The sequence below is a fragment of the Bacillus sp. ChL18 genome, from assembly GCF_026241425.1.
Lineage (GTDB): Bacteria > Bacillota > Bacilli > Bacillales > Bacillaceae > Bacillus > Bacillus velezensis.
On the sequence record NZ_JAPHWE010000001.1, the window covers coordinates 457,527 to 511,812 of the forward strand.

71 protein-coding genes, 1 tRNA gene and 1 riboswitch (2 of these 73 only partly in view) are annotated in these 54,286 nt (G+C 45.3%); of the genes, 52 read left to right on the plus strand and 20 right to left on the minus strand.

What is annotated here, in order from left to right; translation table 11 throughout:
• Positions 1-906, plus strand: the 3' portion of a protein-coding gene (locus OQ477_RS02490; RefSeq protein ID WP_015240227.1) for a DEAD/DEAH box helicase. 411 nt of this gene lie to the left of the window's left edge; 906 of the gene's 1,317 nt are visible here — the last part of the coding sequence; the start codon falls outside the window, past its left edge; it ends in the stop codon at positions 904-906.
• A gap of 11 nt (positions 907-917) precedes the next feature.
• The gene (locus tag OQ477_RS02495; protein WP_038459221.1) at positions 918-1,811 is read left to right on the plus strand and encodes a deoxyribonuclease IV; all 894 of its coding nucleotides are present in this window, start codon (positions 918-920) and stop codon (positions 1,809-1,811) included.
• A gap of 32 nt (positions 1,812-1,843) precedes the next feature.
• On the opposite strand, the gene OQ477_RS02500 is transcribed toward OQ477_RS02495, so the two are convergent.
• Positions 1,844-2,098 (minus strand): DUF2624 domain-containing protein, encoded by a 255-nt coding sequence (locus tag OQ477_RS02500; protein ID WP_046559879.1) that lies wholly within the window; start codon positions 2,096-2,098, stop codon positions 1,844-1,846.
• A gap of 118 nt (positions 2,099-2,216) precedes the next feature.
• Here OQ477_RS02500 and OQ477_RS02505 point away from each other — a divergent pair, with 118 nt between their 5' ends.
• Both OQ477_RS02505 and OQ477_RS02510 read left to right on the plus strand, forming a co-directional pair.
• Positions 2,217-3,098 carry a YitT family protein gene (locus OQ477_RS02505; protein WP_007408296.1) on the plus strand — a complete coding sequence of 294 codons (882 nt, stop codon included), beginning with the start codon at positions 2,217-2,219 and terminating at the stop codon, positions 3,096-3,098.
• A 123-nt stretch (positions 3,099-3,221) separates the two neighbouring features.
• Complete coding sequence (locus tag OQ477_RS02510; RefSeq protein ID WP_003153018.1) at positions 3,222-3,632, plus strand: Fur family transcriptional regulator; 411 nt, start codon at positions 3,222-3,224, stop codon at positions 3,630-3,632.
• A 30-nt stretch (positions 3,633-3,662) separates the two neighbouring features.
• Here OQ477_RS02510 and OQ477_RS02515 read toward each other — a convergent pair whose 3' ends face one another.
• Positions 3,663-4,244, minus strand: coding sequence for a nucleotidase (locus OQ477_RS02515; protein WP_007408297.1), 582 nt, complete (start codon positions 4,242-4,244; stop codon positions 3,663-3,665).
• Between the two features lie 133 nt (positions 4,245-4,377).
• Between OQ477_RS02515 and OQ477_RS02520 the strand changes: the two genes are divergently transcribed.
• Positions 4,378-4,755, plus strand: a complete 378-nt coding sequence (locus OQ477_RS02520) for a DUF308 domain-containing protein (RefSeq protein ID WP_265971271.1) — start codon at positions 4,378-4,380, stop codon at positions 4,753-4,755.
• Positions 4,756-4,787: 32 nt separating this feature from the next.
• Here OQ477_RS02520 and ispG read toward each other — a convergent pair whose 3' ends face one another.
• From ispG to OQ477_RS02535, 3 genes are all read right to left on the minus strand, one after another.
• On the minus strand, positions 4,788-5,906 hold the full coding sequence (gene ispG / locus OQ477_RS02525; protein WP_169510269.1) for a flavodoxin-dependent (E)-4-hydroxy-3-methylbut-2-enyl-diphosphate synthase: 1,119 nt from the start codon (positions 5,904-5,906) through the stop codon (positions 4,788-4,790).
• 132 nt (positions 5,907-6,038) lie between these two features.
• Complete coding sequence (locus OQ477_RS02530; protein WP_025285006.1) at positions 6,039-6,341, minus strand: LysM peptidoglycan-binding domain-containing protein; 303 nt, start codon at positions 6,339-6,341, stop codon at positions 6,039-6,041.
• A 91-nt stretch (positions 6,342-6,432) separates the two neighbouring features.
• Positions 6,433-7,197 carry a DUF1189 domain-containing protein gene (locus OQ477_RS02535; protein WP_265971272.1) on the minus strand — a complete coding sequence of 255 codons (765 nt, stop codon included), beginning with the start codon at positions 7,195-7,197 and terminating at the stop codon, positions 6,433-6,435.
• A 158-nt stretch (positions 7,198-7,355) separates the two neighbouring features.
• Between OQ477_RS02535 and OQ477_RS02540 the strand changes: the two genes are divergently transcribed.
• The 9 genes from OQ477_RS02540 (at position 7,356) to pstB (OQ477_RS02580) (ending at position 16,806) form a co-directional block, all read left to right on the plus strand.
• A complete protein-coding gene (locus tag OQ477_RS02540; protein WP_015240226.1) occupies positions 7,356-7,838 on the plus strand; it encodes a DUF456 domain-containing protein in 483 nt (160 codons plus the stop codon).
• Positions 7,839-8,003: 165 nt separating this feature from the next.
• Positions 8,004-8,609, plus strand: coding sequence for a superoxide dismutase SodA (gene sodA / locus OQ477_RS02545; RefSeq protein WP_003153025.1), 606 nt, complete (start codon positions 8,004-8,006; stop codon positions 8,607-8,609).
• 119 nt (positions 8,610-8,728) lie between these two features.
• Positions 8,729-10,018 carry an MFS transporter gene (locus OQ477_RS02550; protein ID WP_012118002.1) on the plus strand — a complete coding sequence of 430 codons (1,290 nt, stop codon included), beginning with the start codon at positions 8,729-8,731 and terminating at the stop codon, positions 10,016-10,018.
• 101 nt (positions 10,019-10,119) lie between these two features.
• Complete coding sequence (gene pbpA / locus OQ477_RS02555; protein ID WP_265971273.1) at positions 10,120-12,267, plus strand: penicillin-binding protein 2A; 2,148 nt, start codon at positions 10,120-10,122, stop codon at positions 12,265-12,267.
• A gap of 155 nt (positions 12,268-12,422) precedes the next feature.
• On the plus strand, positions 12,423-13,325 hold the full coding sequence (locus OQ477_RS02560; protein ID WP_265971274.1) for a phosphate ABC transporter substrate-binding protein: 903 nt from the start codon (positions 12,423-12,425) through the stop codon (positions 13,323-13,325).
• Positions 13,326-13,373: 48 nt separating this feature from the next.
• Positions 13,374-14,303, plus strand: a complete 930-nt coding sequence (gene pstC / locus OQ477_RS02565) for a phosphate ABC transporter permease subunit PstC (RefSeq protein WP_007612605.1) — start codon at positions 13,374-13,376, stop codon at positions 14,301-14,303.
• The gene (gene pstA, locus OQ477_RS02570) at positions 14,303-15,187 is read left to right on the plus strand and encodes a phosphate ABC transporter permease PstA (RefSeq protein ID WP_007612597.1); all 885 of its coding nucleotides are present in this window, start codon (positions 14,303-14,305) and stop codon (positions 15,185-15,187) included. The genes pstC and pstA overlap by 1 nt, the downstream gene beginning before the upstream one ends.
• 18 nt (positions 15,188-15,205) lie before the next feature.
• Positions 15,206-16,012 (plus strand): phosphate ABC transporter ATP-binding protein PstB, encoded by an 807-nt coding sequence (gene pstB / locus OQ477_RS02575; protein WP_265971275.1) that lies wholly within the window; start codon positions 15,206-15,208, stop codon positions 16,010-16,012.
• Positions 16,013-16,023: 11 nt separating this feature from the next.
• A complete protein-coding gene (pstB, locus tag OQ477_RS02580) occupies positions 16,024-16,806 on the plus strand; it encodes a phosphate ABC transporter ATP-binding protein PstB (RefSeq protein WP_038459206.1) in 783 nt (260 codons plus the stop codon).
• A 98-nt stretch (positions 16,807-16,904) separates the two neighbouring features.
• On the opposite strand, the gene OQ477_RS02585 is transcribed toward pstB (OQ477_RS02580), so the two are convergent.
• Positions 16,905-17,369 carry an endolytic transglycosylase MltG gene (locus tag OQ477_RS02585; RefSeq protein ID WP_007408308.1) on the minus strand — a complete coding sequence of 155 codons (465 nt, stop codon included), beginning with the start codon at positions 17,367-17,369 and terminating at the stop codon, positions 16,905-16,907.
• The gene (locus OQ477_RS02590; protein ID WP_003153047.1) at positions 17,366-17,719 is read right to left on the minus strand and encodes a hypothetical protein; all 354 of its coding nucleotides are present in this window, start codon (positions 17,717-17,719) and stop codon (positions 17,366-17,368) included. Before OQ477_RS02590 ends, OQ477_RS02585 begins: the two co-directional genes overlap by 4 nt.
• A 346-nt stretch (positions 17,720-18,065) precedes the next feature.
• Here OQ477_RS02590 and rpmG point away from each other — a divergent pair, with 346 nt between their 5' ends.
• The 3 genes from rpmG (at position 18,066) to OQ477_RS02605 (ending at position 19,092) form a co-directional block, all read left to right on the plus strand.
• Positions 18,066-18,215 (plus strand): 50S ribosomal protein L33, encoded by a 150-nt coding sequence (gene rpmG / locus OQ477_RS02595; protein ID WP_003153056.1) that lies wholly within the window; start codon positions 18,066-18,068, stop codon positions 18,213-18,215.
• Positions 18,216-18,293: 78 nt separating this feature from the next.
• On the plus strand, positions 18,294-18,848 hold the full coding sequence (locus OQ477_RS02600; RefSeq protein ID WP_265971276.1) for a 5-formyltetrahydrofolate cyclo-ligase: 555 nt from the start codon (positions 18,294-18,296) through the stop codon (positions 18,846-18,848).
• A gap of 70 nt (positions 18,849-18,918) precedes the next feature.
• Positions 18,919-19,092 carry a hypothetical protein gene (locus OQ477_RS02605; RefSeq protein ID WP_007408311.1) on the plus strand — a complete coding sequence of 58 codons (174 nt, stop codon included), beginning with the start codon at positions 18,919-18,921 and terminating at the stop codon, positions 19,090-19,092.
• Positions 19,093-19,167: 75 nt separating this feature from the next.
• Here OQ477_RS02605 and nhaC read toward each other — a convergent pair whose 3' ends face one another.
• Positions 19,168-20,532 (minus strand): Na+/H+ antiporter NhaC, encoded by a 1,365-nt coding sequence (gene nhaC / locus OQ477_RS02610; protein ID WP_265971277.1) that lies wholly within the window; start codon positions 20,530-20,532, stop codon positions 19,168-19,170.
• Positions 20,533-20,729: 197 nt separating this feature from the next.
• Here nhaC and OQ477_RS02615 point away from each other — a divergent pair, with 197 nt between their 5' ends.
• The 5 genes from OQ477_RS02615 to OQ477_RS02635 all read left to right on the plus strand — a co-directional run bounded on the left by OQ477_RS02615 (position 20,730) and on the right by OQ477_RS02635 (position 24,576).
• Positions 20,730-20,939 carry a YqgQ family protein gene (locus OQ477_RS02615; RefSeq protein WP_007612586.1) on the plus strand — a complete coding sequence of 70 codons (210 nt, stop codon included), beginning with the start codon at positions 20,730-20,732 and terminating at the stop codon, positions 20,937-20,939.
• A gap of 34 nt (positions 20,940-20,973) precedes the next feature.
• A complete protein-coding gene (gene glcK / locus OQ477_RS02620; RefSeq protein ID WP_265971278.1) occupies positions 20,974-21,936 on the plus strand; it encodes a glucose kinase GlcK in 963 nt (320 codons plus the stop codon).
• Positions 21,937-22,018: 82 nt separating this feature from the next.
• Entirely contained in the window at positions 22,019-23,146 is a 1,128-nt protein-coding gene (locus OQ477_RS02625; RefSeq protein WP_265971279.1) for a M14 family metallocarboxypeptidase, read from the plus strand.
• 72 nt (positions 23,147-23,218) lie between these two features.
• Positions 23,219-24,256, plus strand: a complete 1,038-nt coding sequence (locus tag OQ477_RS02630; protein WP_265971280.1) for a hypothetical protein — start codon at positions 23,219-23,221, stop codon at positions 24,254-24,256.
• Positions 24,257-24,261: 5 nt separating this feature from the next.
• On the plus strand, positions 24,262-24,576 hold the full coding sequence (locus tag OQ477_RS02635) for an MTH1187 family thiamine-binding protein (RefSeq protein ID WP_003153073.1): 315 nt from the start codon (positions 24,262-24,264) through the stop codon (positions 24,574-24,576).
• A 32-nt stretch (positions 24,577-24,608) separates the two neighbouring features.
• On the opposite strand, the gene OQ477_RS02640 is transcribed toward OQ477_RS02635, so the two are convergent.
• Positions 24,609-24,782, minus strand: a complete 174-nt coding sequence (locus OQ477_RS02640) for a DUF2759 domain-containing protein (protein WP_003153076.1) — start codon at positions 24,780-24,782, stop codon at positions 24,609-24,611.
• 154 nt (positions 24,783-24,936) lie between these two features.
• Here OQ477_RS02640 and OQ477_RS02645 point away from each other — a divergent pair, with 154 nt between their 5' ends.
• Complete coding sequence (locus OQ477_RS02645) at positions 24,937-25,575, plus strand: MBL fold metallo-hydrolase (protein WP_003153077.1); 639 nt, start codon at positions 24,937-24,939, stop codon at positions 25,573-25,575.
• 38 nt (positions 25,576-25,613) lie between these two features.
• Here the strand turns inward: OQ477_RS02645 and OQ477_RS02650 are convergent, their stop codons facing one another.
• Positions 25,614-25,859, minus strand: coding sequence for a DUF2626 domain-containing protein (locus tag OQ477_RS02650; protein WP_003153078.1), 246 nt, complete (start codon positions 25,857-25,859; stop codon positions 25,614-25,616).
• A gap of 236 nt (positions 25,860-26,095) precedes the next feature.
• Between OQ477_RS02650 and OQ477_RS02655 the strand changes: the two genes are divergently transcribed.
• Positions 26,096-26,476: a Spx/MgsR family RNA polymerase-binding regulatory protein gene (locus tag OQ477_RS02655; RefSeq protein WP_003153079.1), complete on the plus strand. Its 381-nt coding sequence runs from the start codon at positions 26,096-26,098 to the stop codon at positions 26,474-26,476.
• Positions 26,477-26,540: 64 nt separating this feature from the next.
• Here the strand turns inward: OQ477_RS02655 and OQ477_RS02660 are convergent.
• Positions 26,541-26,611 (minus strand) — tRNA-Gln (locus OQ477_RS02660).
• 71 nt (positions 26,612-26,682) lie between these two features.
• On the opposite strand from OQ477_RS02660, the gene OQ477_RS02665 reads away from it, so the two are divergent.
• On the plus strand, positions 26,683-27,513 hold the full coding sequence (locus tag OQ477_RS02665) for an STAS domain-containing protein (protein ID WP_265971281.1): 831 nt from the start codon (positions 26,683-26,685) through the stop codon (positions 27,511-27,513).
• 37 nt (positions 27,514-27,550) lie between these two features.
• On the opposite strand, the gene OQ477_RS02670 is transcribed toward OQ477_RS02665, so the two are convergent.
• Positions 27,551-28,852: a hemolysin family protein gene (locus OQ477_RS02670; RefSeq protein WP_265971282.1), complete on the minus strand. Its 1,302-nt coding sequence runs from the start codon at positions 28,850-28,852 to the stop codon at positions 27,551-27,553.
• Positions 28,853-28,997: 145 nt separating this feature from the next.
• Here OQ477_RS02670 and OQ477_RS02675 point away from each other — a divergent pair, with 145 nt between their 5' ends.
• The 9 genes from OQ477_RS02675 (at position 28,998) to OQ477_RS02715 (ending at position 34,298) form a co-directional block, all read left to right on the plus strand.
• Positions 28,998-29,948, plus strand: a complete 951-nt coding sequence (locus OQ477_RS02675; protein ID WP_265971283.1) for a magnesium transporter CorA family protein — start codon at positions 28,998-29,000, stop codon at positions 29,946-29,948.
• Between the two features lie 194 nt (positions 29,949-30,142).
• Complete coding sequence (gene comGA, locus OQ477_RS02680) at positions 30,143-31,213, plus strand: competence type IV pilus ATPase ComGA (RefSeq protein WP_007612574.1); 1,071 nt, start codon at positions 30,143-30,145, stop codon at positions 31,211-31,213.
• Entirely contained in the window at positions 31,200-32,237 is a 1,038-nt protein-coding gene (gene comGB, locus OQ477_RS02685) for a competence type IV pilus assembly protein ComGB (protein WP_265971284.1), read from the plus strand. Before comGA ends, comGB begins: the two co-directional genes overlap by 14 nt.
• A 4-nt stretch (positions 32,238-32,241) precedes the next feature.
• Positions 32,242-32,550, plus strand: a complete 309-nt coding sequence (gene comGC, locus OQ477_RS02690) for a competence type IV pilus major pilin ComGC (protein ID WP_003153087.1) — start codon at positions 32,242-32,244, stop codon at positions 32,548-32,550.
• A complete protein-coding gene (gene comGD / locus OQ477_RS02695) occupies positions 32,540-32,977 on the plus strand; it encodes a competence type IV pilus minor pilin ComGD (RefSeq protein WP_007612572.1) in 438 nt (145 codons plus the stop codon). Before comGC ends, comGD begins: the two co-directional genes overlap by 11 nt.
• The gene (gene comGE, locus OQ477_RS02700) at positions 32,961-33,275 is read left to right on the plus strand and encodes a competence type IV pilus minor pilin ComGE (RefSeq protein WP_038459179.1); all 315 of its coding nucleotides are present in this window, start codon (positions 32,961-32,963) and stop codon (positions 33,273-33,275) included. Before comGD ends, comGE begins: the two co-directional genes overlap by 17 nt.
• A complete protein-coding gene (comGF, locus tag OQ477_RS02705; RefSeq protein WP_265971285.1) occupies positions 33,184-33,684 on the plus strand; it encodes a competence type IV pilus minor pilin ComGF in 501 nt (166 codons plus the stop codon). Before comGE ends, comGF begins: the two co-directional genes overlap by 92 nt.
• On the plus strand, positions 33,685-34,062 hold the full coding sequence (gene comGG, locus OQ477_RS02710; RefSeq protein ID WP_044802560.1) for a competence type IV pilus minor pilin ComGG: 378 nt from the start codon (positions 33,685-33,687) through the stop codon (positions 34,060-34,062).
• A 56-nt stretch (positions 34,063-34,118) separates the two neighbouring features.
• Positions 34,119-34,298 carry a YqzE family protein gene (locus OQ477_RS02715; RefSeq protein WP_022552966.1) on the plus strand — a complete coding sequence of 60 codons (180 nt, stop codon included), beginning with the start codon at positions 34,119-34,121 and terminating at the stop codon, positions 34,296-34,298.
• Positions 34,299-34,338: 40 nt separating this feature from the next.
• On the opposite strand, the gene OQ477_RS02720 is transcribed toward OQ477_RS02715, so the two are convergent.
• Positions 34,339-34,668 (minus strand): DUF3889 domain-containing protein, encoded by a 330-nt coding sequence (locus OQ477_RS02720; protein WP_038459175.1) that lies wholly within the window; start codon positions 34,666-34,668, stop codon positions 34,339-34,341.
• Positions 34,669-34,926: 258 nt separating this feature from the next.
• On the opposite strand from OQ477_RS02720, the gene tapA reads away from it, so the two are divergent.
• From tapA to tasA, 3 genes are all read left to right on the plus strand, one after another.
• Complete coding sequence (gene tapA / locus OQ477_RS02725; protein ID WP_265971286.1) at positions 34,927-35,598, plus strand: amyloid fiber anchoring/assembly protein TapA; 672 nt, start codon at positions 34,927-34,929, stop codon at positions 35,596-35,598.
• Positions 35,570-36,154 carry a signal peptidase I SipW gene (sipW, locus tag OQ477_RS02730; RefSeq protein WP_265971287.1) on the plus strand — a complete coding sequence of 195 codons (585 nt, stop codon included), beginning with the start codon at positions 35,570-35,572 and terminating at the stop codon, positions 36,152-36,154. The genes tapA and sipW overlap by 29 nt, the downstream gene beginning before the upstream one ends.
• Before the next feature lie 64 nt (positions 36,155-36,218).
• Positions 36,219-37,004, plus strand: coding sequence for a biofilm matrix protein TasA (tasA, locus tag OQ477_RS02735; RefSeq protein WP_007408329.1), 786 nt, complete (start codon positions 36,219-36,221; stop codon positions 37,002-37,004).
• 47 nt (positions 37,005-37,051) lie between these two features.
• Here tasA and sinR read toward each other — a convergent pair whose 3' ends face one another.
• From sinR to OQ477_RS02755, 4 genes are all read right to left on the minus strand, one after another.
• On the minus strand, positions 37,052-37,387 hold the full coding sequence (sinR, locus tag OQ477_RS02740) for a transcriptional regulator SinR (protein ID WP_003153104.1): 336 nt from the start codon (positions 37,385-37,387) through the stop codon (positions 37,052-37,054).
• Positions 37,388-37,420: 33 nt separating this feature from the next.
• Positions 37,421-37,594 carry an anti-repressor SinI gene (gene sinI, locus OQ477_RS02745; RefSeq protein ID WP_007612543.1) on the minus strand — a complete coding sequence of 58 codons (174 nt, stop codon included), beginning with the start codon at positions 37,592-37,594 and terminating at the stop codon, positions 37,421-37,423.
• 176 nt (positions 37,595-37,770) lie between these two features.
• Positions 37,771-38,565, minus strand: coding sequence for a YqhG family protein (locus OQ477_RS02750; RefSeq protein WP_014418368.1), 795 nt, complete (start codon positions 38,563-38,565; stop codon positions 37,771-37,773).
• A gap of 21 nt (positions 38,566-38,586) precedes the next feature.
• Entirely contained in the window at positions 38,587-40,257 is a 1,671-nt protein-coding gene (locus OQ477_RS02755; protein WP_265971289.1) for a DEAD/DEAH box helicase, read from the minus strand.
• Between the two features lie 144 nt (positions 40,258-40,401).
• Positions 40,402-40,501, plus strand: a riboswitch (glycine riboswitch).
• 178 nt (positions 40,502-40,679) lie between these two features.
• On the opposite strand from OQ477_RS02755, the gene gcvT reads away from it, so the two are divergent.
• Genes gcvT through gcvPB form a run of 3 tightly spaced genes read left to right on the plus strand, consistent with a single transcriptional unit; the run spans position 40,680 to position 44,609 of the window.
• Positions 40,680-41,780: a glycine cleavage system aminomethyltransferase GcvT gene (gene gcvT / locus OQ477_RS02760; protein WP_032874033.1), complete on the plus strand. Its 1,101-nt coding sequence runs from the start codon at positions 40,680-40,682 to the stop codon at positions 41,778-41,780.
• 14 nt (positions 41,781-41,794) lie between these two features.
• A complete protein-coding gene (gene gcvPA / locus OQ477_RS02765) occupies positions 41,795-43,141 on the plus strand; it encodes an aminomethyl-transferring glycine dehydrogenase subunit GcvPA (protein ID WP_265971291.1) in 1,347 nt (448 codons plus the stop codon).
• On the plus strand, positions 43,134-44,609 hold the full coding sequence (gene gcvPB / locus OQ477_RS02770; RefSeq protein WP_265971293.1) for an aminomethyl-transferring glycine dehydrogenase subunit GcvPB: 1,476 nt from the start codon (positions 43,134-43,136) through the stop codon (positions 44,607-44,609). The genes gcvPA and gcvPB overlap by 8 nt, the downstream gene beginning before the upstream one ends.
• Before the next feature lie 51 nt (positions 44,610-44,660).
• Here gcvPB and OQ477_RS02775 read toward each other — a convergent pair whose 3' ends face one another.
• Positions 44,661-45,041, minus strand: coding sequence for a rhodanese-like domain-containing protein (locus OQ477_RS02775; RefSeq protein ID WP_007408335.1), 381 nt, complete (start codon positions 45,039-45,041; stop codon positions 44,661-44,663).
• Positions 45,042-45,233: 192 nt separating this feature from the next.
• Here OQ477_RS02775 and OQ477_RS02780 point away from each other — a divergent pair, with 192 nt between their 5' ends.
• From OQ477_RS02780 to OQ477_RS02790, 3 genes are all read left to right on the plus strand, one after another.
• Positions 45,234-46,070 carry a lipoate--protein ligase family protein gene (locus OQ477_RS02780; protein ID WP_003153114.1) on the plus strand — a complete coding sequence of 279 codons (837 nt, stop codon included), beginning with the start codon at positions 45,234-45,236 and terminating at the stop codon, positions 46,068-46,070.
• A 99-nt stretch (positions 46,071-46,169) separates the two neighbouring features.
• The gene (mntR, locus tag OQ477_RS02785; protein WP_007408338.1) at positions 46,170-46,598 is read left to right on the plus strand and encodes a transcriptional regulator MntR; all 429 of its coding nucleotides are present in this window, start codon (positions 46,170-46,172) and stop codon (positions 46,596-46,598) included.
• Between the two features lie 114 nt (positions 46,599-46,712).
• Positions 46,713-47,588 (plus strand): patatin-like phospholipase family protein, encoded by an 876-nt coding sequence (locus tag OQ477_RS02790; protein WP_012117971.1) that lies wholly within the window; start codon positions 46,713-46,715, stop codon positions 47,586-47,588.
• On the opposite strand, the gene OQ477_RS02795 is transcribed toward OQ477_RS02790, so the two are convergent.
• Entirely contained in the window at positions 47,585-47,980 is a 396-nt protein-coding gene (locus OQ477_RS02795) for an SA1362 family protein (RefSeq protein ID WP_007408340.1), read from the minus strand. The two genes, OQ477_RS02790 and OQ477_RS02795, sit on opposite strands and share 4 nt — an antisense overlap.
• Before the next feature lie 34 nt (positions 47,981-48,014).
• Positions 48,015-48,971: a DUF1385 domain-containing protein gene (locus tag OQ477_RS02800; RefSeq protein ID WP_007408341.1), complete on the minus strand. Its 957-nt coding sequence runs from the start codon at positions 48,969-48,971 to the stop codon at positions 48,015-48,017.
• A gap of 221 nt (positions 48,972-49,192) precedes the next feature.
• On the opposite strand from OQ477_RS02800, the gene OQ477_RS02805 reads away from it, so the two are divergent.
• The 9 genes from OQ477_RS02805 to spoIIIAE form a co-directional block, all read left to right on the plus strand.
• Positions 49,193-49,723, plus strand: a complete 531-nt coding sequence (locus tag OQ477_RS02805; protein ID WP_044802567.1) for a YqhR family membrane protein — start codon at positions 49,193-49,195, stop codon at positions 49,721-49,723.
• A gap of 131 nt (positions 49,724-49,854) precedes the next feature.
• Positions 49,855-50,916 carry a M24 family metallopeptidase gene (locus OQ477_RS02810; RefSeq protein WP_007612522.1) on the plus strand — a complete coding sequence of 354 codons (1,062 nt, stop codon included), beginning with the start codon at positions 49,855-49,857 and terminating at the stop codon, positions 50,914-50,916.
• 24 nt (positions 50,917-50,940) lie between these two features.
• Positions 50,941-51,498: an elongation factor P gene (gene efp / locus OQ477_RS02815; protein WP_003153123.1), complete on the plus strand. Its 558-nt coding sequence runs from the start codon at positions 50,941-50,943 to the stop codon at positions 51,496-51,498.
• Between the two features lie 147 nt (positions 51,499-51,645).
• Positions 51,646-51,927 (plus strand): YqhV family protein, encoded by a 282-nt coding sequence (locus tag OQ477_RS02820; RefSeq protein WP_003153124.1) that lies wholly within the window; start codon positions 51,646-51,648, stop codon positions 51,925-51,927.
• A 77-nt stretch (positions 51,928-52,004) separates the two neighbouring features.
• On the plus strand, positions 52,005-52,928 hold the full coding sequence (gene spoIIIAA / locus OQ477_RS02825; protein WP_007408342.1) for a stage III sporulation protein AA: 924 nt from the start codon (positions 52,005-52,007) through the stop codon (positions 52,926-52,928).
• Complete coding sequence (spoIIIAB, locus tag OQ477_RS02830; protein WP_265971296.1) at positions 52,922-53,437, plus strand: stage III sporulation protein SpoIIIAB; 516 nt, start codon at positions 52,922-52,924, stop codon at positions 53,435-53,437. The genes spoIIIAA and spoIIIAB overlap by 7 nt, the downstream gene beginning before the upstream one ends.
• Before the next feature lie 22 nt (positions 53,438-53,459).
• Positions 53,460-53,666: a stage III sporulation protein AC gene (gene spoIIIAC / locus OQ477_RS02835; protein ID WP_003153142.1), complete on the plus strand. Its 207-nt coding sequence runs from the start codon at positions 53,460-53,462 to the stop codon at positions 53,664-53,666.
• Between the two features lie 12 nt (positions 53,667-53,678).
• On the plus strand, positions 53,679-54,068 hold the full coding sequence (spoIIIAD, locus tag OQ477_RS02840) for a stage III sporulation protein AD (RefSeq protein ID WP_071392571.1): 390 nt from the start codon (positions 53,679-53,681) through the stop codon (positions 54,066-54,068).
• 32 nt (positions 54,069-54,100) lie between these two features.
• Positions 54,101-54,286 carry the 5' portion of a stage III sporulation protein AE gene (gene spoIIIAE / locus OQ477_RS02845; protein WP_003153145.1) on the plus strand. The gene runs 1,023 nt beyond the window's last position, so 186 of the gene's 1,209 nt are visible here — the first part of the coding sequence; it begins with the start codon at positions 54,101-54,103; the stop codon falls past the right edge of the window.

Below are 54,286 nucleotides of genomic sequence, written 5' to 3' on the forward strand. Positions count from 1 at the left end.
GATCTGATTAAGGCGCAGGCATTGAACGTCTATAAAGCGCAGTCTCTCGTCATTGACGAAGCTGATCTGATGCTTGATATGGGCTTTTTAGAAGACGTTGATTACATCGGATCGCGTATGCCGGAAGAACTTCAGATGCTTGTGTTCTCAGCTACGATTCCGGAAAAGCTGAAGCCGTTTTTGAAAAAGTATATGGAAAATCCGAAGTATGCGCATGTTGAGCCGAAAAGAATCACAGCCGAAAAGATTGAACATGTGTTGGTTCCTTCTAAACAGCGTGATAAAGACAAACTGCTTTTTGATATGATGTCTCATCTGAACCCTTATCTGGGCATTGTGTTTGCAAATACGAAAAACACGGCTGACCATATTGCGAAATACCTGACTGAAAAAGGCATGAGGGTCGGTCTTCTGCACGGGGGATTAACGCCGCGTGAGCGTAAGAAGGTAATGAAGCAGATTAATGATCTGGAGTTCACTTATGTCATTGCGACAGACCTTGCGGCTAGAGGAATTGACATTAAAGGCGTAAGCCACGTCATCAACTACGAGCTTCCGGACGATTTGGATTTTTATGTTCACCGTGTCGGAAGAACTGCACGCGCCGGTTCATCAGGCCAAGCACTGACCATTTATGAGCTTTCTGACGAAGATGCGCTCGCAAGACTTGAAAAGATGGGCATTGTGTTTGACTATGCGGAGCTTGTAAACGGCGAATGGAAGAAAGGCGATGACCGCCACCGCCGTAAAAATCGCAAAAAGACGGCAAATGAGGCTGACCAAATTGCGAAACGCCTCGTGAAAAAGCCGAAAAAAGTAAAGCCGGGCTATAAAAAGAAAATGAGCTACGAAATGGAAAAAATTAAAAAGAAGCAGAGAAGAAACCAATCTAACAGAGGAAAGTAGGGGGAATCGGGTTGCTGAAAATAGGTTCACACGTCTCAATGAGCGGAAAACATATGCTCCTTGCCGCAAGCAAGGAAGCTGTTTCGTACGGGGCGAATACATTTATGATCTATACGGGCGCTCCCCAAAACACGCGCCGCAAAAAAATTGAAGACTTGAATATCGAAGCGGGCCGCGCCCATATGAAGGAAAACGGTATCGACGAGATTGTCGTGCATGCGCCGTACATCATTAACATCGGAAATACGACAAATCCGGCAACATTTGAGCTGGGCGTTGATTTTCTGCGTTCTGAAATTGAAAGAACAGCAGCGATCGGCGCGAGACAGATCGTGCTTCATCCAGGAGCGCATGTCGGAGCCGGAGCTGAAACGGGCATCAAAAAAATCATTGAAGGTCTAAACGAAGTGATTGTTCCCGAGCAAAACGTGCAGATTGCGCTGGAGACAATGGCGGGCAAAGGATCAGAATGCGGGAGAAGCTTTGAAGAGCTGGCCGAGATCATTGCGGGAGTCACGCATAATGAACATCTATCCGTCTGCTTTGACACTTGCCACACCCATGACGCCGGGTATGATGTCGCTAATGATTTTGACGGTGTTCTTAACGAGTTTGATAAAATCGTCGGCATCGATCGGATAAAAGTCCTTCATGTTAACGACAGTAAAAATATTAAAGGCGCCCGGAAAGACCGCCATGAAAATATCGGGTTCGGAGAGATCGGTTTTGACGCTCTGCAGTACATCGTTCATCACGAGCAGCTTGCCGATATTCCGAAAATCCTCGAAACACCGTATGTAGGCGAAGACAAGAAAAATAAGAAGCCGCCGTACCGTTTTGAAATCGAAATGCTGAAAGAAAAACAGTTTGATAAGGAGCTTCTTGAAAAAATATCAGCTCAATAAGAAAGAAAGGAGGGGCGGGTGTCCCTCCTTTCTTACCCTGAGAATTGATTGAAAAGTTCGTCAACTTTCCGCGCCGTTTCTTTTGAGGTTATCGTTTCCACTTTTTTCAGCAGGCGCAGCCGCTCCTGTTCATCAAAAATATTGATGTTTTTTCCTTGCATCAGAGCCGCTACCTCAGCCGCTTGACTTCTTGTAATGCTGATTCCGTATTGCTTGGAATATTTCAGCAGATCGTCCGCAGTGACTTGATTGAGCCGCTGCAAAATAATTCTTTGTATTAAAATCATCGATACTTTCACCTCTTTAGACATAATGTATTGAGCAGATCATTAAAATGTTACAGCTTTTAATGGTAAAATAAAGTTGCTTACTGTTTAAAATAGTTATTATAGGAAAGGAGATTTTATGACCCCAAATAAACAGCATAAAAGAGAATCATTTTTACACTTTATCTTCAGGGTCATTATGATTCTGATCGGGGCGGGTTCAGCCGCCGTAAGTATTGAATTGTTTCTGGTCCCTAATAATTTCATCGACGGAGGCATTATCGGTGTTTCATTAATTTTAGACCACCTCTTTATGTCCAATCCCCTCCTCAATTTCGCCTTATTCGTTGTGTTACTCAACATTCCATTTATGATTTTCGGATATAAATATATCGGAAAAACATTTCTCATCTCTACTGTTATCGGAATCGTCGGTTTAGCGCTGATTGAATCCTCATTGCACCATGTGGAGGCCATTACAACCCAGCCTATTTTGGCGACGGTATTCGGCGGGCTTTTGCTCGGTTTCGGGGTAGGCCTTGTCATCCGAAACGGAGGCTCGATGGACGGTACTGAAATCCTCGGTATCCTTCTCACGAAAAAGCTGCCCTTTTCAGTCGGGGAATTCGTTATGCTCATCAATGTGTTTATTTTCATTTGGGCCGGTTTTGTGTTCGGTCCGGAGCAGGCAATGTATTCTTTCATGACTTATTATATTGCCATGAAAACGATTGACGCCGTCATCCAGGGGCTTGATGAAACAAAAGCGGTCATTATTGTTGCAGAGCAATATGCTGAGATCTCAGATGCTATATTGCACCGGCTTGGACGGGGAACCACCAAGCTTCAGGGAAAAGGCGGATATACAGATGAAACCAAAGAAGTCATTTACGCGGTCGTGACAAGGCTTGAAGTGACTAAATTGAAATCCATTGTGTTTGAAATTGATAAAAACGCCTTTATTACGATTATGAATACCCATGAAACGAGAGGCGGTAAGTTCAAAACCGCGATTCACTAGGCTTTCATTTACTTTTCATCATTTTATAGGTATAATTTGATACATCATAAGAAAATGGCCTGCTGTTCAGACAGCTGCCATTTTCTTTTTGGAGCGATACCGTGTTGTAAAGGGGAGGTCCTCATGAACGTACAAGAAGCGTTGAACCTGCTGAAAGAAAAAGGGTATAAATATACGAGTAAGCGAGAAGACATGCTGCAGCTTTTTGCTGATTCTGATAAATATCTGACCGCCAAAAACGTGCTTGCCGCATTAAATGACGACTATCCGGGTCTGAGCTTTGATACCATATACAGAAATCTTTCGTTATATGAAGAACTCGGCATTTTGGAAACGACGGAGCTTTCCGGAGAAAAACTGTTCCGTTTTACATGCTCTTATACCCATCATCATCACCATTTTATCTGTTTAACCTGCGGGAAAACGAAGGAAATTGAGTCCTGTCCGATGGATAAGCTGCACGATGATTTGGAAGGGTATGAAATCAGCGGCCATAAGTTTGAAATTTACGGCACCTGTCCGGCGTGCCGATAAAAAACCTCCTGCTTATACAGGAGGTTTTTTTCAGCTTTTAACATGCTGGAAGCTGTGTTTGTTTTTATTAATCCAGGCGACGGCTTCAAGCCAATTCTGCACCCTGATAATATTGGAATCGATGGGGAGCTGATTATATGGGGAGTTAAAAAGGATAACCGGAATGCCTGCTTCTTTTGCGATCATTGTCGCATTGCCGTGGTGATCTTCGAAAAATAAATCAATGCCGTGTTTTTTGACGGCTTCCACTTTGTGATGGCCTCCGACAAGCTCAATGTGATCGTAATGAATGTCCCGGTTTGCAAACCAGTCCAGCGTAACATCTTCTAAGTGGCCGCGTCTTGCCGTAATGTAGATCAGACGGTGCTCTTCTTTCAGTCCGTCCAGTGCCTGCTTGGCAAATTCCGCGAGCTTCGCTTCTTTATATATGGCTGCTTCATGAACGTTCATCCATTCCCAAAATTCCTCGTCTGTAATGTTCAAAAGCTTCGTCAGATCATAATCAGTCATATCATCCAAGGTAATGGAAAGATGAAATGAGCGGTTTAAATAAGGGACAAATGTATCCTGTGCCGTAACTGTGCCGTCAATATCTATACCTAACCGTAACATGTCCACACTCCTATAAATTCATCCCTTCAAGTGTAACATAAACAATTAACAATACCAGAAAAGTTTAGCAAACATGAATCCGTAAAAAACGCGGAAACTAAAAAAGCTCCTTTCATAAAAGAAAAAGGGGGAATTGAAGGTGGCATACGATTACGAAAATCGAAAAGGCAACGACTACTATGTGGATCATGGATCGGAAGGAACCGATATCACGCGTGATGTTTATTCAGAAGAAACAGCGGCTGAAATCTCAGAGCCATATCGTGCTTCTGACCGGACAGCAGACCGTGATGATAACCGGGACGGAGTAAGTGAAGGCCGGGGGATAGGGTATGCAGCATTGGCTATTTCTATCATTTCCCTGTTTGTGCTCCCTGTTTTATTAGGGGCATGCGGCATTATCGTCGGCTATATCGCCAGAAGAAGAGGAGCAGGCGCTTTAGGCGGATGGGCGATGGGAATCGGTATTGTTTCGCTTGTGCTCGGCATCTTCATTACACCGTTTTTTTAACACAACGCAAAAAAAGCTTGGCGGAATATCCGTCAAGCTTTTTGTGTTTCTTGTTCTGCTTTTGCTTTTTCCGCTTCAAGCTTTGCGTAGTGTTCTTCTGCCAGCTTGTCGATTTCTTTTTTCAGCTCCTCGACCATGGTTTCTTCAGGAACTTTGCGGACGATTTGGCCTTTGCGGAAAAGAAGTCCTTCGCCGCGCGCGCCGGCAATCCCGATATCGGCTTCTCTTGCTTCGCCCGGTCCGTTAACGGCACATCCGAGAACCGCTACTTTAATCGGCGCTTTGACTTTAGAAATGTATTCTTCCACTTCATTTGCGATGCTGATGAGATCAATTTCGATCCGTCCGCATGTCGGGCATGAAATAAGCGTAGCCGCGTTTGAAGCGAGACCGAATGATTTCAGCAGTTCTCTGGCTACTTTTACTTCTTCAACCGGGTCGGCGCTCAGTGAGATCCGGAGCGTGTTTCCGATTCCTTTGCTTAAAATCGCTCCGAGTCCGGCCGCGCTTTTTACCGTTCCGGCAAACAGCGTGCCCGATTCTGTAATTCCGAGGTGAAGCGGATAATCAAATGCTTTTGACGCTTTTTCGTATGCTTCGATGGCGAGATTGACGTCAGACGCTTTCATGCTGACGATGATGTCGTGAAAGTCAAGGTCTTCCAGGATTTTGATATGATGAAGCGCACTCTCAACCATTCCGTCAGCAGTCGGATAGCCGTATTTTTCTAAAATGCGTTTTTCCAAAGAACCCGCGTTTACGCCGATCCGGATCGGAATTCCTTTTTCTTTCGCCGCTTTTACGACGGCTTCCACTTTTTCGCGCCGGCCGATGTTACCCGGGTTGATTCTGATTTTGTCGGCGCCGCCCTCAATTGCTTTTAATGCAAGCTTGTAGTCAAAATGAATATCGACAACGAGAGGGATGGAAATTTGTTTTTTGATGTCGGCAATCGCGTTAGCAGCGCGTTCGTCCGGACATGCCACTCGGACAATTTGGCAGCCGGCTTCGGCTAAGCGGTTGATTTCCGCAACTGTTGCTTCTACGTCGTGTGTCTTGGTCGTCGTCATACTCTGAATAACGACTTCGTTATTTCCGCCTATTGTTAAAGGTCCCACTTTGACGGGACGCGTTTTTGTACGATGTGTGATTTCACTCACTTGTCAATCGCTCCTTAATTGTAGTTACCGCTTTTGCAGGCTGAGCCTTTTACATGTCAGGCAACTTCTATTTACATGTTATATTGTAACAGTGTATTTGCCGAACTGACAAGAAATTAACGTTTAATTGCGGTAGACGGGGAATTTATAAGCGGTGCCTGCCCGAATGGCGTTTGCTTTTACATTCGGATTCAGCGCTTCAAAATCTTGTGCAATATCATCAGGCGCTTTATGTGCGCCGACTATCGACATCACCGTATCGCCTTTTTTGACCGTAACCGTTCTGTATGAAGCTTCCTGTTTTGCTGGCTGTGCCGCCGCTGCGTATGCTGGAAGGTCTTGAGAAGGGATCGTGCCGATTTTAAGATCGTAAAAGATAATGAATATCACAAATAAACTGCCGAATACAAAAGTAAGCCGCTTCATTCCAACCGCCTCCCGCATACATTTTTACTTCATTGTATGCTTGTCCCATTTTGTTCATGACAAAAAAGAAGACCGCCGGGGGCAGTCTTTGTTACACAGCTGTTTTTCTTGGCGGTATCTCTTTTAAGACGAGGAAAAGGATGATAAAGTTTACAAACCAATTCACTAAAAATTCACTCGGCACTGTAATAACAAGCGCGCGCATGATCGTAAAGAATATGGTCGAAAGTGTAATGGAATAAGCCGAAAGCTTCCAGAGCTGCTGGTAATTCAATGTCTTTCTTTGCGCATTTTTCAATATCAGGCCGATGACGGCGAGAAATGATACTTCAATGAATTTTCCGGCCGCTGTCATGATGAACAGCAAAACGGACAGGACGGTGACGATCATTGTTTTATTTTGGTTTAATGCTGATATGATTTCTTTTTTTGTGATATCAGCAGGCATCAGCGAATAATTCATTTCTGTCGCCTGTCCGTCTACAGCAAGCACCATTTTATTTTTCAAAATGCCGATCGCGTTTTGTTTCGCCGCTATTTGTTTCGCGCCGTAAGCATCTGTCGGATCAAACACGATGACAAAGCCGTTCGCTTCCGTTTCCTTAGAGGCGGACGCTTTCGTCTGCAATTCTCCGTTTGAAATGCTGAAATCAGGGAAATCTTTCTTTAACACGGTTTTGAAACCGTTCATTGAGTTTACGGTGCCGGAGCAAAGGTAATAAGCGCTTGGCAGCGTAAAAAGGACAGACAGCAAAAATACATAAAGGATCGCTTTTCCTATCCCCTGAAACCGTGTTTTTGCAACATCCGCCGGAGAGTATGTACTTTTCAATAAAGCCGTAAATATGTTCAACATCTTCACTTCCTAGCCTAAACTGGTATATGTTGCTTATTGTATCGTTCACAGGGGATGAACACAAGTGAGAGTATTTAAAGCGGTGATAAGGAATCATACATAATAAGATAAAGCGGGAAGCTGTGATCGCCCGCAAAACAAAGGAGGGTGTTTTTGTCATGAGTGTTTTGTATTGGCTGATTATCATTGCGGTCTTCGTCATTGCTTTTATCGGACTTGTATATCCGGTGATTCCAAGCGTTATTTTTATTGTGGCCGGTTTTCTTCTCTACGGATTTTTGTTTTCCTTCAGTCCTTATTCTTACCTGTTTTGGCTCATTGAGGCGGTATTTGCGGCCGTTTTATTCGCAGCTGACTATGTGTCAAATTTACTTGGCGTTAAAAGGTACGGAGGAAGCAGGGCGGCAATCTGGGGAAGCACGATCGGATTATTGATCGGGCCCTTCGTTATTCCCGTGGCGGGCATTATATTAGGCCCGTTTATCGGTGCTCTCTGCGCTGAGGTGTTTGTTCATCAAAAGGATATCAAGTCCGCGGCAAAAGTGGGGCTCGGCTCGTTAATCGGCTTTTTAACAAGCGTGGCGGCAAAAGGCGTCATTCAGCTCTTTATGATCGGATATTTCTTATGGACGGTGCTTTAGAAAGGTTTAATTTCGGCCGTGAACGGATAAAGTGTAATATGTCTGCTGGAATCGCCGGATTGTGAGCTTTTTCATTGATTACCACGCTTTCTTTTGTTACATTGAGATTAGAAAAGTTCGCGTTAAGCGGCATTTCAGTACATATATTTAAAGGAGGAAAAAATTATGGCTTACAAACTTCCAGAATTGCCTTACGCTTATGATGCTTTAGAACCTCATATCGATAAGGAAACGATGACGATTCACCATACGAAGCACCATAACACATACGTGACAAACCTCAACAAAGCGATCGAAGGATCAGCGCTTGCAGAGAAATCTGTAGATGAGCTTGTTGCTGATTTGAACGCAGTGCCGGAGGACATCCGCACGGCAGTCCGCAACAATGGCGGCGGACATGCAAACCACTCTTTATTCTGGACTCTTTTATCTCCGAACGGCGGAGGCGAACCGACTGGTGAGCTTGCTGAAGAGATCAAAAGCACGTTCGGAAGCTTCGATCAATTCAAAGAAAAATTCGCGGCAGCAGCTGCAGGCCGTTTCGGTTCAGGCTGGGCTTGGCTCGTTGTAAACAACGGCAAACTTGAAATTACAAGCACGCCAAACCAAGATTCACCGCTTTCAGAGGGTAAAACACCTGTTCTCGGTCTTGATGTTTGGGAGCACGCTTACTACCTGAACTACCAAAACCGCCGTCCTGATTACATTTCAGCTTTCTGGAATGTTGTGAACTGGGATGAAGTTGCCCGTCTTTACAGCGAAGCAAAATAATTGAGTTGAATGATCACAAGGTCTCCCGCGGGAGACCTTGTTTTTTTATTGACTTTGATTCCTTTTACATATCTCAGTTTGAGTGAGACAAACTAATGTGTAGTAAAGGGGAGTCAATGATGAGCAAAATAAAAAAAATTATCGGCGACATCGAAATAAATAAAGGGCTGCTGCTGTTATTGACGATTGGCGGCCTTTACTCATTGGGCATCGCGCTGTCAAATACATTTGTCAACGTGTATTTGTGGAAGCAGTCGGGAAAATTTATTGATTTGGCCATATACAATTTGTCGGTCGTAACGATGCAGCCGGTTACCTTTCTGCTGGCTGGCCGGCTGGCTAAAAAAATTGACAGGGTGTTTATTCTCAGGTTCGGCGTTATCTTTTTGGCCGCTTTTTATTTAAGTGTGCTGCTTGCAGGAGAAACTGCGGCTTCCCGTCTCGTTTTGATAGGGGCCGTGCTCGGAGTGGGATACGGCTTTTACTGGCTGGCTTTTAATGTGCTGACTTTCGAAATCACGGAACCGGAAACGAGAGATTTTTTTAACGGGTTTTTAGGCATTTTGTCTTCATCGGCGGGCATGATCGGTCCGATTGTGGCCGGATATGTCATTTCAAGACTTGAAAACAATACGGGTTATACAATCATTTTCAGCCTGTCGCTCGGCTTATTTGCCCTTGCCGTGGTCATGAGCTTTTTTCTGAAGCGGAGGGAGTCGAAAGGCCGGTTTATGCTGAAAAAAGTTTTTGATGAGCGCCACACGAATCTGAATTGGCGCCGGATTACCAACGCGCACTTTTTTCAAGGCTTGAGAGAAGGGATTTTTGTTTTTTTAATCAGCGTATTTGTATTCATTGCGACAAACAGTGAGCTGGCGCTCGGAACATTCGGCCTCGTCAATTCCGCGGTTTCTTTTTTTGCCTATTATTTTGCATCAAGGCTCATCAAAAAAAGAGCGCGGAAAAAGGCGATTCTTATCGGCGGATTGATCTTGTACGGCGCCCTGTTTCTCATCATTTTTAAAATGAGCTTCACGACGCTCCTTTTGTACGGAGTGTTTATTGCGATCGGCTATCCAGTTCTGCTCGTGCCGTATGTCTCGCTTACATATGATGTGATAGGCCGGGCGCGGCTTGCCAGAAAAGCCAGAATTGAATACATTGTGCTCAGGGAGTTATTTTTAAATGCGGGCCGGATCGTTTCCATCCTTTGTTTCCTTGTAATCGTTACATTATTCAAGGAAAAAGTGGGAATACCGGCGGCGCTCGTGCTGCTCGGAGCCGGCCATCCGCTGATTTATTACTTTATAAAAGACATCAAACTGGATACGGAAACTTCTGATGAAACAGTAGAAGAAGACCGACAAAAACAGGCGGCGGAACCGAATTTTATAAAAGGAGAAAGATAAAAGGGTTATCTGTAGAAAAATATCGAAAAAACCTTTAGAATGAAAAATGGCACCTGAACAGAAGGTGTCATTTCTTTCTGTAAATAAGAAAAGGTGATGTCATGAGGAGAAATAAAAAGAAAATAGCTGTAAACAAAGAAAAGAAAAAATCACTGCCGATCCGGCTTAATTTTTTGTTTTTGGCCGCGTTTCTTATTTTCACTTGGATTATCGTCGAGCTTGGCATCAAGCAGATCGTTCAGGGTGATGATTATAAAAACGCCGCCAATAAGCAGGAGGAGTCTGAGGTCAGCACGGCGGTTCCGAGAGGGAAAATATACGACCGGAACCTAAATCCCATCGTAACGAATAAAGCATTAAATGCGATTACATATACACGTTCAGCCTCAACCACCCAGGCACAGCGTTTAAAAATCGCAAAAAAACTGTCGGGTATGATTAAGGTAAGCACCAAAAAGGTGACTGAGCGGGATAAAAAAGACTATTGGATGTTAACGAGGCCTGATGAAGCGAAAAAACTGATTACGGCCGAAGAAAAGCAAAAAGCTGAAGACAAAAAACTGTCTGACGATGATTTATACCAGCTTCAGCTGAAACGCATCACAGACAAACAGCTGAATGAGCTCACTTCAAAAGACATGCAGATCCTTGCGATCAAAAGGCAGATGGATTCAGGCTACTCACTGACGCCTCAATACATCAAAAATGAAGGGGTGTCGGCGAAAGAAATGGCCGTCGTCAGCGAACATTTAGATGAACTGCCGGGAGTTGACGTGACGTCTGACTGGGAACGGTCTTATCCTTATAAAAGCCTGATCCGGACATTGCTCGGCAGTGTATCCAGTTCGAACGAAGGTCTTCCGTCCAACCTGCTGGATCACTATCTGTCACTCGGCTACAGCCGGAATGACAGGGTCGGAAAAAGCTATTTAGAATATCAATATGAAAGCCTGCTGCAGGGTCAAAAAGAGAAAGTGCAGAACTTAACCGACTCATCCGGAAATGTCACGGGCAGCAAAGTGATTTCAAAAGGACAGGCCGGCAAAGACCTTGTTTTATCCATTGATATGGACCTGCAGAAATCCGTTGAAAAAATCATTGAGAAAAATTTAAGATCGGCAAAAGCGAGACCGAGCACGAAGCTTCTTGATCGGGCCTTCGTCGTCATGATGAACCCGAAAAACGGAGAAGTGCTGACGATGGCCGGCAAACAGATTACGAATGACCATGGAAAGTACAAAATTAATGATTATGCCCTCGGCGCAATGACTTCCTCCTACGCAATGGGATCGGCGGTCAAAGGAGCGACGGTGTTGACCGGACTGCAGACGGGCGCGATTAATTTGAACACCGTTTTTCAGGATGAACCTATGTATTTCAAGGGAAGTAAAAACCCGAAAAAATCATGGACGAATTTAGGTCCCGTAGATATCCAAAAAGCGCTTCAGGAATCATCAAACGTGTTCATGTTCAAAACGGCGATTGCTGTCGGTAAAGGGGAGTACAAAAAAGGCCAGTCCCTGCCGCTTGATATGAAGGCATTCGATACTTTCAGATACTACTTCAATCAGTTCGGACTCGGAGTTAAGACGGGAATTGATCTTCCGAATGAAGCGACCGGGTACCAAGGGTCACAGCGGATTTCCGGTCTTCTGTTAGACTTTGCCATCGGACAGTATGATACGTTCACACCGCTGCAAATGGCGCAGTATGTATCTACAATCGCCAATGGAGGCTATCGTTTGAAGCCTCAGCTTGTAAAAGAGGTCAGGCAGCCTGATTCGAAAAAAGGAATCGGAGCCGTTGTAGAGTCTGTTCAGCCCCAAGTACTGAACAAGATTGATATGAATAATGCAGATATTAAAGAAGTGCAGGCAGGTTTCAGACGCGTCATGACAAAAGGGACAGCCGCAACTGATTTTGCGACGGCGACATACAGTCCTGCCGGTAAAACGGGTACGGCGCAATCTTTCTATGACGGTCCGGACAAATCAGAGACGGGTGAAGGAACGTATAATACGACTCTTGTCGCTTATGCACCTGCGGATAATCCGGAAGTGGCTATTTCTGTAGTCGTTCCTTGGGCCTATATTGATTACAGCGATCGATATTCGATTACGAATGATATAGGAAGAGCAGCTCTGGACAAATACTTTGAGCTGAAAAAGAAACAAGAAGATAATAATACGAAGCAGAAAAACGAAGATAAAATTCAGGAAGACGCTGAAAACGGCAATACAAATCACTAACAGAAAAACGCTCACAACTTGTGAGCGTTTTTTTTATACAAAAAAACATCCGGATTTACAAAACCTTAACACTTGATTTATACGCATTTTACAAGAACCCTTTACTCTAGACCTGTAGGACAAATTACACATTAAATGCAGGGGGAATTCAGGAAATGAAAAAAAACAAATGGATGCTTACGCTTCTGATGGCTGCTGTTATGATTGTTGCTGCAGCATGCGGAAATGCAAAGGAAAGCGGCAAGACAGACAGTCAATCTGCAAGTGAGGATAAAAAAGCATCAGGTTCTTTAACCATTTCTGGTTCATCAGCCATGCAGCCGTTAGTACTGGCAGCGGCGGAAAAGTTTATGGAAAAACATCCGGATGCTGATGTGCAGGTGCAAGCGGGAGGTTCAGGAACAGGTCTTTCGCAAGTGTCTGAAGGGGCAGTGCAAATCGGCAACTCAGATGTCTTTGCTGAAGAAAAAGAAGGCATTGATGCAAAAGTCCTAAAAGACCACCGAGTAGCGGTAGTGGCGATGGCGGCTGCGGTCAACCCCGGTGCGGGCGTAAAGGATATAACCAAAAAACAGCTGACAGACGTCTTTACAGGCAAAATTAAAAACTGGAAAGAGCTTGGCGGTAAAGATCAAAAAATTACACTCGTGAACCGTCCTGATTCATCAGGAACACGCGCTACGTTCGTCAAATACGCGCTTGACGGAGCAGATCCTGCTGAGGGCATTACAGAGGATTCCTCCAATACAGTCAAAAAAATCATTGCGGAAACGCCGGGAGCTATCGGTTATCTGGCATTCTCTTATATAAACGATGACAAAGTAACGCCTTTATCGATCGGAGGCATCAAACCGGAAGAGAAAAACGTCGTCACAGGCGAGTATCCGATTTGGGCTTACGAGCACTCTTATACGAAAGGTGAAGCGTCAGGCCTTACAAAAACGTTTCTTGACTATATGAACAGCGATGAAGTACAGAAAAGTATCGTAAAAGATCAGGGCTACATTCCGATCTCAGATATGAAAGTCACACGTGACGCAAACGGCAAGCAAAGCTGAGGGGAGGGCGGGCTCCCCGCCTCTTCTTCCTTATAGGAGTGTAAACAAATGATAAATCACAGAGAAAAAGAGTCTGTAAGCGAACGCTTAATAAGCTCAAAACAAAACAGGCAATTGGATGAAGTCCGCGGAAGGGTGATTGTGTCTGTGTGTGCCGCGATTATCATTGCGGCATCAGCGGCGATCACAATTTTTCTCGGTATAAAGGGGCTGCAATCTTTTTTTGTAAATGGTGTAAGCCCGATTGAGTTCTTAACAAGTCTGAATTGGAATCCAACCCAGGCAAAACCTGAGTTCGGCGCGCTGCCTTTTATTTTCGGATCATTTGCGGTCACGGTTCTGTCCGCTCTGATCGCAGCGCCCCTCGGTATTGCGGGTGCCGTGTTTATGACGGAAATTGCGCCGACTTGGGGAAAAAAGGTGCTGCAGCCGGTAATTGAGCTGCTTGTCGGCATTCCGTCCGTCGTTTATGGATTCATAGGTCTTACAGTATTGGTTCCGTTTATCGGCTCATTTAAATCAAGCGGAACGGGTCACAGCCTTTTGGCGGGAACGATCGTACTTTCGGTGATGATTCTGCCGACTGTTACATCGATTTCCGCTGATGCGCTTGCGTCACTTCCGAAACATCTTCGCGACGGTTCATATGCGCTTGGTGCGACGAGGTGGCAGACAATCAGAAAGGTGCTTATCCCGGCGGCGTTTCCGACATTGCTGACCGCTGTCGTGCTCGGGATGGCAAGAGCGTTTGGAGAAGCACTCGCCGTACAGATGGTTATCGGAAATACAAAGCTTCTGCCGGAAAGCCTGCTTGATACGGCGGGAACATTAACGACGATTATCACGTTAAACATGGGCCATACCACATACGGCAGTATTGAAAATAATACGTTATGGTCTATGGGGCTTGTTCTTCTTATCATGTCGTTTCTGTTTATATTGCTCATACGCTACTTGTCATCTAGGAGGAAAGTGTAATGAACCGGAAAATAACGGATAAATTGGCCACCGGTGTATTCGGGTTATGCGCCGCTGTAATCGCGGCGATTTTGGCAGGATTGTTTTTGTACATTCTCATTCACGGCGTCTCTGAAATCTCCTTGCATTTTCTTACGTCAAAATCGAGCGCCATTGCGTCAGGCGGCGGAATACGGGATCAGCTTTTTAACTCCTTTTACATTCTGTTTATCACCATGCTGATCACGATACCGCTTGGTGTGGGGGGCGGCGTCTTTATGGCTGAATATGCGCCCCAAAATAAAATCACCGATTTTATCAGAACGTGTATTGAGGTGCTGTCTTCGCTTCCGTCCATTGTCATCGGGATGTTCGGCATGCTGATGTTTGTAAATCTGACCGGATGGGGCTACACGATTATCGGAGGCGCGCTCGCATTAACGGTCTTTAACCTTCCCGTTATGGTCCGGGTGACAGAAGGCGCGCTCACTGCAGTTCCTAAGGAGCTGAAAGAAGCTTCTCTCGCTTTAGGCGTATCGAGATGGCATACCGTCAAAACGGTGCTGATTCCGAGTGCGATTCCTTCGATTTTAACCGGAGCCATTCTCGCATCAGGAAGAGTATTCGGAGAAGCGGCCGCATTGTTATTTACAGCGGGATTGACAACGCCGCGGCTGAATTTTACCGATTTAAATCCGTTTTCTGAAGCATCTCCTTTCAACATTTTCAGGCCGGCTGAGACGCTGGCGGTTCATATATGGAGTGTCAATACGCAGGGAATCATCCCTGACGCCGAAGCGATTGCAAACGGCGGCTCGGCGGTGCTGGTGATTTCGGTGCTCTTGTTTAACCTTTGTGCAAGATGGCTCGGGTCTGTCATTTATAAAAAGCTTACGGCAAATTAATCGGAAAGAGGCGAAAACATGATTGATTACATCATCAGGGAACAAGCGGAACAGACAAAGCGTTCGCCGGAGTCTTCGATTTTGGAAGTGAAGCATCTATCAATTTATTACGGTGAAAAACAAGCGGTTAAAGATGTAAACATGGATATTGAAAAACATGCGGTGACGGCTCTGATCGGTCCGTCCGGCTGCGGGAAATCAACATTTTTGAGACAGATTAACAGAATGAACGATGCCATTCCTTCGGCAAGAAGCGAGGGAGAGATTCTTTATGAAGGGCTGAATATTTTGGGGGAAGCGATTAATGTCGTGTCTCTCAGACGGGAGATCGGTATGGTGTTTCAAAAACCGAATCCGTTTCCGAAATCCATTTACAATAACATCACACATGCGCTGAAGTATGCGGGTGAACGCAGGAAAGCCGTTTTGGATGATGCGGTCGAAGAAAGCTTAACGAAGGCGGCGCTTTGGGATGAAGTCAAAGACCGGCTTTATTCATCGGCTCTGTCGTTATCAGGCGGCCAGCAGCAGCGCCTTTGCATCGCCCGTACGCTTGCGATGAAACCTGCCGTACTTCTTTTAGATGAACCTGCTTCAGCTCTGGACCCTATTTCAAACGCCAGAATCGAGACGCTTTTGACAGAACTGAAAAAAGATTATTCGATTATTATCGTTACGCATAACATGCAGCAGGCGCTTAGGGTGTCTGACCGAACGGCTTTCTTTTTAAACGGGGAAGTGGTGGAATACGGGCAGACAGAACAAATTTTCACGAGTCCTAAAGCGCAAAAGACAGATGACTACATTAACGGAAAGTTCGGATAGGGGGAAGGACTGTGAGCCTTGTGAAGGAAGCGGTGCACACACATAATTTATTTGATATTCACGGCATGAACGTATGGTACGGAGCCCATCAGGCTTTAAAAGACATTACGATCGGTTTTGAGGAGCGGAAGGTAACTGCGATCATCGGTCCGTCCGGCTGCGGGAAATCCACTTTTATTAAAACATTAAACTTAATGCTGCAAATGGCCCCGAATGTCAAAGTGACAGGCGACATGATCTATAACGGGCGCAATCTGCTGAAAGAAAAGACGGATGCGGCAGAATTAAGAAAACAGATCGGTATGGTGTTTCAAAAAGGAAATCCGTTTCCCCAGTCGATATTTGAGAATGTCGTGTACGGTCCGAGAATTCACGGCGAAAAAAATAAAAAGAAACTGCTTGAAATCGCCGAGGAATCTTTAAAGGCAGCTGCGCTCTGGGATGAAGTGAAAGACCGCCTTCACCAGCAGGCGCTTTCACTGTCAGGCGGTCAGCAGCAGCGGCTGTGCATCGCAAGGGCGCTCGCCACAAAACCGGACGTCCTTCTGATGGATGAACCGACGTCTGCTCTTGATCCCGTGTCCACGCGAAAAATAGAAGAGCTGATTTTGACATTGAAAGAGAAGTATACAATCGTCATTGTGACGCACAACATGCAGCAGGCTGCGAGGGTCTCTGATCAAACCGCGTTTTTCTATATGGGCGAATTGGTGGAGTGGGGCGATACGGGCAAAATATTTTCTCAGCCGGATCATCAAAAAACACATGATTATATCACCGGAAAATTCGGATAAAAAAACGGGCCCGGCCATTGACCGGGTCCGTTTTATACTGTCTATTAAAAAAGCCTGCCGGCCGTATCCATCTGAATGAACGATGCCTGCAAGCTTTTTTAGCGGGTTAATGTTTTAACGATTTTTTTAAAGCTCATATCTGAGTCGACTTTGAAATGGCCGGCGCGGATTTCTTTATGGTAGCCTGCGTCAATGACGTAATCATTAAAGTCCTTCGCTGAAGGAATAATCCCTTCTTTTTCAAGAATGGATGATACATCAGCAGTGCTCATTCCGTCTTTAATCGTCAGTTTGTATGTTACTTTTTTCTTTTTGGCGTCTGTGTTTTGGTCATTGTTTAACGATTTTTCTTTAGAATCAAGCAGTTTTTGATAGTCATCCCGGTTGACGGAGACTTTTTGCTGATCGTCGAGGTAGCTGTTTACTTCTTTTTCTGTCAATGCTGTTTTTTCGGTTTTAACGGCGGCTGCCTGGTCATGGTCAGTCAAGTAGAAGACAGCGGCGAGGACGGCCGTCGCTAAAATCATGCCTGCTGCAAAAGCCTGAATGCCCCGTTTTGTCATACGAGCACCTTCTCATTATCTTTAATAATGGTATTGACGTCCTCGACAGACACGTGCTCCGCTTTTGCGATGGCTTCCGCAGACATTCCGTTGTTATATTTTGAAATGATTTGTTTGGCGATTTTTTGGTTAATGCCGCTGCTTTTGGCTTTGCGGATCACGAGGTTGGTTTCCAGCAATTCTTCTTCAAGCACCGTCATTTTCTTTTTCAGCTTGTAAATTTCCTGCATGGCGGAAAGCTGAAGCGTTTCAAGCTCCTGTTCCACATCTTTCATCGGATCTCTTTGAGAATATGAGAATGCAATAAGCGCTATACTGACGATAAACAACGCAATAATAGCAATTTCCACGTTTCATCACCTTCTATTATTAATTTGCCCTTCTTTTTTATACCATAAAACGCCGCCATTCTAAAGGAAATAGAGAAAAAAACGGAATTTTGTCAGAAAATCTTTTTTATTCGGGGAGCAAACGGTTATTTCTCTATAGATTTCGCATCAGAAAGCCCTTTTTTGTCCTGTTTCGTCATATTTTCCCTTCATCTGACGCAAGCTCATTCAGAGGATCAGAAGCGTAAACTGATGTTTTCTGCACTTAAACAACATTTCATGTAAATCACTCTAGCATTCCGTCCATTATAGTGGTATTATATATAAGTCTGAATAAGTAAATGATATTTAGTTTGGAGGGAAAATAATGCGCGTTAATATTACTTTGGCTTGCACTGAATGTGGTGAGCGTAACTATATTTCTAAAAAGAACAAACGCAATAATCCGGACCGCGTTGAATTTAAAAAATATTGCCCACGTGATAAAAAATCTACGTTACACCGTGAAACAAAATAAGCTGTTTAAAACAGCGGAAAAAGCTGGAGCTTTCAATAAAGTTCTGGCTTTTTTGTCTTTCAGGGAGGTTTGAGAAACGTGAAAGCACAAATCAGAACCGATATAAAAGCAAAGCTTTCTGACATGTCAGAAAGTGAATGGGAGAAAAAATGCCGCAGCATGCGTGAAACGCTGTTTTCTTTAAAAGAATGGAAACAGGCCCGCGTGATCGCCGTTACCATCTCGACACGCCTGGAAATTCCGACACGGCCGATTATTGAACAGGCCTGGAAAGAGAAAAAACAAGTCTGTATCCCAAAATGCTTTCCGCAGACGGGAGCGATGGAGTTCCGTACATTTTCTGCGTATGATCAGCTGGAAACCGTATATGCGGGCCTCAGTGAACCGATCGAGAGCCTGACGGAAAAAGCCGCCCAAAAAGACATTGACCTTGTGATTGTGCCCGGCGTGGCTTTTGATCGGGAAGGCTTCAGAATCGGATACGGCGGAGGATATTATGATCGGTACCTGTCCGGTTATAAAGGCCGTACCGTGTCGCTTCTCTTTGACTGCCAGCTGACAGACCGCATTCCCCGCATGTCCCACGATATTCCGGTCGATATGATCGTGACTGAATCTGAAACCATCGCTTAATCGCATAAAAAACTTCTTGCACCGGAATAATTCTCGCTGTTTGACAAACGATAGGGGCAGGAGGGATAAGATGAAAAAATTGTTGATCTACTCATTATGCGCCGTATCTGTTTTAGCCGTTTACCAAAACCGCTACCGTCTGATGAACAGCGTGCTCAGCCAGCCGGGGATCAGACGGTCATTCATTCATTTCTTTTTAAAAATACCGTTTATCAGAAACAAATTCATTCAGCAGGCATTTTAAACAAATCCCGTTTTTCAGCGGGATTTTTTGCATTAGAAAACCTGCCGGTAAAAAACGGCAGGTTTTCTCGTATTGTCAGCTTTTTTTCAGGAAACCGATCAGAATTGAGATCATAGGAGAAATGTACAGGAAAAAGGTAAACGGCAGGTAGTCGATGACGGAAACCCCTAATGCGCTTGCCATAAAAGCGCCGCTTACTCCCCAGGGAATCAGCGGGTTGATCAATGTTCCGCCGTCCTCAAGCGACCGCGCAAGGTGAATCCGCTTAATGCTGAGCCTGTCATATAAAGGTTTATAAGATTGACCCGGAATTAAGATCGACAAATACTGCTCACCTGTCGCAAGGTTTACGCCTATACTTGAGAAGACGGTCGCCATGATAAGACGTCCTTTCGTATGCACGCCTTTTATCAATCCTTGAAGCAGCGCCGCGATCAGGCCCGTTTTTTCCATCAGGCCGCCGAGCGCAAAGGCGATCATGATCAGAGAGACTGAACCCATCATCGATTGGAGCCCGCCTCTGTTGATAATGCTGGCCACAGCCTGGTCGCCGGTTTTAAACGCCGTCCCGCTTTGCAGGGCGGATATAAATCCTTGAATGCTGCTGTCAGGAATAAAAACAGCAGTCAGAAGCCCTGCGGAAATAATACCGGCGGTAAGCACCGGAATCACGGAAACCCGTCTCACAGCTAAAATGATCACCAACAGAGGTGAAAGAAGCGACCAAGGCGTAACGTGCACGGCCTCTTTCATTCCGGAAATGACAGCCTCAATATTTTGCGTTGAAGCGGCATTTATTGAAACCGATGAACCGAGAATATAAAAAAGAACAATCGTGATCAGCAGTGCCGGAACGGTAGTGCCCATCATATGGCGAATATGCTTAAAAATCGGAATTTCGCCGATTCCGGCGGCAAAATTCGTCGTGTCGGACATCGGTGACATTTTATCACCGAAACAAGCCCCGCAAATGACTGCTCCCGCCGTCCATTCGAGCGGAACTCCCGCCGCGCTTGCTACCCCTAACAGCGCGACGCCGATTGTACTGACAGTTGTCAGACTTGAGCCGACAAGCGTGCTGATGATCATGCAGGAAAATAATGCGGTCAAAAGCAGCTGACTCGGCTGTATAATTGACAAAGCGTAAACGGTGACGGTGGGAATGGCGCCGCTGTACATCCAGGCGCCGATCAGCATACCGATCAAAGCCAGCACGATAATCGGCTGCACACCGTTTTTTAGTCCGCTGACAATTCCTTTTTCAAGACTGTCCCACGAGAAACCGAGCCACAAACCTGCCAAAGACAGAATAATGACGCAAAAGAACAGCGGCATATGCGGCTCTGTATGAAAGAAAAACAGGCAGGACATAATGACTGCTAACATCAAGACAAATAAACTGATGGCTGAGATGAACGTCAGCCTTTTTTCTTGTTTCAAAACAACACCCCATCAAACTTTAATCCTTTTGTGCTTTTGGGCACGAAAGTATTGTAACAGAAAAACGCTTAAATGAGTGTTTTTTTACAATTGTGAATATACAATTTATGAAAATAATACAAGGATATTTTCTCCAATCGTTTTTTGCTTGACGCCCGGATCAGTGATGAAATACGCTTATACTAAGAAGAATAGAAATGGTGAAGCAGATGAATTCATTTTATGACGTGCAGCAGCTGTTTAAGTCATTCGGACATATCGTTTATTTCGGTGACAGACAAGCCGAAATTGACTTTATGAAAGATGAATTAAAGGAAATGTACTTGTCAAACGTGATTGAAAGAGAATTATGGCAAAAAGCCGCCGGAGTTCTTCAGAGAGAATCGGAGCGGATCAAAGGCAGATAACAAAGCAGGATTTTAATAAGAAAAGGAGATTATTATGGAAGATACATGGTTTGCGGGGATTGATCTTGGCGGGACAACCATCAAGCTGGCCTTCATCAACATGTACGGTGAAATTCAGCATAAATGGGAAGTTCCGACCGATAAATCAGGAAACACAATTACGGTCACGATCGCCAAAGCGCTTGATCAGAAGCTGGAAGAACTGAACAAGCCGAAACGGATCGTAAAATGGATCGGAATGGGAGCGCCCGGCCCTGTGGAAATGGCGACGGGAATGGTCTATGAGACGACAAATATGGGGTGGAAAAACTATCCGCTGAAAGACCATCTCGAGGCGGAAACGGGTATTCCGGCCGTCATTGAAAACGATGCCAATATCGCTGCGCTCGGAGAAATGTGGAAGGGTGCAGGTGACGGGGCCAAAGATGTCATTTTAGTGACGCTCGGAACCGGAGTCGGCGGAGGCATCATCGCCAACGGAGAAATCGTTCACGGTAAAAACGGGGCCGGCGGAGAAATCGGTCATATTTGCAGTATTCCGGAAGGAGGAGCTCCGTGCAACTGCGGAAAATCCGGCTGCATCGAAACGATTGCGTCCGCAACAGGCATCGTCCGCATCGCGAAAGAAAAGCTTGCGGCGGTTTCCGGCTCTTCGCTCTTACAAGTGGATGATCTGACTGCACGTGACGTGTTCGAAGCGGCTAAACAGCAGGATAAGACAGCGCTTGAAGTCGTCGATTATGTCGCAAAACATTTAGGCCTCGTGCTCGGAAATCTGGCAAGCGCCATGAACCCGACGAAAATCGTGCTCGGCGGAGGGGTCTCTAAAGCGGGTGAAATCCTGCGGTCAAAAGTGGAAGAGACTTTCAAAATCACCGCGTTCCCCCGTTCTGCGGAAGTGGCCGATATTTCGATTGCGGCACTTGGAAATGACGCCGGAGTCATCGGCGGGGCGTGGATTGCCAAAAATGAATGGCTCAAACATCAAAATTGTTGAAGAAAGTCTGCCTGCCCATATCGCGGGCGGCTTTCTTTTTTTATCTCCCCTGTCATATAGTTTTTAAAAAAGGGGGATGAACATGGCGGGAATTCGTGTCAAACCTGAATTGAAACAGCATATGAAAGATATTGCAAAGGTGCTTTCAATTGATGAAAAACTGTTGAAAGCCGCTGATAAAACGGCGGAAAACGATGAATTATTTTGTCCCGGCTTTGCCGTGAGCGGGCAGTCAGAGGGTCCGCCGCTTGAGACGCTGAGCGGGCTTTCGCGATACATCCGGCGCTGTGAAAGGATTCTTTCCGCTGATCAATGGGTGAAGGAAGAAAAGGTGTACGGCTCCGAATCGGTTTATGAAGAAATTGAGAAAATAACGGATGTCTTTCCGTTTGTCACGTGCCGTAAAATCGGCAGTTCCGTATTGGGAAAGCCGCTATATGAGCTGAAAATAGGTGCGGATACGGTCGAAAGAAAAGTCCATGTAAACGCCTCATTTCATGCCAATGAATGGATCACCACCTCGGTCGCGCTTAAATGGTGTAAAGAATATTGCGCGGCATTATGCGAAAATAAAACCGTTTTCGGGCACTCTGCGCTTGATATATTCAGCCGGACATCATTGTCATTCGTTCCGCTCGTAAATCCCGACGGTGTTGATCTCGTACTTTACGGATGTGAAGATTTATCAGAAAAAAATGAATTTCTTAATCAATTAAATGAGCACCGCCCCGATTTCCGCGAATGGAAGGCGAATATAAACGGTGTGGATTTAAATAAACATTTCCCATCCAATTGGGATATTGAACAGAGGCGCAAACCGAAAGCCCCTTCATACCGTGATTTTCCGGGGACGGCGCCGCTCACTGAACCGGAGGCGCAGGCGATGCACCGGCTGATAACGGAACAGCCGCCTGACAGGCTGATCGCGCTTCATACACAGGGAGAAGAGATTTATTGGGGATACGAAGGATGTGAACCGGAGCAATCATCCCGGATGATTCGGGAGTTTGAAGCGATAAGCGGAAACCGCTATCAAGGCGTTAAAACCATTGACAGCCATGCCGGTTTTAGGGATTGGTTTATACAGCAGTATGGAAAAGAGGGCTATACCATTGAGCTCGGGAAGGGAAAAAACCCTTTGCCTTTTCATCAGTTTGCTGATATTTATCAAGCGACGGAAGGTATTTTGTGGAGGTCGCTTGTTTTTTGAGACATCTGTGAAATTTCTCATTTGTTTACATAAACAAATATGGGACAATAGAAAAGAATGGAGGGAAGGCTGGTGAGATACTTGGTTTGTGTTCTGCTGTCCGCATTCGTTCTGTGTTTAGCGGCCTGTGAACCATCTCATCAGCAGCAAGACACAGGCGTTTCGGCAAAATCGGCAGAACAGAAAATCGTTCCGCTCAGTAAAAAGGAAGCGGAGAAAACGGAAGGATGGCTGGATAACAGAACGATCCTGTATACAGCTCATCATCAGCTGATGAAATATGATCTTTTCAGCGGAAAATCCGAACGGCTCTATGAAACAAAGGGCAATATTGTCAATGTAAAGATCAGCCGGAAAAAACAGCTGATTCTCGTACAGGTGACAAGCAAAGGTCAGACTGAGCTTGTGCTTATGAACAAGCAGGGGAAAAGACTTTATCACAAAGCCTTTAACTCTTATGAGCTGGAGACGGCTTGGAATCCGTATGACCCGTATCAAATGATGATTACCGTTTTTACTGAAACATGGGACTTCACAGCCTATACGGCCGATATGAACAACGGCATTTTAAAAAAGAGTCCCGTTCAGGCCCCTTTTGTCCATTGGACCTCCACTGATGAATTCCAATATATCAAGCAAGGAAAAACGGAGGAAGAGGGTCCTTTATATTCTTATGACTTGCAGACAAAAAAAGAAAAAAGAGTGCTTCATCACGTCATCTGGGCTGATTCCCGCCCGGGCATGGCGATTGCCGTCAGACAAACGGATCAATCGGACGGAGACGGCGAGTTCCTTTTCCAAAAGCCGGCATCCGTGACACACCGCTTTCCTCTCCAAGAAAAGTATGACAGCTTTGCGCCGATGGAATATGATTACGATCAGACACACAAGCGGTTTTACATATTCAAGCCTGAAGGCCGCTCTTACAATCTGATCAGCTTTGACTTAGGAGACGAACGGGAGCGGACGGTGCTCAAAAACACGGAAATGGAGCCGATTCAGATCTCTCCGAACGGGGAATACGCTTTATACGGCTTTACGTATGACCGTCTGATTTCACTGAAAACAGGCATGACAGAACCAATCATAACAAATGAAAAAGGAGTTTGAACCAAATGGCAATTGCAGATGTGACAATCATTCCGATCGGAACAAAAACACCGAGCGTCAGTGAGTATGTAGCGGATGTGCAAAACATTTTGGAGGGTTACAAAGCTGCCGGCAAAATCAAATTTCAGCTCACGCCGATGAACACGTTGATTGAAGGTGAGCTGAGCGACTTATTCGCAGTCATTCAGGACATTCACGAAGCCCCGTTCCAAAAAGGGCTGCACAGAGTGGCGACAAATATCCGCATTGATGACAGACGTGATAAAGAAACGACGCTGGAGAGCAAAATCAAAAGTGTCAGCAAACATTTGCAGCAATAAAAAATAAGCCTGTATCCATTGGATACAGGCTTTTAATGTGCAGTCGGATAGCCGCTGGTTACAACGGTCATTACGGTAAACCAGCCAAACACGCCCAGCGTGGCGGCGGCTAACAAAAATCCCAGGATATTTCTCTGTCTGACAGCCCGCAGGACTCCTAATACAGCTAATAATGCGACAAGGCCGAAGATTACAACAAGTAACATCATGCTCCTCCTTTGTCATTGGAACCTGAAAATCTTTCCATTTCATTTTAACCGTTTTCATTTTGTTTGTCGATAGCGTTTTCCCGGACGCATTCATTGAATCTTCCGCAGAAAACCTTCATAATAAGGGCATATACATAAAGAGGTGATGAAAGTGAAATGGAGACGAATGCCGGCCGGTCCGATTCAGGCAAACGCGTATTTTCTTGTCAGTGAGGATCAGTCCTGTCTTATTTTTGATCCGGGCGGGGAAGCGGACAAAATCAACAATTACATAAAAGAAAACAATCTGAAGCCGCTGGCCATCTTACTGACGCACGCTCATTTTGACCATATCGGCGCGCTTGATGAAGTAAGAGACAGATGGGATGTTCCAGTATATCTTCACAAAAATGAAGAAAAGTGGCTGGAGGACTCTTCCTTAAACGGATCAGGCATATTGCGGGGCATCGCCGTAACGGCACGGCCCGCCGAACGGCTGATTGAAGGCGACGGCATATTGGACATCGGACCTTTCCATTTGGAGACATTGTTTACGCCGGGACATTCACCGGGAAGCGTTTCTTATTATGTGAAGGACGCTGATCTGGTGATTTCAGGTGATGTGCTTTTTCAGGGAGGCATCGGCCGAACAGATTTACACGGCGGAAGTCAGGACGTATTGCTTGATTCCATTCATCAAAAACTGCTCACGCTTCCCGGACATACACTTGTATTAAGCGGGCACGGGCCGGAAACGGATATCCAGACAGAGCAGGAGCGAAACCCGTTTATCAATGGTTTTTCACTGTAAATGAAAAAAGACAGACCATAATGGTCTGTCTTTTTCTGTCAGTGGGTTCCGCCGCCCGGTGTCATAATAAAAATAGAGTAATATGTAAATCCGGCGAAAAATACGGTTAAGTAAGCTCCGAAAATATAAATATACATCCGCTCAGTCAGATTCAAATAAGAAAGAAATACGAAAAAGATCGTCTGTCCAAAAAACAAAAGAGAAGCGTCTTTCATGCCCCCTAAAAAAAACATGACTGCAAATATCCCCGTCCAAAATCCTAACACCCGGAACATGCGATTCATTCCTTATCCCCTCCCGAGAGTCTATCTGAAGTTTATTATAATAGATCGGCACTCAAAATGTAAACATTTTCATGATTATATTTATTGTGGAATTTATGTCTTTCCCTGTGTTTTATATCTTATGCCGCTCTCTGAAAAAGATCCGAAAAATCTTTTTGAAATATGTTTAATGAAAAAAAGTTCAGGGTACTTATGTTAACAAAGAGACGGATTATCCGAGGGAGGAATTTTTAAAAATGAAAGAACTTATTTTTTATTCATACCCGAGCTGCACATCATGCCGAAAAACGAAACATTGGTTAAAAGCCCACAATGTTGACTTTCAAGAGCGCCATCTATTCAGGGAGACACCGACAATTGATGAATTGAAGCAGATCTTATCATTAACGACCGAAGGAATTGATGAAATATTGGCGACGAGAAGCCAAACATTTAAAAACCTCAACCTGAACATTGAAGAAATGACTGTAAATGAAGTGCTGAAGCTTTTGACTGAGAAGCCGAAACTGCTGCGGCGTCCGATTCTGATTGATCGCAATAAGCTCGTTATCGGATACAATCCAGGAGAACTGATGAAGCTGACGAAGAAAAAAACGGTACATCAATCTGTATCATAAGAGAAAAACGAAGATCCGCTGATCAAAATTTATCAGCTAATCTTCGTTTTTTGCGGTTGCGGGACTGGGCTAGCTGGATTCGAACCAACGATCACGGAGTCAAAGTCCATTGCCTTACCGCTTGGCTATAGCCCATCGGATGTAATTACAGTATGTGCGTCAGGCGCCGATTTATACATACAAAGGAATTTGAATGGAGGAGACCTGTGAAACATTTGAATGAAACATTATCTCGAGCCTTAATTGAAGAATCAGGTGAAATCACACGCCAGTGGCTGCTCATACTAAAATCGGGGCGGCCTTCAGATGATCAGAAAGCGGAAATGCAACACCGTCTGTTAATTGAAATCGTTGCCGGCATTCTATCGGAAAAAGACGGCGGGGAAGAGGAGCTGACAAAATGGGCGCTTCAGTTCGCAAGGGACCGGGCCGTCCATGAAGTACCGGTCTATGAAAGCGTCACGAGCTTTAAAGAATTCCGGAGATTGGTCTGGAACCGGATACAGACATGCTGTGAAACAATGTCTGAGAAGCCTGGGGCGAATGCGGTATTCCATTGGGGAGAGAAGCTGAACAAAGCAATTGACCATATGATTGAAGTATTTACAGAGGAATATTATAAAGTGACGGTTACACAATTAAACGCCCAAAAAGAAATGATTAACGAACTAAGCGCGCCGATTATGCCGATTGCCGACGGTATTGGAATTTTGCCGCTCGTCGGTGAAATTGACACCTACCGGGCAAGAATGATTTTGGAATCGGTGCTTGACCAATGTTCCTCGCTCCGGCTTTCTTATTTATTTTTAGATATCTCAGGTGTGCCGATTGTGGATACGATGGTCGCTTATCAGATTTTTAAAGTGATTGACAGCACAAAACTTCTTGGCATAGAAACGACAATCTCAGGCATCAGGCCGGAAATCGCGCAGACCGTCGTGAAGCTCGGCATCGATTTTTCTCAGGTGAAAACGGAGCAGAGTCTGGCGAAAGCGCTGGCAAAAAACGGATTTATCGTAAAAGAATCATTAAGATGATAAAAAGCTGAATGGCCGGGAGGGATTTCTCCCTCAGCTATTCAGCTTTGTCAGCTTCAATCGTAATGATATGATGGCTGTCGATTTCTTTTACCGTAAATGTGTAGCCTTCAAAATCAATGGTGCTCCCGGGCTTCGCGTCAATATGCTGAGTAAGAAACCAGCCTCCGAGTGTATCGACTTGATCAGCCGTAATCTCTGTTCCGAGTACATCATTGACGTCACTGATCAGCAATTTGGCGTTCAGGAGATAGCGGTTCATCCCAAGCTTTTGAACGGAAGGTGTTTCGTCCGTATCAAATTCGTCGCGGATTTCGCCGACGATCTCTTCAATGATATCTTCCGCCGTTACTAATCCCGCGGTTCCGCCGTACTCATCAATGAGAATGGCCATATGGGCGTGTTCCCGCTGCATTTTAACGAATAATTGATAAATCGGAATCGTCTCAATCACGTGGATCGCCGGCTGGATGTAAGGGCTGAGTTCGTGTTTTGTAAACGCCGCTCCTTCTGACAGGAATCTGAATAAAACTTCTTTTATATTGATGATGCCGACTACATGATCTTTATCTCCTTTTACTACGGGATACCGGGTATATTTATTTATTTTGATAATGTCCCGGAGCATATGTCCCGATCCGCTGTCTAACGGCAGGCTCACCATTTCATTCCGGGGCACCATAATTTCTTTGGCAGTGCGCTTATCAAATGTAAAAATGTTATTTACGTAATGGAGCTCGCTTTTTTTAATCATGCCGCTTCGATAGCTTTCGGCAAGGAGCACCCGCAATTCCTCTTCCGTATAAGCCATTTCATGTTCGGAAGCAGGCTTCAAGCCGAACATGGCTGTAATCAGGCGGGCGGAATGATTGAGCAGCCAGATGAACGGAAACATTAACTTATAAAACAAAATCATCGGTCTGGCAGACAAAAGTGTAATCCGCTCGGCTTTTTGGATAGCAAAACTTTTCGGGGCGAGTTCGCCGATAACGACATTCACATATGTAACCAGCAGAAAGGCGATGATCAATGACAGTACTTGGGCAACCGCTTCGTGAACTCCGGTCTTTAAAAATAACGGCTGAAGCATTGCTTTGACTGTCGGTTCACCCAGCCAGCCGATTCCCAAAGCGGTGACGGTGATGCCCAATTGGCATGCCGATAAATATTCATCGAGGTGTGTAATGACATGCTTGGCTGCTTTTGCTCCCTTTACATCTTCCTCAATGAGCTGATTAATGCGGGAGCGCCTTGCTTTAACGATTGAAAACTCTATGGCGACAAAACACGCCGTTAATAAAATAAATAGTACGATGGCAGATAGTTTGATGATATACAATGTAACGCCTTCCGCGAAGGAAGGCTTGCACCTCCCTTTTTTCGGAATAATACCACTGTAGAAAGCTGCTCAAACATCGAACCTGGTTTAGCCTGCTTCATTTACGGTAATAAAACAAGAAAGGAATACTGGAGGATGACAAGAGATGAAGGTACATTCGGGTGCGGACTGGCTGTGGTACCAGCTCGGTCCGCATGAAAAAACGGAAGCGAAAAAAATGATCCATCACAATCACTGGCCGCAATGCGAAAAGTGGTTTGAACATGAAAATCATATAAACTTTCTGCGCTCAGATACAAATGATCAGAATAATGAAGCGGTTTTCGGTTCTTTAATCTATCATCAAGGATTAGATGATGAAAAAAACCATACCGTATTTCACTTTTATATTACGAGAGAATTCTTTTTTACAATTAATTTTGATTTTTCGCTGCTGCGCGGTGTAAAAGAAAAGCATGCCACACAGCAGATTCAAACCTGTGAAAATCCGATTGAAGGCTTTTTTGTTCTGCTGGGAGAGCTGATGAATTCATATCTGATCGGACTGGATGAATTTGAAGTCAAGCAGCGGACGCTGAAATGGCAGATTCATGATGACAACAGCAAAGGAATCTTGGAAAATGTGCATAAACTGCGCCATGAGCTGTTCATTTGGAAAGGCCTTACACTGGGGGCTAAAAAAGTGGAAATGGCTTTAAAAGAAGCTTTTCTCCCGAAAAATGACAGGCAGAAAGATTACCTCAGAGCTCATCAAAAGATGGAAAGAGGAATTATATATATCAATGAGTTTGATCAGGAATTGAGCAACCTGCTGCACGCCGAGGAAGTCATTACCTCCCAAAGAGGAAATGAAATTGTGAAAGCCTTGACGATCTTTACAACTCTCTTTACACCGATGACGGCGCTTGGAGCTCTCTGGGGGATGAACTTTGATAACATGCCGGAGCTTCATTGGAAATATGCGTATATTTGTTCCATCGTGCTCATTATTGTATCAACCCTGCTGATTTATATTTATCTGCGGCAGAAAGGCTGGACAGGGGACATTTTGAGGGAGCATCAAAAAAAATATTTGCGGAAAGAAAAGAAACGCTAAGAAGAGCAGGCAAACGCCTGCTTTTTTTGATGGCTGGCTGAAAATGGCCGAATGGTTCCCGATTTCATTCGGTAAATCAAAGTCAGGGGCCTATTTTTTATTTTTTGCGTTTTACACCCTGTAAAACGCATAATCTCTCCTTTGCCGGCTTTTGTGTATCTGATTTACAATACGTGCGGAAGGAGGGAAGTCTTGTGAAAAATATTGAAACATACAGCAGGAACATCATAAACGAGGCCTATACGGCAAGGGCTTCAGATATACACATTGTGCCGAGAGAAAAGGATGCTTTCATTCATTTTCGCATCGGCCATGCTCTTGTGAAAAAAAGAGTCTTAAAAAAAGAGGAATGCGTAAGGCTTATTTCTCATTTTAAGTTTTTATCGGCCATGGATATAGGAGAAAGACGTAAGCCGCAAAACGGGTCATTGTCTCTGCCGCTTCCGACGGAAACCGTTCATTTGAGAATGTCAACCTTGCCGACAATGAATGATGAAAGTCTTGTCATCAGGCTTTTGCCTAAGCGGCAGATTCCCCCTCTGGATAAATTGTCCTTATTTCGGGGGGCGGGCGCCGCATTATTGTCCTTTCTGAAGCATTCGCACGGCCTGCTTCTGTTTACCGGCCCCACCGGATCTGGAAAAACGACCACTCTTTACTCTCTTGTCAACTATGCAAAAAGGCATTTCAACCGGCGTATTGTCACGCTTGAAGACCCCGTAGAAACAAGAGATGAGGATGTGTTGCAAGTTCAGGTGAATGAAAAAGCCGGAGTCACATATTCCGCCGGTTTAAAAGCGATTTTAAGACATGATCCCGATATGATCATCTTAGGGGAAATCAGGGATGCCGAGACGGCTGAAATCGCAGTCCGCGCGGCCATGACGGGACACCTCGTTCTTTCAAGCCTGCATACAAGAGATGCTAAGGGGGCCATATACAGGCTGCTGGAGTTCGGCGTGAACATGACAGAAATTGAACAAACCGTCATTGCCATTGCCGCTCAGCGTCTGGTTGATTTAACATGTCCGTTCTGCAAAGAGGAAAACTGTTCCGTGTACTGCCGGATGTACAGGGAGACACGCCGTGCGGGCATTTATGAACTGCTCTACGGGAAAAACCTCACCCAATGCTTTCAGGAAGCAAAGGGAGAGCACGCCAATTTTCAATATCAGACGCTCCGCAGGCTGATCAGAAAAGGAATCGCGCTCGGCTATGTCACGACCGACAATTACGATCGGTGGGTGTATCATGAAGCGGATTAAACGAACCTGGCCGTTGAAGGATCAAGCGGCTTTTTTGAAAAGACTCGGTGAAATGACGGAAAAAGGATACAGTCTGATTGAAGGGCTCAGACTGCTGAAACTCCAGCTGCATAAACGTCAGCTTGCAGAGCTGACGGACGGAATCCGCCGGCTGAGGGAAGGTGATGCGTTTTACCAAGTGCTTGAGGCACTGTCTTTTCATAAAGAAGCCGTCTCTATCTGCTATTTCGCAGAGAAACACGGGGAATTGCCGGGGGCGATGAAACAAAGCGGCGACTTGTTACAGAGAAAGCTCATGCAGACGAATCAAATCAAAAAAATGCTCCGGTATCCGATGTTTTTAATATCTTCCGTCTGTGTCATGTTTTATATCCTGCAAAGTTTAATTATTCCGCAGTTTTCTGGGATTTATCAATCAATGAATATGAATACATCCGGTGCGACTGCTTTCATCTTTGCGTTTTTTCGGCATTTTCATGAAGCCTGCGCACTTGCGCTGTCCGCCGCTTTCTGCTTGTTTTTGTACGTTTGGTTCTTATGTAAGAAAAAATCCCCGCAAGATAAAATGCTGATTGTTGTGAAAATACCCCTCTTAGGAAAAGCGGCCGTTCTTTTTAACAGCTACTTTTTCTCTTTACAGCTCAGCAGTCTTCTGAAATCCGGCCTTTCTATCTATGACAGCTTAACAGCTTTTAAAGAACAATCTTTTCTGCCTTTTTATCGTGAAGAAGCAGAGATGCTCATTACACGTCTGAAAGCCGGAGAAACCATAGAATCCGCTCTTTCCGGGCATCCGTGTTATGAAAAAGACCTTGCGGCTGCAGTCAGACACGGACAGGCAAACGGCCTGCTTCACCGCGAACTTTATACGTACAGCCAGTTTATGATGGAGCGTCTTGAACAAAACGCGGCGAAGTATACCGGCATTCTCCAGCCTGTCATTTACGGTGTTGTGGCCGGTATGATTTTAATTGTCTACATGTCAATGCTGATGCCGATGTACCAGATGATGAACCAAATGTAAGGGAGTGCTTCGTCTGAAAAATCAAGATGGATTTACTTTAATTGAAATGCTGATCGTTTTATTTATCGTTTCCATTCTGCTTTTAATTACCATTCCTAACGTTACAAAACATAATCAAAGCATTCAGCATAAAGGCTGTGAAGGACTGCAGAATATGGTGAAAGCCCAAGTGACGGCGTACGAAATCGATCATGAAGGTAAAATGCCGGATATGAACGATTTACAATCAGAGGGGTATATCAAAAAGAATACAGCCTGCCCGAATGGTAAACAGATCTTAATTAGTGGCGGAGAAGTTACTGTTGAACAATAACAGGCGGACAGAAAATGGGTTTACCCTTCTTGAAAGCCTGATTGTGTTAAGCCTGGCGTCCGTCCTGCTGACGGTTTTGTTCACGACGGTTCCGCCGGTCTGCACCCACCTTGCCGTGCGGCAAAAAACAGAACAGCTCCAAAAAGATATTCAGCTTGCTCAGGAAACGGCTATCGCAGAACATAAAAGAACAAAAATCACTTTTCTTCCAAAAGAGCATAAATACAAACTGCAGTCAGGCGGAAGGATTGTCGAGCGTTCTTTTGATTCGCTTCATATTACACTTGTGACTTTACCGGAGAGCCTTGAATTTAACGAAAAAGGCCATCCGAATTCGGGAGGAAAGATTCAATTGAAGAGCGCCGGGTTCACCTATGAGATAACAGTTTACTTAGGGAGCGGAAATGTCCATGCTAAACGGAAATAAGGGGTTCTCTACTATTGAAACACTATCAGCAATGGCCATTTGGCTGTTCCTTATGACGTCTATCATTCCGGTCTGGACGGACATGCTGACAGATGGTCTGAAAATAGAAGATCGCCAGGAAGCGTACCAGCTTCTTCAGAAACATATCAGCACTTATATGATGACCGGAAAAAAGCCGCCGTCTCCCGGTGTGAAGTGGAAGGAGGATGGTGAGTATTACAAAGTGTGTGCAGCTGACCGCAGCGAAAAAGAAATGTGCCTCAGTATTCTCAAAACAGACTGGCTTTACGCTTCTTAATGTTTTGTTCTCCTTAGCAGTCTGTCTTTTCCTATCAGGAACCCTGGGCCCGATTTTACATCTGTTTTTATCAAACCGGGCCGATAACGGCGGATTAGACGGCCGGGAGCATCAAATTGCCGTTCAGCAGATCATGAACGAATGTAAACAGGCCGAGACTGTGAAGCCGGCGGACGGCGGACGGGCGTTAGCATGCCGGAAAACAGGAGGCGAAGAAGTGCGTTTTGAAATTTATCATAAGATGATAAGGAAAAGAGTAAACGGAAAAGGCCACGTGCCGATCCTGCAAAACGCGGCATCATTAACGGCTGATGTGAAAAACGGCCTGATCTTATTAGAGATCTCAAGCGTTGCAGGTAAAAAGAATCAGTCGGTTATTCCGGTTTACAGCTCTTTTAAAGGTGATTAAATGTACAAATCTGACGGTTTTATATATCCCGCGGTTCTGTTTGTTTCTGCCGCAGTTTTACTTGTCATCAGCTATACTTCATCTGATTTCATCACCCGAAAAACATTTGCAAAAGAGGCAGGGGAGTACTGGATCGGAGAGAACCTGCTCCAAAACGGCGCGCTGCTGTCAAGCCGCCATATGGCACAGGGAAAAAAGGCCCGAACTGGTACACAGCGTTTTCCGTATGGCACCGTTTCTTTTCACATCACCGGGAGTGATCGCCGCGAAACGGTTCAGGTTACAATTCAGGCGGAAACCACGACAGGTACGAGACGGGAGGCTCACCTTTTGTTCGATCAGAAGAAGAAACAGCTGATTCAATGGACGGAAGTATAAAAAAGAGGCGGCGGGACAACACTTCATAGTAAAGACAGCACTATGAGGTGAGAGCCGTGAAAACAAATGATTATGTAAAATATATGACTGAGCAATTCGTTAAATATTTCGATACACCGAAACAGGAACGGAAAGAGCGAAAAGAAGTGCGGAAAGAAAAGAAAGTGCCGGCTTCTCAGCACTGGTTCGGAATATTGCCGTACAGTTTTAAGCTGTGGATGCAGCGGAAAAAATAAAGTTGAATCACACGAAAGGTCCTCCTGATACAGGAGGGCCTTATTGGTATTCCTCAATGACAGCAATTTTATTTACCTTTTGGCTGTAGGGATTAAAAGAAATCGTAACAAACACGCCAAATTCTTTTGCGCCATCCCGCAATGTCAAGTGGTATTGCTTGACTGCTTCGTCCGTTCTTTTCCGATCCCACACCTTTTGAATAAATAACGTTTGGGCGAGCGGATATCTTTTTTTAGCTTCTTTTTCTGCTAACTTTTCCCATTTCGATTGATGGTGAACAGCATAATAAGGCACCGTTTCCGCCTGAGCTGTTCCTGAAACCCCGAAAACAAGAAGAGAAAGGCAAATCAGACTTTGTTTGATCATCATTCTTCGTCCTTTCGCTGTATATACTTTCCATTTTGTTCTAATCACTTCGTTATTTTCTCACGTTTTATTAGAAAAAATTCCAAAAAGGTGTGTAATTTGAAGCAAAACGATGTTTTTGAAAGATAACATTCTTAAAAACGAACAATTTGACCGATTTTGACATTTTTCAAGACGATAATCCTTGATTATACTTTGTTCATGCAGTTCTTTAAAGAGAACGTTTGTCATATCTATTAACAGTTTTACAGGGGGTAAGGCATGTTCCGATTGTTGCGAATGGAAAAAAAGGGCAAGGTGAGATGGCGGATGATGCTATTGTTACGGCTTTCGTTCATTTTTTGCCTGTCCGTGACGATATGTGCTCAGTTCACAGGTGATACAAGTTCCTCCTTCAATGATGTGAAAAGCTTCAGTCTCCCGGTTCAAACGTGCGGGGATTTTCAATATACGGATGACGATTGCCGTTATGACGAACGCTGGGATCAAAGTGATTTACATATGACAAATCAAACTGATACGTCAGGCACCGTGTGTGCGCCGCTTCAGCTCTATGCCGAGCTGGAGAATAAGGGAAAAGAGCGGACTGTTTCTGACTGGAAATGGGAGCTCCATAAAATCGCTTCTCAGCAGCAGCCTTTACGAAACGGCAATGTTGTGGATAAAGGGCTTATTACTGATAAAAAAAGCAAAACGATTTATAAAATTGAGTCAAAGCGGTCTTTGCAGCCGGGCATATACGCATTCAAGGTTTACAAGCCTGAAGGGTACCCGGCCGACGAAGAAAAATTTGAGTGGTCAAAACCGATGAAACTCGTCAAATGCCGGGAACAGGCGACCGTTTCCGATCTAAAGAAAACGGAGAAAGAGCCGGCTGAGCCGGTAAAAGAAAGCGGGGAAGAACATGAAAAAAACGCTGAAACTGATCAGTAATATTTTGTATGCCGTCATCTTCAGCTTGATTATTGTGCTGACGTTAACGGTGATTTCGACCCGGGCTTCCGGGGGTGAGCCGGCCATTTTCGGCTATACGCTGAAATCCGTGCTGTCGGGTTCAATGGACCCGGAATTTAAGACGGGTTCGCTCATAGCGGTAAAGAAAATTTCTGACGTGAATGACTTAAAAAAAGGGGATGTGATCACCTTTACGCAAGATGACGGAACAGCCGTCACACACAGAATAATCAGGATCACAAAGAAGGACGGGAACCTGCTGTTTGAGACAAAAGGGGACCATAATGCCGCCCCGGATGCCGCACCCGTTCAAGCTGAAAAAGTGGCGGCCCAGTATACGGGATATCAGCTTCCGTATGCCGGATATGTCATCCATTTGGCCAGCCAGCCGATCGGAACGGCGATTCTGTTAATCGTTCCCGGCGTCATGCTTTTGATTTACTCCATAACAGTCATTGTCAGCGCCCTCCGCGATATTGAGCGGAAAACGAAAGCGCTGGAAGAACATGCGAAAAAGGGAACCATCTCCACATGAATACGGTTGCAACCTGGCGACAGGATTTGATAACAAAACTAAAAAGTAAGGGGAGAGTACAAACATGGGTATGAAAAAGAAATTAAGCTTGGGCGTTGCCTCAGCCGCACTCGGTTTAGCATTAGTAGGAGGAGGCACATGGGCCGCATTTAATGATGTGAAGTCGACAGACGCTACATTTGCGTCAGGAACACTTGATTTATCGGCTAAAGAACAATCAGCCAACGTCAATTTGTCAAACTTAAAACCAGGCGATAAATTGACGAAAGATTTCGAATTCAGAAACAACGGTTCACTTGCCATTAAAGAAGTGCTGATGGCTTTGAATTTTACTGACTTTAAAGGAGCAAAGAAAGGAAATGAATCTGCGGAGGATTTCCTCAGCCAGTTTGAAATTACGGTTCTGACAGTCGGTAAAGAAGGGGGCAACGGCTATCCTAAAAATATCATTTTGAAGGCGGCCAGCCTGAAAGACTTATACTTAATGTCAACAAAACAGGATAAAGCAGCTGCCGAAGCGATCAGCAAGCACATTGATCCGAAATTCCTGAGTGAGAGCGGAAAAGTCAATGTAGCAACCATTAACGGCAAAACAGCTCCTGAGTACGACGGAGTTCCGAAAACGCCTGCTGATTATGACCAGGTGAGAATGGAAATCCAATTTAAAAATGACACCGCAAAAACTGCGGACGGATTAAGTGTGCAAAACAAGTTCCAAGGCAATGCGATTTCTCTTCAATTCTCTTTTGAAGCAACGCAATGGAACGGCTTGACCATTACGAAAGATCATACGGATAAAGACGGTTACGTCAAGGAAAATGAAAAGGCTCACAGTGAGGATAAAAACTAATCCGAAAGTCGGACAGTTAAAAGAGGAGTTGTGCACATATGGCGGCACTACTCCTCTTTTTGCGCTTTTCTCCATTTTTGATAATCTAAAAATTCACGAAATTGTTTTTTTGATACCCCGGATGTCATTGCATCGCGAACTAATTTCTCCCATTCACTATCTAATTGACCATCGTATTCGGTTTCATGTTTTTCATCAAGTAAAGTATGAACCGAGACGTCCAGAACAGCGGAGACTTTTTCGAGAAATTGAATGGAGGGGTTCGTCTGTAAATTTCGTTCTATTGAGCTTAAATAAGACTTCGCTACCCCAGCTTTTTCAGCTAGTTCTGATAGTGAGTAGCCTTTTTCTTTTCGGTATTGTTTAATACGCTGGCCAATCAATGTCATCACCTTCCTTGTGATATTATAGCACATTCAGAAAGGATTTACGGTATGACTTCTGGCTGCCTGGATATGTTGAGAAGACTTTTTATTCGAAAGCAGGTATTTGCGTATTTCTTCCAGGCTGATATTTGCTTTTTGGGCTTCTAATATCAGCTCAACCCATTCCTTATCTAATTGCGAAAATTCCATTTTTGCATTTTTCATGCATTTTCTCCTCCTAAAATACTTGTTTATGTATTTCAGCCAATCCGCCCATGACCTTATCTTTACATGTCTGGAAGTGATTCATCGCATGCGAAACGCCAGAAATTTTTTCTATATACTTTTATTATAATATAGAATTTCCAGAAAAAACGGGAAAGGTGTCGAATGGATAACGCTTATCCAGAAAAATTACTTTGCAGGAAAAATAAACCGCCGTTTTCGATCTGAATGTGAATTTTCGGCTGATATAAGGCTTTCAGCGCTTGTTTTTCCAAATGGTATTCCTCAGGTTTTTCCTCTGTCTGCTCATAAAACTGATCGAGCAGCCTGAGGTCCTTTTTCCATCTGGCGATCGCGCTGTCAGCCCAGTCTGACGGCTCTTTGGCGGCAGCGTCTTTTAAGTAATGCTCCATCCTTTTAATTCCGCTTTCCGGCTTAATCATCGGCGATATGGTAAAGCAATAGTCTGATATTTGCGAGGTCAGCGGAAGCGGTGCAAGCTTCTGCTGAAACCCTTCTATAATGGTTCCAGAAACAAGATGCAGGCCTAAAGACAAAAGTCTGTCTTTTTTCATGTCGGATTGGTATGAAATCACTACATTTAATCCAAGCCAGGGCTGAAGCGGAACTCTGGCTCCGGCTGATACAATTTTCTCATATATTCTTGTAAATCTCCCATTTTGTTTAACTGCTTGAAAGATTTGAAAGAGGCGCGGGGCTCCAAAGTAAATAAATTCGCCGTCCATATCCTCCGGAGCCGTTTCTTTATCAGTGATGAACGTAATCTTCATCGGGTTCGGTTCGCCGCCCGTTTTTTCACGCCAATGCCAATAAAACGGGCGGTTCATAATTTGTTTGTCCATCTCGACCGTCAACTGAACCGTCATAAAACCCGGCCCGTGTTCTGTAATCGGACAGTGGTTCGCTTCAAAAAATCGCAGTAAAAATTCGTGAACCTCCTGCTGTCTCATGTCGCGCTTCCTCCTTTTAGATTAAGATCCTTTTTTTCTGGCGGACTTTTCCGTACCGTACGACAGAAAAGAGGTGAGATTGTCCATTTTGATTCTCATTTCTTCCTCTGTCAGCGAATGGCATAAAATATCATGCAAATGGTCTTCGAAATTGCTCACTTTGATTTTTGTTAAGATGTCATCTAATTCTCCGACGACATTTTCAAATAAATGAATTTTGTCATACAGAAGTTTTAAGATATGCTCTTCCACCGTATGTTTTGTCGCCATATTGTAGATATAGACATCTCTTTCCTGACCGAGTCTGTGAATCCTTCCGATTCTTTGTTCAAGCCGCATCGGGTTCCACGGGAGGTCATAATTGATAATATGGTTGCAGAATTGCAGGTTGATCCCTTCGCCTCCGGCTTCTGTAGCGATCAGCACCTGCACTTTGCCGCGGAAGAGGTCCTTCATCCAGTCTTTTTTTCCGCGTTTAAATCCGCCTCTGAACGGAACGGAGCTTATGCCGTTCTGCTGAAGGAACCATTGCAGGTAAATCTGTGTCGCCCTGTATTCAGTGAAAATAATGACTTTATCATTAATCTTTTGGATCAAGTCAACAACTTGAATCGCTTTTGAGTTTTGCGTGACTTGATTAATGCGGTCCATTAAATTAGCGATCGTCTGATCATCGAATGCGGGCGCTTGTTTGTCTTTTTGGTCAAGCATTTTTTTGAGCGTCATATACACGGCTTCCCTGCTTGAACAGCACTCTCTTTGCAGCGTCATAATGGAAAATGCGCTTGCGGGCTTTTCCGTGCCGTTTTTCAGTGCGACGATGTCATCGTAAAGCGCCTGTTCCGTCGGTGAAAAGGTGATCGGCACTGTTTCCACATGGCGCTTCGTCCATGTAAGGCCGGTGTCGCTCCGCGTGTTGCGGATCATTACCTTATTGACGAGCTCTTTCAAATGCTCATGAGCGTCAATCCCGTCCTTCCGATTGAAGGTTTCTTGAAATCCGCTTTCGTTTCCTAAATGGCCGGGCTTTAACAGTGACACTAAATTGAAGATTTCTTCGATCCGGTTTTGAATCGGCGTCGCCGTCAGAAGCAGGCAGTATTTCTTCACAAGACTTCTCGCAAATTCATAATTTTTCGTTTTGCTGTTTTTGAGTTTGTGCGCCTCGTCAATAATGACGAGATCATACGGAATAGAAAGCACAATGTCTTTGTGAGGCGAGCGTTTGGCCGTATCAATAGAAGAAACGACGATATCGCACTGTTCCCACACATAGCTTTTCTTCTGTTCAACAGCGGGTATTAAAAACTTCTCCTGAAGCTCTTTCACCCACTGGGAAACGAGTGATGCCGGCACAAGAATCAGGATTTTTTTGGCCAGCCCGCGAATCATATATTCTTTTAAAATCAGGCCTGCTTCCACCGTTTTTCCGAGCCCCACTTCATCAGCCAAAATTGCCTTGCCGTTCATTTTTTCAACGACTTTCTGCGCGACTTCAAGCTGATGGGGAAGCGGAGTGAAATCGGGAAGGTATAAAGGAGCCCTCAATCCTTCAAATTCAGGAATGGCAAGGGTCTGCTGGACTTCAGCCGACAGTTTGTACATCTCCCAATTTGACCAGGGACCGTCCGTTTTCAGCCGCTCAGAAAACTCTCCCGGCCAGTTTGCATCAAATATGATCTCTGCTGTCATATGTAACAAAACCGCCTTTCTTTTAAAAAACTGATTTATCATAATTTTTGTTGCCGGACGTAAGTGAGGGTGGTAGGATATAAGTAATGATTTCACTAAAAGATATTGCTTTAGTATGTCCATAAAATTGGTAAATATGAGCGGATGACAGCAAGGGGAGAGACTCGGACGAAAGATGGGCGTCCGGGCGCCGAAGGAGCAAACTGCGAGTGAATCTCTCAGGCAAAAGAACTCTTGCTCGACGCAACTCTGGAGAGTGTCTGCGTTTAGAAGAAGCAGGCCACCAAAGGGGACGTCTTTATGATATGTTCATAAAGTAAACTTTCAGGTGCCGGGACAGAGAAACCTTCATTTTCATGAGGTGTTTCTCTGTCCTTTTTTATATGTTTTTACAATGCGCCAATGACTGAAGGGGGAAGATGATGCTGAAACGAACACCGCTTTATGACGTGTATAAAGAATACGGCGGAAAAACGATTGATTTTGGAGGATGGGAGCTGCCGGTTCAATTTTCTTCTATTAAAGAGGAGCATGAAGCCGTCCGCACAAAAGCGGGCCTGTTTGATGTGTCCCATATGGGGGAAGTCGAAGTATCCGGTAAAGACGCCCTGTCTTTTCTGCAAAAAATGATGACAAATGACGTTGCCGATTTAAAGCCGGGAAACGCGCTCTATACCGCCATGTGTTATCCTGACGGCGGTACGGTCGATGACTTGCTGATCTATCAGAAAAGCGAGAGCTGCTATCTGCTCGTGATTAACGCGTCTAATATTGAAAAAGACATCGCTTGGCTGACGGAACATACGGAAGGCGATGTCACGCTGACGAATCAGTCTGACGGGATTTCACTGCTTGCTGTTCAGGGGCCGAATGCTCAGTCGGTTCTTACGAAGCTGACTGAATGTGATTTGTCCTCCTTAAAGCCGTTTACATTTATTGACGAGGCGGACGTTGCCGGACGTCAAGTCCTGCTTTCAAGAACAGGCTATACCGGTGAAGACGGATTTGAGTTATATTGCCGCAATGAAGATGCGGTTCATCTATTTAAGGAGATACTTGCAGCGGGAGAGCATGAAGGCCTCGTTCCGTGCGGCCTCGGCGCCCGTGATACGCTGAGATTTGAAGCGAAGCTTGCTTTATACGGTCAGGAATTGACGAAAGATATTACACCGATTGAAGCCGGAATCGGATTTGCCGTGAAACACAAGAAAGATTCCGATTTTTTCGGGAAATCAGTATTGCGCGAACAGAAAGAAAAAGGAGCCCCGCGAAAGCTGGTCGGACTTGAGATGATTGAAAAAGGGATTCCGAGACACGGATATGCCGTGAAAAAAGACGGTGTTCCGATCGGTGAAGTCACGACAGGCACGCAATCTCCGACTTTAAAGAAAAATATCGGCCTTGCCCTAATCAAAACGGAATTCAGTGAAGTCGGAACGGAAGTAGAAGTGGAAATCCGTAAAAAAACGGTAAAAGCGAAGATTGTCCGCACACCGTTTTATAAACGTCCAAAACAGAGCTGAAAAAGGAGAGTCATATGAAGCATCGATATTTGCCCGCGACAGAACAGGATAAAAAAGAAATGCTGAAAGCCATCGGCGCAGAAACAATTGATGAACTGTTTGCCGATATTCCGGAAAATGTACGGTTTCAAAAAGACTACCGCATTAAACAAGCAAAGTCAGAAACTGAGCTGACGAGAGAGCTGACGAAGCTTGCGGCGAAAAATAAAGACGCTGTTACATATGCATCTTTTCTGGGCGCAGGAGTGTACGATCACTACCAGCCGGTTATCGTCGATCATGTGATATCCCGATCAGAGTTTTACACGGCATATACGCCTTACCAGCCTGAAATCTCACAAGGAGAGCTGCAGGCGATTTTTGAATTTCAAACGATGATCTGTCAATTAACGGGAATGGATATCGCAAACTCCTCTATGTACGACGGGGGAACGGCGCTGGCGGAAGCGGCGATGCTTGCGTCGGGACATACGAAAAAGAAAAAAATCGTCATTTCCGCAGCCGTTCATCCGGAATCGCGGGATGTTTTGAAAACATACGCAAAGGGCCAATATATTGAGGTTGTAGAGGTGCCTGCGAAAAACGGCGTCACAGATCTTGAAGCATTGGAACATGCCGTTTGTGATGAAACGGCCGCCGTGATCGTCCAATATCCGAACTTCTTCGGACAAATCGAGCCGTTAAAGGACATTGAGCCGCTCGCACATAAAGGAAACAGCCAGCTGATTGTTTCTTCAAACCCGCTCGCGCTCGGTATTTTGAGACCGCCCGGGGCATACGGAGCTGATATCGTCGTCGGGGACGCGCAGCCTTTCGGCATACCTGCGGCGTTCGGCGGCCCGCACTGCGGCTATTTTGCAGTAACGAAAAAACTGATGAGAAAGGTGCCGGGCCGGCTTGTCGGCCAAACGGAGGATGAAAACGGGCGAAGAGGTTTTGTTCTCACTCTTCAGGCGCGCGAGCAGCATATCAGAAGAGACAAAGCCACGTCTAACATTTGTTCAAATCAGGCGCTGAATGCTTTAGCGGCTTCAGTCGCGATGACGGCGCTCGGAAAAAACGGCGTCAAAGACATGGCCCGCCAAAATATATTGAAAGCTGATTACGCGAGACGCCAAGCGGAAAAAGCCGGCTTACACGTAGCATTTGACGGCCCGATATTTAATGAATTTGCCGTCAGGCTGAATCTTCCCGTCAAGGAAGCAAACCGGCGGCTCCTGCAAGACGGCATCATCGGCGGATATGACTTAGGCCTTGCGTATCCGGAACTGAATCAGCACATGCTCATTGCCGTCACAGAGCTGAGAACGAAAGAAGAGATCGATTCGCTTATTGCGGGATTGGGGGATCAACATGAATAATCAAGATCAGGCGCTTATTTTTGAAATGTCCCGCGAAGGGCGTGTCGGTTACAGCCTTCCGGAGCTTGATGTGCCGGAAACAGAGCTTGAAAGCCTTCTTCCCGGTGACTATATCCGCGATGAAGACGCAAAGCTGCCGGAAGTATCAGAGCTTGATATTATGCGGCATTATACCGCTCTTTCTAAGAGGAACCACGGAGTTGATTCAGGCTTTTATCCGCTCGGCTCCTGTACGATGAAATACAATCCGAAATTAAATGAAAAAATTGCCCGGATCGCAGGTTTTTCCGCTATTCATCCGCTTCAGGACGAGGATACTGTTCAGGGGGCGCTTGAGCTTTTATACGATTTAAGCGGACACTTGGAGGAGATTACGGGCATGGACGAGGTGACGCTGCAGCCTGCGGCGGGCGCTCACGGCGAATGGACCGGCCTGATGATGATCCGCGCCTATCACGAAGCGCGGGGAGACTTCGGACGGACGAAGGTGATTGTCCCTGATTCAGCCCACGGTACGAATCCGGCATCCGCCACGGTCGCCGGTTTTGAAACGATTACCGTTAAGTCAAATGAGCACGGGCTGGTTGACATTGAAGATTTGAAAAGAGCGGTAAATGAAGAAACAGCGGCGCTGATGCTGACGAATCCGAACACCCTCGGGTTATTTGAGGAAAACATTACGGAAATGGCTGAAATCGTCCATCAGGCCGGCGGAAAGCTTTATTATGACGGAGCGAATCTAAATGCCGTTTTAAGTAAAGCAAGACCGGGAGATATGGGATTTGACGTCGTTCACCTTAATCTGCATAAAACATTTACCGGGCCGCACGGCGGGGGAGGACCTGGCTCAGGGCCGGTCGGAGTGAAAAAAGAATTCATTCCGTATCTGCCGAAACCCGTTCTCACGAAAAAAGAGGGCCGTTTGACTTTTGACTATGACCGGCCGCAGTCGATCGGGCGCGTAAAACCTTATTACGGCAACTTCGGCATTAATGTCAGAGCCTACACGTATATCCGTTCCATGGGGCCTGACGGCTTAAAAGCCGTGACCGAACACGCGGTTTTAAATGCAAATTATATGATGAGAAGACTCGCGCCTTATTATGATCTCCCGTATGACCGTCATTGCAAGCATGAATTTGTGTTATCGGGAAGAAGGCAGAAAAAGCTCGGCGTACGAACGCTTGATATTGCCAAACGGCTTTTAGACTTCGGCTATCATCCGCCGACTGTGTATTTTCCTCTCAATGTTGAAGAAAGCATCATGATCGAACCGACGGAAACGGAATCGAAGGAAACGCTTGATACGTTTATAGATGCCATGATTCAAATTGCGCGGGAAGCGGAGGAATCGCCTGAAATCGTTCAGGAGGCGCCGCATACAACAGTTGTCAAAAGAATGGATGAAACCAAGGCGGCAAGAAAGCCGGTTTTAAAGTACGAACATACACCTGACATCAGCCGCTGACACGGTGTAAAAAAAGAGCTTCCGTATAAAACGGACAGCTCTTTTTTATGATTAGTTTTTTGCTTTAATTTTTCCGCCCCATTTTTTAAATCCGCCTTTCAGGTTGTAAATGTCTTTACAGCCGTGTTTGCGGAGCGTCTGTGCCGCGCGTCCGCTGCGGACATTGTTTTGGCAGTACAGATAAACGGGTTTATCAGGACGGATTTCACTTTTGCGCTGTTTCAGCTGTGACAGCGGAATGTTGCGCGCGCCGAGAATATGGCCGCCTTCAAATTCATTCGGTTCACGGACGTCAATCAGCTGCGCTTTTCTGTAGCCCGCGCGGAATTCCTCTTCCGTAAGTGTTTTCATTAAACGCTGCTGGTAAAAATACGACACGATCATATAAACGATAAACGCCGCAACAATAATTAAAGCAATCATATTAGACAATGCGATTCTACTCCTTTAGCTTATAAAATAAAACCCTGCTTCCTGAAAACAAGGCTTACCGGACGTTTTGGGACAAATACTATTATAGTAAAGCATGAAGCGATTGTCATCCTTAATGAAACGAAATATTTTTCATTTTCAAGGCAGTTTGTTAAACTGATTTTATTAAAACGATAAAGAAGGGTTCAGTGTATGGAAAAAGAAACATGGCGGTTTATTGACTCAGGGAATGAAAGCCCGGCATTTAACATGGCGCTGGATGAAGCGCTTTTATATTGGCACAGCCAAAAAAAAATTCCTCCGGTGATCCGTTTTTACGGCTGGAATCCGGCAACTTTGTCTGTGGGGTATTTTCAAAATATTAAGAAGGAAATTAACTTTGACGCAGTACATAAACACGGCCTCGGGTTTGTCAGAAGACCGACAGGCGGACGGGGTGTTCTGCATGATAAAGAATTGACATACAGCGTAATCGTTTCAGAGGATCACCCGGAAATGCCGGCCACGGTGACAGAGGCGTACCGGGTGATTTCAGAAGGTATTCTGCAGGGATTCAGAAACCTTGGACTTGATGCCTGCTTTGCGATTCCGCGAACGGAGAAAGAAAAAGAAAGCTTGAAAAATCCGCGCTCGTCCGTCTGCTTTGATGCGCCTTCGTGGTATGAACTGGTCGTCGAAGGACGGAAAGTTGCCGGAAGCGCACAGACACGCCAAAAAGGCGTCATTCTTCAGCACGGTTCCATCCTGCTTGACATTGATGAGGATAAGCTGTTTGATCTGTTTTTATATCCGAGCGACAGAGTCCGTGAGCGCATGCAGCGGAATTTCAAAAACAAAGCGGTAGCCATTAACGCCTTAGCGCCGAAACGGGTAACGATGGATGAGGCCAGAATCGCTTTTAAAGCCGGTTTTGAGGAAGGGCTGAACATTCATCTTGAGCCTTACACACTCACGTCTGAAGAGCTTGCATTTGTCAATGAGCTGGCTGAGACGAAATACGCGTCTGATGAATGGAATTATAAGCGCTGATAAGGCTTGACAGACCGGAAGCATCCTTGTTTTTTCATGACCGTTAGTGTAAACTTGTAATGGTTTATAAAGTTAAGGTGCTTTTTGGGAGGGTTACTTATGACAACACCAAGTATGGAAGATTATATTGAACAGATTTATATGCTGATAGAAGAAAAAGGATATGCACGGGTTTCTGATATCGCGGAAGCTTTGGCAGTCCACCCCTCCTCTGTAACGAAAATGGTTCAAAAACTAGATAAAGACGAGTATTTGATTTATGAAAAATATCGCGGGCTCGTATTGACGTCAAAAGGCAAAAAGATCGGCAAACGGCTCGTATACAGACACGAATTGCTTGAGCAGTTTTTAAGAATCATTGGTGTTGATGAAGAGAAGATTTACAATGATGTTGAAGGAATCGAACATCATCTGAGCTGGAACAGCATTGACCGCATCGGCGACCTCGTTCAGTATTTCGAAGATGACGAAAGCCGGAAAAAAGAATTGAAATCCGTACAGAAAAAAACCGAAAATCCCGGTGAATAAAGGGCAGCCCGAAATGGGGCGCCCTTTTTTTAATGTCTTCATTCTTTGGTCTATTTCGCCCAGCCGTTTCTTAAAATAATAATACACCTTGAGATGGAAGGGAGAGGGCGCGCTATGCAGATTGACGGCGTATTTTCGGGCGGGGGGATAAAAGGGGTGGCGCTTGCCGGCGCTTATGAAGCGCTGGAAGAAAAGGGCTTTCGCTTTGAAAGGCTCGCCGGAACAAGCGCCGGCGCAATTATTGCCGCATTTATCGCTGCGGGCTATACGAGCAGAGAGGTTCATTCCATCATAGATGAGGTGGACGGAAGGCAATTGCTTGATCAGAGATACTCATTCCTCCCGCTGAAAATCCTGCGGTGGGTGTCGATATATTGGCGCCTCGGACTATACAGAGGCGATATGCTGGAAAAATGGATTGCGGATAAATTAAAAGCGAAGGGCATCATCGCGTTTGGCGATTTGAAAAAAGGCTCGCTCCGTCTCATCGCTTCAGATCTGACGAACGGAACGATGATCGTGCTTCCTGACGATCTTCCCCGATACGGATTAAATCCGGAGATGTTCCCGGTTGCCAGAGCCGTCAGAATGAGCTGCAGCATTCCTTATTTTTTTGAACCGATAAAACTGAAGACCGAAAAAGGCACCTCGACGGTCGTTGACGGCGGCGTGTTAAGCAATTTCCCGATTTGGCTGTATTCAAAAGAACGCAAACGGCCGGTCATCGGAATTTCACTTTCGCCCAACGAAAAAGAGCGCCCGAAAAAATCAATCCGCAACGCTTTTGAGCTGTTCGGGGCTTTGTTTGAAACGATGAAAGACGCTCATGATGCCAGGCATATCGCGACAAAGTACGAACAGAATATTATTTTTATTCCGGTGGAACATGTGATGGCGACGGAGTTTCATCTCACACCGCAAAAAAAACTAGCTCTCATTGAGCTAGGAAAAAGCAGAACAGAGCAATTTTTGAAGCAATGGAGCTATTAAAAAAGCGCTCTGTTTTTCTTTTTATTCTTTTTACCTTCTATGACGGTAAGCTGGGTCTGGCTTTTTTTCTTAAGAATCATCGGCTTCGGTCTGCTGCTGCTCGGCACGCTCCGCAAATGGCTGACCCGGCCTCTGTGTCCGGCGCGGTGCTTCGCTTTTTGCTCCTTCATTCGGAGCCGCGATTGTCTGGCCGCTTTTCTGAAAGCGGTTCCGTCACGGCCGGTGCGGCGGTTCAGGACCGTCCTCACGATAAAATAAATAATGATGCCTGCGATAATAACGGTGATCGCTCTTGAAATCATCTGCCCGGGGTTGGTTACCGCCGCATAAATGAAACCGAATGCGCCAAGCGCTATCAATACAGCAAAAAAAGGTTGTACACGATGATTCATAACTGCCCACCTCCAAAATAATAACGGTAACGGTTCAGATTACGTTGTGAGACGGCTTTTCGCTCTGTTCTGAAATGTCTTCCAGTCTGAGAAGCTCGTTAAAGCTTTCTATGGCAACCTCGACCTGGTCATCCGCCGGTTCCTTTGTCGTTAAAAGCTGCAGCCACAGGCCGGGATAACCGAGCACTTTCAAAACGGGGATATTCCGCACTCTGTTCGTCAGCTGGAGCACTTCAAAGGAGATGCCGAGAACGACCGGTATAAGCGCAATCCTGTCTAAAATCCGCACCCAAAGCGGATCTGTCGGAACGAGTAAATAGATGAACATGCCGACAATGATCGTAAATAAAATAAAGCTTGAACCGCAACGGTAATGAAGCCGTGACTGTTTCTGAACATTTTCTATTGTAATTGGCAAATTCTGTTCATAACAGTTTATGACCTTATGTTCGGCTCCATGATATTGAAACACTCTTTTAATTAACGGCGTCATTGATAAAAAATAAATGTAGCCGAGAAGCAGAATCAGCTTAAACAGACTTTCGATTCCGATCTGCGCGGCGTCTGAGGAAAATACGGGCCTTACAAGCTCCGCTAAGAAGACCGGGACGAGCGTAAAAACGAATTTGCTGAACAAAAACGACAGAACGCCGATCACCGCCAGGCTGAAAAACATCGATAAGCCCGAACCCTTCTTATCTTCCTGCTCCAGTTTGGCGTCATCTTGAGGATCAAGCCCGTAACGTTCGCTGGAAAAGTTTAAATGCTTTGTGCCGTTGGCGCTCGCCTCAATGATGGCGACGATTCCCCGCAAAAAAGGAATCTTTTTTAAAGCCGAAAGCTTGGCGTTCGGCACTCTCGGAAGCTTGAAAAAATCAATGCTTCCGTCATTCCTGCGGATGGCGGTAACATAATTTTTTCTGCCGCCGAACATGACTCCTTCAACGACAGCCTGCCCGCCGTATGCAGGGGGCGTTTTTTGTTTGGACATTGTTTATCAACCTGCCTGTTTTCTTAGGATTTACTAACCATTTCCTTTCACTCTATTGTACAGGAAACCTCGGTAAACCTCTAGTTAGACAGCCGGAAAATCAATGCTTTTTCTACATGCAGTATACCCTGTTTTTTTAGAATTTACTCATTGAATGAAAATATGGCGCAGCTTTTTATGACTTTTCAATTTTGGGGCAGTCTATGACTGGAGGTGCCATGATGACAAGCGAAAAACATTCAGAACAGGAAGAAAAAAAGAAGCAGGATGATGATCAGCAGCCTGTTTCATTTACCGGCAGAATTTGCGGTATCGGATTTGCCGGCGGTGTATTTTGGAGTTTGATCGGCTATCTCGGGTATGTCTTTCATTTTTCAGAGATCAGCCCCAACATGATTCTTCAGCCGTTTATGATCGGAGAATGGAAAAAACAATGGCTCGGCACGATGGTCAGCATCGTTATCATCGGATTAATTTCAATTGCCGGGGCGTTTATTTATTTCGTCTGCCTGAAGCGTTTTAAAACGATGTGGCCGGGGATGGTGTACGGCGTCATTTTATGGTGTGCGGTTTTTTTCTTATTCAATCCGATTTTTGAAGATGTGAAATCCGTCACTGAATTGAAATCAGATACAATCGTGACGACGCTTTGCCTTTACATTCTGTACGGTTTGTTTGTCGGCTACTCAATTTCCTTCAACTACAATGAACTTACGTCAGACAAGCTTGCAAGGGCGCTCGGCAACAAGTGAATAAGTGTATAATCCCTGTCCGGTATGGTAAAATGTTCACGAGAAGTGAACATTTTTTATGCTGAAAACCGGGCGGGGATGCTCCCGCGTTGTCAGGCGGCAGTCAAGAATCGGCGAGGAGGAGAAAGGGAATGAAACTTGAGAAATTGCGAAATCTTTTCGGTCAGCTGGATATAGACGGAATGTTGGTGACAAGCTCCGCCAATCTGCAGTATATGACGGGATTTACGGGTTCGTCAGGCCTTGCGGTCATATCGAAAGAACGTGCGGCATTTATCACGGATTTCCGTTACACCGAGCAGGCGAAGACGCAAGTGAAGGGTTTTGACATTATCGAGCACGGCGGAAGCTTAATCCAAACGGCTGCGGATACGATTCTTGAGTACGGCATTAAAAAACTCGGCTTCGAGCAAAACAGCATGACGTACGGAACATATGCATCCTACCAAGCTGTGCTGCAGGAAGCGGAGATGGTTCCCGTCGCGGATTCCGTTGAAAAGTTGCGCTTGATTAAGTCAAGTGAAGAGATTAAGATATTAGAGGAAGCTGCGAAGATTGCGGATGATGCGTTTGAACATATTCTGACGTTTATCAAACCGGGCATCTCAGAGATTTCAGTTGCAAACGAGCTTGAATTTTATATGAGACGTCAAGGAGCAGACGGCTCTTCCTTTGATATGATCGTCGCCTCGGGAGTCAGATCCAGCCTTCCCCACGGAGTGGCAAGCGGCAAATTGATTGAAAAGGGAGACTTGGTCACGCTCGATTTCGGCGCTTATTATAAAGGCTATTGTTCTGATATCACACGCACCGTCGCGGTCGGAGAGCCAAGTGATAAACTGAAAGAGATTTATCAGGTCGTATACGATGCCCAAGCGCTTGGTGTCTTGCATATTAAACCCGGCATGACGGGAAAAGAAGCGGACGCCCTGACGAGGGATCACATCACCGCAAAAGGCTACGGACAGTATTTCGGCCATTCGACAGGACACGGGTTCGGAATGGAAGTCCATGAATCACCGGGGCTGTCTTTCAGGTCATCGGCCGTTCTTGAGCCGGGCATGGCGGTAACGGTCGAGCCGGGCATATACATACCGGATGTTGGGGGCGCAAGAATCGAAGATGATATCATCATCACTGAGGACGGCAACCGGACAATTACGCATTCCCCTAAAGAATTAATTATTTTGTGATCGGAATATAGGAGGACATCAAACATGATTTCAGTTAACGATTTTCGTACAGGACTAACGATTGAAGTAGACGGCGGCATTTGGCGCGTCGTTGACTTCCAGCACGTAAAGCCGGGAAAAGGAGCGGCATTTGTCCGTTCTAAATTGCGTAACCTGCGCACGGGCGCTATTCAGGAGAAAACATTCCGTGCAGGTGAAAAAGTCGCGAAAGCGCAAATCGAAACAAAAACGATGCAGTATCTTTATGCCAACGGCGATCAGCACGTGTTCATGGATACAAGCTCATATGAACAGCTTGAATTGAACGAAAACCAAATCGAAGAAGAATTAAAATATCTTCTGGAAAATATGTCTGTGCACATCATGATGTATCAGTCTGAAACGCTCGGTATTGAACTGCCTAACACAGTTGAACTGAAAGTTGTTGAAACTGAGCCGGGAATTAAAGGCGACACGGCGTCAGGCGGCACAAAACCTGCCAAAACGGAAACAGGTCTTGTCGTAAACGTTCCGTTTTTCGTGAACGAAGGCGATACGCTAGTTGTAAATACATCAGACGGTTCTTACGTCTCAAGAGCGTAGTTATAGAAATACGGAGTCTGCTCCTTTTAGGGGGCAGGCTTTTTTTGCGTTCTGCATCAGAATCTTTCTTCTATATGAAAATAGTGAGACTACTTCCGTCAGCTAGAGCATATAGTGTAACAAAATGCTTGAAGTTGGGGGATTGCAATGAAATTTTTGTTTGGTTCAATCAATTCTACTGTTTTAACGATGGCCGGTTTACGAGTTTTGTCCTCGCTCATTGAATTATCGGCAGCTATTATCATGCTTTTGACAAACGACATCAGAAAAGCGGTTGTGGTGAATAGTATTTTGGCAATCGTCGGCCCTCTGATCTTTATCATTACGATGACGATCGGCATTTATCAGATTGCCGGACAGCTCTCATATGCAAAATTAATATTGATTTTTGCGGGAGTGGTGCTGATTTTGGCCGGTGTGCATAAATAGAGGGCCGGGGTGTCATAAAGTCTGTCCCGGATCATACATTTTAAAGAAGCCAATCGGTAAAAAAGGAGGAGACTCTATTGAATGAAATTACAGAGGTTCTCCCTGAATTATTGAGAGATGCCATCTCCGCCGTGCCCGAAGAAGCGAGGCGGGATACAGAAGAAATCAGAATCCGCGTCGACAGGCCGGTTGAACTGATCCAAAAAGGACAACCTTTGTATTTGTCATATGTGTGCACGGCCGGCGACGCACAGCTGATCCTCAGCCGGCTCAGCAATTACAGTATGTACACGCTGGAAGAAGAGCTTAAAAAAGGATACATCACAATCAGAGGAGGCCACCGTGTGGGGCTGGCCGGAAGAGTCATCGTCGAAAACGGAGCCGTCAAAGGACTCCGGGATATTACTTCTTTTAATATCCGAATCGCCCGGGAGAAGCTTGGAATCGCAGAACCGCTCATTCCTTTCTTATGGAAAGAAAACTGGCTGAACACGCTGATCATCGGTCCTCCGCAAACAGGGAAAACGACCTTGCTTCGTGATTTGGCCCGGCTTTCCAGTACCGGATCAAAACGCATTCCTGCAAAAAAGACAGGTATCGTAGATGAACGTTCGGAAATTGCTGGCTGCCTGCGGGGCATTCCGCAGCACAGTTTCGGCCGCAGAATCGATGTCCTTGATGCCTGTCCGAAGGCGGAAGGGCTGATGATGATGATTCGCTCTATGAGTCCTGATGTCATAATTGTGGATGAAATCGGGAGAATGGAAGACTCACAAGCGCTGCTGGAGGCGCTCCATGCGGGCGTATCCGTTATCGTATCTGCGCACGGGTGGAATATGAAAGACTTGGTAAAGAGGCCGTCGCTGAAAATGCTTTGGGAGGAAAACGTGTTTGACCGGTATGTTGAACTGTCAAGGCGCCGCGGTCCGGGAACAATCAGCAGGATGTACGGAAAGGACGGAGAACCTGTTCCGCATGCTGAAAGCGTGATGACATGCTGAAGCTTTTGGGTGCCGTGTTTATTCTGACAGCGACGACTTGGACCGGATTTGAGATCGCCAAAATGTATATTGAAAGGCCGAGGCAGATCCGTCAGCTGCGCGCGGCGCTCCAATCGCTAGAAGCGGAAATCATGTTCGGGCATACACCGCTTCATACCGCCTCTGGACAAATTGCCGCACAGCTTTCCAAACCTGTATCGTTACTGTTTCAAGCTTTCAGCAGAAGGCTTGAGCAGGGAAGTGATTCCGCCAAAATGGCTTGGGAACAGAGTTTGAAACATAATTGGTCTTCCATGGCGATGAAAAAAAGCGAATATGATGTGCTTAAGCAATTCGGAGAGACGCTCGGGCTCCATGACCGTGTTTCTCAGCAGAAACATATCAAGCTTGCGCTTACACATTTGGAAGCGGCGGAAGCGGATGCCGGACGGGCGCAGGCGAAAAATGAAAAAATGGTGAAAAGCTTAGGATTTTTAGCCGGACTGTTACTCATTCTTCTATTGATGTAAACATGAGGGGAGCAAACATAAAATGGGAGTCGACGTAAATGTCATTTTTCAAATCGCCGGAGTCGGTATCGTGGTTGCGTTTCTGCACACCATACTTGACCAAATGGGAAAAAAAGAATACGCCCAGTGGGTGACGCTGCTTGGCTTTATCTATATTTTATTTATGGTGGCGACGATTGTCGATGACCTGTTCAAAAAGATCAAAGCTGTGTTTCTATTCCAAGGATAGGGGGGCTTACAGATTGAGATTGTTCAAATTGTAGGTTTAGGCCTGATCGCCACATTTCTCTCCCTGATCGTAAAAGAACAGAAACCGACTTTCGCGTTTATGATTGTCGTCTTCAGCGGCTGCGTGATCTTTCTTTATCTCATCGACCAGATTTACGACATTATCAGAATGATAGAAAAAATAGCCGTCAATGCAAATGTCAATATGGTCTATGTGGAAACCATTTTAAAAATTATCGGCATCGCCTACATCGCTGAATTCGGAGCGCAGCTTACAAAGGATGCGGGCCAGGGAGCGATTGCTTCGAAAATAGAGCTGGCCGGAAAAATTTTGATACTGGTAATGGCCGTGCCGATACTCACCGTCATTATTGAAACGATTCTCGGACTTATTCCTTCTTGATCATAAATAAAATGGAAAGGGGGGCACAAAAAATGAAGCGCTTTCGGTGGGCGGGAGCTTTTTTGTTCATCCTCTTATTTTTTCAGACTGAATGTGTACAAGCTGCCGGAACAGACGGTGCGTCGCAGGAAACCGCAGTTCACCAAGAATCCGCTGATGAAGTGGCGAAAAAGCAGGCCGAAGCGCTGAAAACAGAAGGCATCGGAAAGTTTTGGGAC

Coding starts and splice junctions, on each gene's coding strand:
- OQ477_RS02500 (WP_046559879.1), bottom strand. CDS start 2,098: ATGATTTTAATACAAAGAATTATTTTGCAGCGGCTCAATCAAGTCACT.
- OQ477_RS02505 (WP_007408296.1), top strand. CDS start 2,217: ATGACCCCAAATAAACAGCATAAAAGAGAATCATTTTTACACTTTATC.
- OQ477_RS02510 (WP_003153018.1), top strand. CDS start 3,222: ATGAACGTACAAGAAGCGTTGAACCTGCTGAAAGAAAAAGGGTATAAA.
- OQ477_RS02515 (WP_007408297.1), bottom strand. CDS start 4,244: ATGTTACGGTTAGGTATAGATATTGACGGCACAGTTACGGCACAGGAT.
- OQ477_RS02530 (WP_025285006.1), bottom strand. CDS start 6,341: ATGAAGCGGCTTACTTTTGTATTCGGCAGTTTATTTGTGATATTCATT.
- OQ477_RS02535 (WP_265971272.1), bottom strand. CDS start 7,197: ATGTTGAACATATTTACGGCTTTATTGAAAAGTACATACTCTCCGGCG.
- OQ477_RS02540 (WP_015240226.1), top strand. CDS start 7,356: ATGAGTGTTTTGTATTGGCTGATTATCATTGCGGTCTTCGTCATTGCT.
- sodA (WP_003153025.1), top strand. CDS start 8,004: ATGGCTTACAAACTTCCAGAATTGCCTTACGCTTATGATGCTTTAGAA.
- OQ477_RS02550 (WP_012118002.1), top strand. CDS start 8,729: ATGAGCAAAATAAAAAAAATTATCGGCGACATCGAAATAAATAAAGGG.
- pbpA (WP_265971273.1), top strand. CDS start 10,120: ATGAGGAGAAATAAAAAGAAAATAGCTGTAAACAAAGAAAAGAAAAAA.
- OQ477_RS02560 (WP_265971274.1), top strand. CDS start 12,423: ATGAAAAAAAACAAATGGATGCTTACGCTTCTGATGGCTGCTGTTATG.
- pstC (WP_007612605.1), top strand. CDS start 13,374: ATGATAAATCACAGAGAAAAAGAGTCTGTAAGCGAACGCTTAATAAGC.
- pstA (WP_007612597.1), top strand. CDS start 14,303: ATGAACCGGAAAATAACGGATAAATTGGCCACCGGTGTATTCGGGTTA.
- pstB (WP_265971275.1), top strand. CDS start 15,206: ATGATTGATTACATCATCAGGGAACAAGCGGAACAGACAAAGCGTTCG.
- OQ477_RS02585 (WP_007408308.1), bottom strand. CDS start 17,369: ATGACAAAACGGGGCATTCAGGCTTTTGCAGCAGGCATGATTTTAGCG.
- rpmG (WP_003153056.1), top strand. CDS start 18,066: ATGCGCGTTAATATTACTTTGGCTTGCACTGAATGTGGTGAGCGTAAC.
- OQ477_RS02605 (WP_007408311.1), top strand. CDS start 18,919: ATGAAAAAATTGTTGATCTACTCATTATGCGCCGTATCTGTTTTAGCC.
- OQ477_RS02615 (WP_007612586.1), top strand. CDS start 20,730: ATGGTGAAGCAGATGAATTCATTTTATGACGTGCAGCAGCTGTTTAAG.
- glcK (WP_265971278.1), top strand. CDS start 20,974: ATGGAAGATACATGGTTTGCGGGGATTGATCTTGGCGGGACAACCATC.
- OQ477_RS02625 (WP_265971279.1), top strand. CDS start 22,019: ATGGCGGGAATTCGTGTCAAACCTGAATTGAAACAGCATATGAAAGAT.
- OQ477_RS02635 (WP_003153073.1), top strand. CDS start 24,262: ATGGCAATTGCAGATGTGACAATCATTCCGATCGGAACAAAAACACCG.
- OQ477_RS02640 (WP_003153076.1), bottom strand. CDS start 24,782: ATGTTACTTGTTGTAATCTTCGGCCTTGTCGCATTATTAGCTGTATTA.
- OQ477_RS02650 (WP_003153078.1), bottom strand. CDS start 25,859: ATGAATCGCATGTTCCGGGTGTTAGGATTTTGGACGGGGATATTTGCA.
- OQ477_RS02655 (WP_003153079.1), top strand. CDS start 26,096: ATGAAAGAACTTATTTTTTATTCATACCCGAGCTGCACATCATGCCGA.
- OQ477_RS02675 (WP_265971283.1), top strand. CDS start 28,998: ATGAAGGTACATTCGGGTGCGGACTGGCTGTGGTACCAGCTCGGTCCG.
- comGB (WP_265971284.1), top strand. CDS start 31,200: ATGAAGCGGATTAAACGAACCTGGCCGTTGAAGGATCAAGCGGCTTTT.
- comGE (WP_038459179.1), top strand. CDS start 32,961: ATGCTAAACGGAAATAAGGGGTTCTCTACTATTGAAACACTATCAGCA.
- comGF (WP_265971285.1), top strand. CDS start 33,184: ATGGTGAGTATTACAAAGTGTGTGCAGCTGACCGCAGCGAAAAAGAAA.
- comGG (WP_044802560.1), top strand. CDS start 33,685: ATGTACAAATCTGACGGTTTTATATATCCCGCGGTTCTGTTTGTTTCT.
- OQ477_RS02720 (WP_038459175.1), bottom strand. CDS start 34,668: ATGATGATCAAACAAAGTCTGATTTGCCTTTCTCTTCTTGTTTTCGGG.
- tapA (WP_265971286.1), top strand. CDS start 34,927: ATGTTCCGATTGTTGCGAATGGAAAAAAAGGGCAAGGTGAGATGGCGG.
- sipW (WP_265971287.1), top strand. CDS start 35,570: ATGAAAAAAACGCTGAAACTGATCAGTAATATTTTGTATGCCGTCATC.
- tasA (WP_007408329.1), top strand. CDS start 36,219: ATGGGTATGAAAAAGAAATTAAGCTTGGGCGTTGCCTCAGCCGCACTC.
- sinI (WP_007612543.1), bottom strand. CDS start 37,594: ATGAAAAATGCAAAAATGGAATTTTCGCAATTAGATAAGGAATGGGTT.
- OQ477_RS02750 (WP_014418368.1), bottom strand. CDS start 38,565: ATGAGACAGCAGGAGGTTCACGAATTTTTACTGCGATTTTTTGAAGCG.
- OQ477_RS02755 (WP_265971289.1), bottom strand. CDS start 40,257: ATGACAGCAGAGATCATATTTGATGCAAACTGGCCGGGAGAGTTTTCT.
- gcvT (WP_032874033.1), top strand. CDS start 40,680: ATGCTGAAACGAACACCGCTTTATGACGTGTATAAAGAATACGGCGGA.
- gcvPA (WP_265971291.1), top strand. CDS start 41,795: ATGAAGCATCGATATTTGCCCGCGACAGAACAGGATAAAAAAGAAATG.
- gcvPB (WP_265971293.1), top strand. CDS start 43,134: ATGAATAATCAAGATCAGGCGCTTATTTTTGAAATGTCCCGCGAAGGG.
- OQ477_RS02780 (WP_003153114.1), top strand. CDS start 45,234: ATGGAAAAAGAAACATGGCGGTTTATTGACTCAGGGAATGAAAGCCCG.
- mntR (WP_007408338.1), top strand. CDS start 46,170: ATGACAACACCAAGTATGGAAGATTATATTGAACAGATTTATATGCTG.
- OQ477_RS02790 (WP_012117971.1), top strand. CDS start 46,713: ATGCAGATTGACGGCGTATTTTCGGGCGGGGGGATAAAAGGGGTGGCG.
- OQ477_RS02795 (WP_007408340.1), bottom strand. CDS start 47,980: ATGAATCATCGTGTACAACCTTTTTTTGCTGTATTGATAGCGCTTGGC.
- OQ477_RS02800 (WP_007408341.1), bottom strand. CDS start 48,971: ATGTCCAAACAAAAAACGCCCCCTGCATACGGCGGGCAGGCTGTCGTT.
- OQ477_RS02805 (WP_044802567.1), top strand. CDS start 49,193: ATGACAAGCGAAAAACATTCAGAACAGGAAGAAAAAAAGAAGCAGGAT.
- OQ477_RS02810 (WP_007612522.1), top strand. CDS start 49,855: ATGAAACTTGAGAAATTGCGAAATCTTTTCGGTCAGCTGGATATAGAC.
- efp (WP_003153123.1), top strand. CDS start 50,941: ATGATTTCAGTTAACGATTTTCGTACAGGACTAACGATTGAAGTAGAC.
- OQ477_RS02820 (WP_003153124.1), top strand. CDS start 51,646: ATGAAATTTTTGTTTGGTTCAATCAATTCTACTGTTTTAACGATGGCC.
- spoIIIAB (WP_265971296.1), top strand. CDS start 52,922: ATGCTGAAGCTTTTGGGTGCCGTGTTTATTCTGACAGCGACGACTTGG.
- spoIIIAC (WP_003153142.1), top strand. CDS start 53,460: ATGGGAGTCGACGTAAATGTCATTTTTCAAATCGCCGGAGTCGGTATC.